The following is a 57,671-nucleotide window of genomic DNA, read 5'->3' on the forward strand; positions in this document are numbered from 1 at the left end:
CTGGCTCGACCCGCACCTGGCCCGCCGCCGCACCGGGGCGAAGCACCCGGTGGAGGACTTCCTCTTCACCTACTACTCGCACCGCCCGGCCCAGCTGCGCCGCTGGCATCCGGGCGCCGGCGTCACGCTGCGCGACGCCGACCCGGCGGAGTTCGGCCGCGACTACCGCGCCGGCCCCGCCGGTCTCACCCTCGACACCGACGGCGTACGCGCGCGGCGCGGCGACTCGCTCGACTGGATCCGTCGGCTGCTCGCCGCGACCGCCGGCCGCCCCGCCCACCTGGGCTGCTTCGGGATGCACGAGTGGGCGATGGTCTACCGCCAGACCCAGCAGGAGGTCCGGCACAACGCCTGGCCGCTGCGGCTGAGCCCGGACGAGACGGCGGCGGTGGTGCAGGAGCGGGGGGTGCGGTGCAGCCACTTCGACGCGTTCCGGTTCTTCACCGCGCCGGCCCGGCCGCTGAACCTGCTCAGCCCGACCCGGGAGAGTCAGCACGCGCTGGAGCAGCCGGGCTGCCTGCACGCCAACATGGATCTCTACAAGTGGGCGTACAAGCTCTCGCCGCTGGTGCCGTCGGAGCTGGTCGCCGACTGTTTCGCGCTGGCCCGGGAGATCCGCACGCTGGACATGCGGGCCAGCCCCTACGACCTGGCCGACCTGGGCTACCCGCCGGTGCGGGTGGAGACCCCGGAGGGTCGGGCGGAGTACGCCGCCGCGCAGCGCGGCTTCGCCGAACGGGCCGCCCCGTTGCGGGCCCGGCTGCTCGCCGCGATCGACTGACCGACCGGCGTGCGGGTCCGCCGCCGGCCGGACTCAGTCGCCGTCGACCCGGCGGTCGCGTTTGCGCTGGGACTGGCGCTTCTTCTCGGCCAGCCGGCGTTCCTTGGCGCCCCGCGAGGGGCGGGTGGGGCGGCGTGACTTGGGCGGTGGGGCGAACGCCTCGCGCAGCAGCGCGGTCATCCGCTCCCGGGCGGCCTCCCGGTTGGCCAGCTGCGCCCGGTGTTCGCTGGCGGCGACCGTCAGCACCCCGTCGACGAGCCGGCCGGCCAGCCGGTCCAGCGCCCGGGCCCGCAGCGACTCCGGCACGCTGGGCGAGCCGGCCAGGTCGAAGCTCAGCTCGACCCGGGAGTCGGTGGTGTTGACGCCCTGGCCGCCCGGCCCGGACGAGCGGGAGAAGCGTTCCCGTAACTCCGCCCCGGGGACCAGCACCCGGTCGCTCACCCGCAGTCCGTCATCCACGCACCGAGGCTAACGTCCGCTCCGGGTGGCCGGGGTGGCGGTCACCGTGGGTGTGGGCGTCGGCGCGGGACCGGCCCGTTCGTGATCGTCCCCCGCGGCCGCGTACGCGGCCGCGCCGAACAGCAGCAGGGCGATCACGCCCAGCTTGGTGACCACGGCCCGGATCGCCAGCCAGGCGGTGCGCCGGGCACCCGGCACGGTCTTCCTGGCGGTCCGGTAGTCGGTCCAGCCACGCCGTGCGCGCGCGTACGCCGCGCCGACCCCGCATCCGATGATCAGGCCCACCAGCAGGAGGGCCGCGATGACAGCTTGCTCCACCCACGCCAGTATCCATACTCAGCGTAATATTTCCATGGGCCCGATGGTCCCACGCCGGATATCCGACACTTTTCCCTTTCCGGCGGAACGTCGCGGCGGCTTCCCGCAGGTCAGGGCCGCGAGGGCCGGTCAGCCGCCGCGGCCGATGATGGTGTCGGCGGTCTGCTGCACCTGGTCGATCGGGATGGCGAACCCGATTCCGATGGAGCCGCTGCCGTCGATGGTGGCGATGGCCGTGTTCACCCCGACCACCTCACCCCGCGCGTTGACCAGCGGTCCGCCCGAGTTGCCGGGGTTGATCGAGGCGTCGGTCTGCACCGCCGTGTGCCGCCCGGAGCCGATCCGCACCTGGCGGTTGAGCGCGCTCACGATACCGGCGGTGACCGTGCCGGAGAGTCCCAACGGCGAGCCGACCGCGAGCACCGGCTCACCCACCCGGGTCGAGTTCGGCTTCGCCAGCGGCAGCGCCGCCAGCCCGGCCGCGGCGGGCACCTTGAGCACCGCCAGGTCACTGGCCGGCTCCCGACCCACCACCTCGGCGGTGAACCGGCGGCCGTCCGGCATCTCGACCGTCACCGGTCCCCCACCGCCCCGGGCCAGGATGTGGTCGTTGGTGACGATGTGCTGCTCGTGGTCGATGGCGAAGCCGGAGCCGCTCGCCGAGGAGCCGGACGCGCCGCCGACCATCACCGACACCACGCCGGGCACGGTCTTCCCGGCCGCGGTCACCAGCTCCGCCGGGACCGGCGCGGCGGAGGCCGCGGCCGGCCCGGGCGCGTCCCGGCCGGCGACCCAGCTGCCGGCCGCGGCGCCGGAGACGGTGGAGAGGGCCACCACCGCGGCGGCGGTCAGCAGCCGCCCGCGCCAGCCGCGTCCGCCCCCGTCCCGGCCCGACCCGGGCACGTCCCACCGCCCGCGCCCGTCCGGATCCAGCTCCGGCGAGATGAACCAGGGACCGCGCGGCTCGCCCAGTCCGGTCTGCACAGCCATACGTGCTCCTCACCTGTCGTCCGTCTCGGGTGGGTGCTGCGGGTCAGGGCAGCCGGGAGAACCAGCGCAGGGATCCGGCCGCCGCGCCCATCGCGAGGACCAGCCCCAGGCCGATGAAGCGGGCCGAGATGTCCTGCCGTTCCTTGCGGTAGCCGACCGAGGAGCCGATGTCCTCGTAGACGGCGCGCAGTTCCGCGCTGGTGGACGCCGAGTGGAAGCCACCCCCGGTCTCCTCGGCGACCGCCTTGAGGGTCTGCCCGTCCACCGGCACCTGGATCGCCCGCCCGCCCCGGTCGACGGTGCCGGACGGGGTGCCGAACGAGATGGTGTGCACGGGCACCTTCACCGCGACGGCCTGCGCCGCCGCCTCCATCGGGTCCATGCCGGAGGTGTTCGCCCCGTCGGAGAGGATGATGATCCGGGCCGGCGGCGGGTTCTTGGCCGCCGTGCTGTCCAGGCTCTTCACCGCGCCCAGCGAGGTGCTGATCGCCTCGCCGATCGCGGTGCCCTGCACCCCGGTGATCCCCTCGTCGAGCCGCTCGATCCCCTCGTGCAACGCCTCCCGGTCGGTCGACGGCGGCACCACCACCGCCGCGCTGCCGGCGAAGGCGACCAGGCCGACGTTGAACTCGTCCGGCAGGCCGTCGGCGAAGCGCCGGGCGGCGTGCTTCGCGGCGGTCAGCCGGTCCGGGTCGACGTCCCCGGCGAGCATCGAGGTGGAGACGTCGACCGCGACCATCACCGTGGCCCGTTCCCGGGGCACCCGTACCTCGGCGTTGGGCCGGGCGAAGCCGACCACCAGCAGGGCGAGCATGGCCAGGAAGAGGCCGGCCGGGACGTGCCGCCGCCAGGCCGGACGGCGCGGGGCGACCCGGTCCAGCAGCCGCAGGTTGGTGAAGCGAACGGCGTACCGGCTCTGCCGGCGCTGCATCGCCAGATAGCCGACGACCAGGGCGGCGACGCCGAGCAGCAGCCAGAGCCGGGCGGGTGACTCCCAGGTCATCCGACACCTCCCCGGGCCGGGGCCGGCGCGGCGGCCAGCCGGCGCTGGGCGTGCACGTGCCGGACGATGTCCGCGCTCCAGTCCCGGTCGGTGCGCAGGGCCAGGTGGGCGGCCCCGGAGCGGCGCAACGCCCGGCGTACCTGGTCGCGCTGGGCGGCGGCGGCCGCCGCGTAGCGCTCCCGCAGGGCCCGGTCGCCGGTCCACACCTCGCGCCGCCGGCCGGTCTCGGGATCGACCAGGGTGATCAGGCCGACGTCGGGCAGTTCCAGCTCACGCGGGTCGGTCACCTCGACCGCGAGGACCTGGTGGCGGGCGGCGAGCCGACGCAGCCCCGCCTCCCACGGGGCGGCGCCCGCCGGGTCGTCCGGCAGCCCGTCGAGGAAGTCGGAGACCAGCACGACCAGGCCGCGTCGGGTCGCCATCCGCTGCACGCCGTCGATGCCGTCAATGAGCGTGAACGGCGCCAGCGGGGCGGTGTCCAGGTCGTACCCACCGGTGCGGGGTGCGGCCAGCAGGGCCCGCAGCAGCCCCAGCAGATGGGTACGCCCGCTGCGGGCCGGGAACCGGCGCAACCCGGTCGGGTGCAGCACCTGCCCGCCGAGCTTGTTGCCGACACCGGCGGTGAGGAAGCCGACCGCCGCGACGGCCGCCACCGCGAGTTCGCGTTTGTCCAGGGTGGCGGTGCCGTACTCCATGCTCGGGCTGGCGTCCACCAGCAGCCAGGTGGTCAGCTCCCGGTCGGCGTCGACCTCCCGCACGTGCGGGACGGTGGTCCGGGCGGTGACCGCCCAGTCCATCCGGCGCACCTCGTCCTCGCCGGGCCGGTACTCGCGGCTGCCGGCGATCTCGCTGCCCGGGCCGGGCAGCAGGCCGTGGTGCTGCCCGTGCAGCATCCCGTTCAGCCGGCGGGTCACGGTCAGCTCCAACCGGCGCAGCCGCTGGTCGGGGGCGAGGTCGGCCAGTCCGGGTGCGGCGGGCGGGAGCGTCGGTGCCGCCCGGCGTCTCATGCCGCCGCCAGGTCGGGTGCCACCTCGGGGTGCCCGGTGACGATCCGGGGCGGCGGCACGGCGTCCACCAGCCGGTGCACCACCGCCTCGGCGGAGACCCCGTCGGCCACCGCGTCGAAGGAGAGCACCAGCCGGTGCGCCAGCACGTCGGCGGCGAGTTCCCGGACGTCCTCGGGCAGCACGTACTCGCGGCCGCGCAGCAGGGCCTGGGCGCGGGCGGCGGCGACCAGGCCGAGGGTGGCCCGCGGGCTGGCCCCGTACGCCAGCAGCGGCGCCAGCTCGGGCAGCCCGAACCGGCCCGGGTCCCGGGTGGCGAGGATGAGCCGGACGACGTACTCGGCGAGGGCGTGGTGGACGAAGACGTGGCCCGCCCGGCGCTGGAGTTCCCGCAGCCGGGCCGGGTCGAGCACCTGCCGGGGACTGGGCCGGTCGGCGCTCATCCGGTAGAGGATCGCCAGCTCGTCGGCGTCGCTCGGGTAGTCGACCACGACCTTCATCAGGAAGCGGTCGCGCTGCGCCTCGGGGAGCTGGTAGACGCCCTCCGACTCGATCGGGTTCTGGGTGGCCAGCACCAGGAACGGGTCGGGGACGGGCCAGCTGCGCCCGCCGATGGAGACCTGCCGCTCGGCCATCGCCTCCAGCAGCGCCGACTGCACCTTCGCCGGGGCCCGGTTGATCTCGTCGGCGAGCACCATGTTCGCCATGATCGGGCCCAGCTCGACGTCGAACGTCTCGGTGGAGGCCCGGTAGATGCGGGTGCCGACGATGTCGGAGGGGACCAGGTCGGGGGTGAACTGGATCCGGGAGAAGGTGCCGCCGACCACGGTCGCGAGGGTCTGCGCCGCCAGGGTCTTGGCGACCCCGGGCACCCCCTCCAGCAGGCAGTGCCCGTCGGCGATGAGGGCGGTGAGCAGGCGCTCGACGAGCCGATCCTGCCCGACGATCACGCGTTTGACCTCGAAGAGGGTCTGTTCCAGCTCGATGCCGCTCGCGTCGGCGTCGGCCGGGCTGGGCACGCTGGCCAGGGTGTCCGAGATGTCCGTCACGGTGCTTGCTTCCCGGGCCGACGGGCGGACAAACGTCGGATTATCAGGGCCGGGTGGGGCCTCGGCGGCCCGAACCGGGACGACTCCCCCGCCCGGAACGCAACGGCGCGAGCGGTGCGGCAGGACCCGCGAGGTGCCGGAGCACGCCCCGGTCCGACGGCCGGACGGCACCGGCCCCCGCCGGGGCGGGGGCCGGCACGGTGTACGCGACGGTCAGTTCGCGACGATCAGGTGGAACGGCCGGTCCGCCGCGGAGCCACCCGAGCTGCGGGTCTGGATGAAGACGCCGTTCGGGGTCAGGTAGCGGGGCGCGACCGAGACCTCACCCCCCGGCGGGACGTTGGCCGGGTCGTTGGTGCCGATCGTCGCGGCGTGCGCCTTCAGGTGCACGTCGTAGTTGAGGATGACCTCGTACTGACCGGCGCCGCAGCAGGTGAAGCGCTGGGCCGAGACGACGTTGGGCGAGTGCTGGAGCAGCACCCCGTTGGCGCTGACCACGGCCCAGGCCACCGCGCCGGGCGCCGGCGCGGCGAGGGTGGTGGCCATCGCCGCCCGGGCCTGGCGGGCCGAGGCCGCCGTCACCGGGGGCTGGCCGCCGGGCTGCCGGACCGCCGGCTGGACGGCCTGGACGGGGGCCTTCGTCGCCGGCTGCGCGGCGGCGGCGATGCCTCCGCCGGCCAGGGTGAGAGTAAGGGCGCCGAGCGCTACCGCCGCCGCCTTACGACTGAGAAGTGTGGCCATGACAGGTCTCCCTCTTGTGACCGTGGTGAAACGGCCGACCCGCGTCGTCACGGGCCGGTTGATGCCGCACGAGAGCCGGGCGCGGGAGGAGCAGATCATCGGGGAATCTGCTTTGGACACGCACCCATTCGTTCACACATTGCCGTATCGCACCCGGCTTGAGCTGGGGTTACTACCCAGAGTCGCGACGCCCAGCCAGGTTGGAAGGTAGCACCGAAAAAAGTGGACGGTCAATACTCAACAACGGCTCGGCGACAGCTTTCCGCAATTAACCGAGAATTGCGAAACATGAGCCGTCGACCATTCGCATAATTGCCTCCCGGGCGCGACGGGGCACCGCCGCAGACGCTGCGGCCGGTACGGTGACCGCCGTGGAGACGCAGATCGCGGGGCGGCCGGCCGGCACCCGGGCCCGCACCGGCGCGACGGTGGCCTGCTGGCTGGTCGTCGCGCCCGGCGCGGCCTGGGCGGTCGTCCGACTGGCGGGGCTGGAACGGGGACCGCTCGTGCAGGCGGTCGCCTTCACCCCGTACGTCGCGGCCTGGACGCTGCTGCCGCTGATGCTGGCGGTCGCCCTGCGGCGCCGCCTGCCCGCGGTCGTCGCGGCCCTGACCGCGTTCGCGTTGATCGGCGTGGTGGTTCCCCGCGCCCTGGCGTCCGGCGGACCGGCGGGCACCGGGCCGGCGCTGCGCCTGCTCACCGCCAACCTGCTCAAGGGCCAGGCCGACCCGCGCACCCTCGTCGACCTGGTCCGCGCCCACCGGGTCGACGTGCTGACCGTGCAGGAGTTCACCCCGGGGATCGCGGCCGAGCTGGACCGGCTCGGGCTGGCCACCCTGCTGCCCTACCGTCGGCTCAACCCGGAGGTCGGCACCACCGGCTCCGGCCTCTACGCCCGGTTCCCGATCAGCGCGGCGGGGGTACGGCGCAACCAGGGGTTCGCGTTCACCCAGGCGTACGGCACGGTCGCGGTGCCGGGCGCGCCGCCGCTGCGGGTGGAGTCGGCGCACCCGGCCGCCCCGTACGCGCTCGACGTCGTGGACGAGTGGTGGACCGACCTGCGGGCGCAGCCGCACGCCACCCCCGATGGCCGGCTGAGCATCCTGGCCGGGGACTTCAACGCCACCCTCGACCACGCCCCGCTGCGCGACCTGATCCACACGGGATACGTGGACGCCGCCGACGCGGTCGGCGCCGGGCTCACCGGCACCTGGGGCCCGTACGACGGCGACCCGATCCCGCCGGTCACCATCGACCACGTCCTGACCGACCGCCGGATCGCCGTCCGCTCGGTCGAGGTGCACCCGGTCCCCGGCAGCGACCACCGCGCCGTCCTGGCCGACCTGCGCCTACCGCCCGGCTGATCCTCGCCACCTACGCCCGCCCCGGCGGGCAGGGGGCGGGGGCTCAGACGCGGGCGCGGTCCAGGCCGTAGGTGAGGGCGTCGACGAGGGCGTGCCAGGACGCCTCGACCACGTTGGGGTGGACGCCGACCGTCGTCCAGTCCCGACCGGCGCCGGCCGTCTCGACCAGTACCCGGGTGACCGCACCCGTGCCGTGGCTGCCCTCCAGGATGCGGACCTTGTAGTCGGCCAGCTCGAAGTCGCGCAGCTCGGGGTAGTGCCGGGTCAGCCCGACCCGCAGCGCCTCGTCGAGGGCGTTGACCGGGCCGTTCCCCTCGGCGGTGGCGATCACCCGCTCGCCGCGTACCCGGATCTTCACGGTGGCCTCGGAGACCACCGCGCCGTCCTCCCGGTGCTCGACGATCACCCGGTAGGACTCCAGCGCGAACGGCCGCACCGCCGCGCGCTCCGGCAGCTCGGCGCGGACCAGCAGCTCGAACGAGGCGTCGGCGGCCTCGAACGACCAGCCACCGGCCTCCAGTTCCTTGACCCGGTTGGTGACCCGGGACAGGGCCTCCGGATGGCCGGCCAGGTCCACGCCCAGCTCACGACTCTTGAGCTCGACGCTGGCCCGGCCGGCCATCTCGGTCACCAGGATCCGCATGTCGTTGCCCACCACCGACGGGTCCACGTGGTTGTAGAGCAACGGGTCGACCTTGATCGCGCTCGCGTGCAGCCCCGCCTTGTGGGCGAAGGCGGCGGCCCCGGCGTACGCCTGGTGGGTGTCGGGGGCGATGTTGGCGATCTCGGCGATGGCGTGCGAGACCCGCACCATCTGTTCCAGGCAGCCGTCCGGTAGGACGGGCAGCCCGAGCTTGAGCTGGAGGTTGGCGACGACGGCGAAGATGTCGGCGTTGCCGGGACGCTCGCCGTACCCGTTGGCGGTGCCCTGGACGTGCCGGACACCGGCCTCCACGGCGGCGATGGTGTTGGCCACCGCGCAGGCCGTGTCGTTCTGGCAGTGGATGCCGAGCACTTCGGGGGCGACGCCGGTCCGCGCGGTGACGTCGGCGATGGCGGCGGTGATCTGCGAGGGCAGCATGCCGCCGTTGGTGTCGCAGAGCACGAACCGCTCCGCGCCCGCGGCGAGCGCGGTCTCCACCACCGAGGCGGTGTACGCCGGGTCGTGCCGGTAGCCGTCGAAGAAGTGCTCGCCGTCGACGAAGACCCGGCGGCCCTCGGCGACCAGGTGCGCCACCGTGTCGTGGACCATCGCCAGGTTCTCCGCGCCGGTGGTGCGCAGCGCCCGCTCGACGTGCCGGATGTCGGCCTTGGCGACCAGGGCGACCGCCGGGGTCTGCGCGTCGAGCAGTCCGCGCACCTGCGGGTCGGCGGCGACGGCCACGCCGGCCTTGCGGGTGGCGCCGAAGGCGACCAGGATCGCGTGCCGCAGCCGAAGTTCGGTCCGCGCCCGGCGGAAGAACTCGGTGTCCTTGGGCACCGCGCCCGGCCAGCCGCCCTCGATGAAGCCGACGCCGAACTCGTCGAGCAGGCGCGCCACGGCGAGCTTGTCGACCACCGAGTAGGTGAGCCCCTCGCGCTGGGCACCGTCGCGCAGCGTCGTGTCGTACACCTGGAAGGTCATCTGGGTCCTCTTCTCGAACCTGCGGGGAGCTGCGGGGCAACAAAAAGACCCCCCGCGGGATGCGGGAGGTCTGCGCGCTCGGCGAGAGGGAAGGCCGGCGCGCTAGCTGCCAATAATCAGGACGGTGCTGGTCACGCTCAGCACTCTGCCACCCCGCCCCCGGTTTTGGGAGGCACAATCCACATGTCGGGACGGTGACGGAGCGTGGCCGCCGCCCGACCGGCTGACCAGACCCGGTGCTGGTGATCGACTTCACAAGTCGACCGACCGCCGACCGGCGGAAACCGCGCTGCGGAAGTATCTGGAACCGATCCAGTTAACGGCCCCCGCGCCGCTGACGAGCCGCTGTCAAGGAGGACCTGTGCTCACTGTCGGTGACCGCTTCCCCGAGTACGAACTCACCGCCTGCGTGTCGCTCGACGCCGACAAGGCGTTCGAGACGATCAACCACAAGTCCTACGAGGGCAAGTGGCGGGTGGTCTTCTTCTGGCCGAAGGACTTCACCTTCATCTGCCCGACGGAGATCGCCGAGTTCGGTCGGCTCAACGGCGAGTTCGCCGACCGGGACGCCCAGGTGCTGGGCGTGTCGGTGGACAACGAGTTCGTCCACTACGCGTGGCGCAAGGACCACCCGGACCTGCGCGACCTGCCCTTCCCGATGCTCAGCGACATCAAGCGCGAGCTGACCGCCGACTGCGGCGTGCTCGGCGAGGACGGCGTCGCCCAGCGGGCCACCTTCATCGTCGACCCGGACAACGAGATCCAGTTCGCCATGGTGACCGCCGGCTCCGTCGGCCGGAACGTCTCCGAGGTGCTGCGGGTGCTCGACGCGCTGCAGACCGACGAGCTGTGCCCGTGCAACTGGAACAAGGGCGGCCAGACCCTGGACGCCAACGCCCTGCTCGCCGGCGCCGGTGCCTGAGATGGGTCTGGACGCGGTCAAGGCCGCCCTCCCCGAGTACGCGAAGGACATCAAGCTCAACCTCGGCTCGACCGTCGCCACCTCGACGCTCAAGCCCGAGCAGGCCTGGGGCACCGCCCTGGCGTGCGCGGTCGCGGCCCGTAACCCGGTGGTGCTGAGGGAGATCGCCGCCGAGGCGGCCGGTCACCTCACCCCGGAGGCGGTCGAGGCGGCCAAGGGCGCCGCCACGATCATGGCGATGAACAACGTCTACTACCGGGCCAAGCACCTGATCGGCGACGAGCAGTACGCCACCATGCCGGCCCGGCTGCGGATGCAGATCATCGCCCGGCCGGGCGTGGACAAGGGCGACTTCGAGCTCTGGTGCCTCGCCGTCTCGGCGGTCACCGGCTGCGGGGTGTGCCTGGAGTCGCACGAGAAAACCCTGCGCGGCGCCGGCTTCACCCGGGAGCAGGTGCACGAGGGGCTGCGGATCGCCGCCGTCGTACACGCCGCCGCGGTGGCGCTCGACGCCGAGGCCGCGCTCGCCTGACCCGTACGACCCGCGGGGCCGGTGCCGGATCACGGCACCGGCCCCGCGGCGTTCCCAGGCGTGAAAGCCGACACCGTGGGTAGAAGTTGTGGCTGTCAACACGGAACGTCATCGCTGCGACGACTACGACAGTCGGGACAGGAGTCACCCCATGGACGGGCTGGACCCGCACAGCACGCACGGCAGCACCGACCCGATGCTCGACGACGGCCGCGGTGCGGTCGCCGGGGGCGCGCCGGCCGGCGCCTTCGACCCGTGGCGCTACCGGGACGAGGCCGGGGTCGCCAGCGCGGACCTCACCGGCTACAAGGTCGAGGCCACCGACGGCGGCATCGGCAGGATCGACAGCGCCAGCCACGACGTCGACGACAGCTACCTGGTGGTGGACACCGGCCCGTGGATCTTCGGCAAGAAGGTCATGCTGCCGGCCGGCACCGTCAGCCACGTCGACCACGACGAGCGCACGGTGTACGTCGACCGGGAGAAGGACCAGATCAAGGCCGCCCCGGAGTACGACGAGACGAGCCACGCCGACCCGGCCTACCGGGACCGGCTGGGCGGCTACTACGGCGAGACCTGGTCGTCGTTGCCGCCGGACGGCCCGACCCGGGTCTGAGCAGACCGCACCCGGTCCGGTCGACCGGGGCGCGACGGCCGGTGGAGTGCCGCTCCACCGGCCGTTACCGTGTCGGGGTGGACGCCACCGAAGAGACCCGACGGATCCCCTTCGCCAACCTGTTCAACTTCCGGGACGTGGGCGGCTACCCCGCCCGCGACGGCCGATCCGTCCGCTGGCGACGGCTCTACCGCTCCGACTCCCCGCACCGGATCGACGGGGCCGACCGGGAGGCGTTCGGCGCGCTCGGCGTGCGCACCGTCATCGACCTGCGCCGACCGTCCGAGGTGGAGCGCGACGGCCGGGTGCCCGCGTACGACGGGCTCACCTACCGCCACATCCACCCCGAACACCAGGACTGGGCGCAGATCCCGTACGACCCGGACCAGAGCCTGGCCCGCTACCTCGCCGACCGGTACGCCGCCCTCGCCGAGACCGGCACCGCCGGGCTGGCCGAGGCGGTCGGCCTGATCGCCGACAGCGCCAACGCGCCGGTCGTGGTGCACTGCGTCGCCGGCAAGGACCGCACCGGCATCGTCTGCGCGCTCACCCTCGCCGTGCTCGGCGTCGCCGACGAGGACATCGCCGCCGACTACGCCCTCAGCACCGAGGCGTCGGCGCGGTTCAGCGCCTGGGTGGCCGCCACCTTCCCGGAGGTCGAGGAGCCGCCGCCGCCCTTCCTCGCCTCCCCCGCCGAGGCGATGACGCTCTTCCTCGCCGAACTGCGTGCCGGGTACGGCTCGGCCGAGGACTACCTGCGCCACGCCGGCGTCACCGACGCGCAGCTCACCGCCCTCCGCGACCACCTGCTCGACTGACGCGGTCCGGCCGGCGCCGTCCTCGGACGGTACCGGCCGGGGCGGGACGGGTCAGAGGACCTGCTGGACCCAGCCGTGCGGGTCGGCGGCCCGGCCGCGCTGGATGTCGACCAGCTGCTGCCGCAGCGCCGTCGTCGACCGGCCCGGCTCGCCACCGCCGATGAGGAACTCGCCGTCGGGGAACCGCACCCGGCCGATCGGGGTGATCACGGCGGCGGTGCCGCAGGCGAAGACCTCGCGCAGCCGCCCGCTGGCCGCGTCGGCCTGCCAGTCGGCGAAGCTGATCGGCCGCTCCTCGACCCGGTGACCGGCCTCGGCGGCCAGGGCGAGGATCGCGTCGCGGGTGATGCCGGGCAGGATGGTGCCGGTCAGCGGCGGGGTGACCAGGGTGTTGTCGTCGTAGACGAAGAAGACGTTCATGCCGCCCAGCTCGTCGACGAAGCGGCGCTCCACGGCGTCCAGGAAGACCACCTGGTCGCAGCCCGCCTCGATCGCCTCGGCCTGGGCGGCGAGGGAGGCGGCGTAGTTGCCGCCGCACTTGGCCGCGCCGGTGCCGCCCGGTGCGGCCCGGGTGTAGTCCGGGGAGACCCAGACCGTCACCGGCTTGACCCCACCGGAGAAGTACGCCCCGGCGGGCGACGCGATCACGCAGTAGAGGTATTCGTTGGCCGGTCGGACGCCGAGGAAGACCTCACTGGCGAACATGAACGGGCGCAGGTAGAGGCTGGCGTCCGGGCCCTCGGGGATCCAGTCGCGGTCGATCTCGACCAGCCGGCGCAGCGACTCGACGAAGGTCTCCGCCGGCAGCTCCGGCATGGCCAGGCGCTGGGCGGAGGCGATGAACCGGGCGGCGTTGGCCTCCGGCCGGAACATGGTGACCGACCCGTCCTCGGTCCGGTACGCCTTCAGCCCCTCGAAGATCTCCTGCGCGTAGTGCAGCACCGCGCTGGCCGGGTCCATCGGGATCGGGGCGCGCGCCTCGACGCGGGCGTCGTACCAGCCCTTGCCCTCGGCGTAGCGGATGGTGACCATGTGGTCGGTGAAGACCCGACCGAACCCGGGATTGGCCAGCAGGGCGGCCCGATCGGCGGCGGATACCGGCGCGGGATTCGGACGGATCTCGAAATCGAGCTTGTCACCACCGCTCATCGCGCTGACCTCCCTGCGGGTTGCCGGTGCGCGGGGTCGCACACCGGATCTGGTGCCAGAAACTTACCCCGAACGGTCGTTCAGCGGATAGCTCCGCCCCGGCAGACAGATCACGCCGGATGGCGGTACGGACCGGGGTCGTCGGACCGGCCGGTCAGGCTACGGCGTACCCGGCGAGCCGGTCGCCGACCTCCTCGGTGCGCAGCGGCACGCCGGGGGTGCGCCCGGCCAGCTCGGCGGCGACGGCGGCGGTGACCCGGGCGGCGGCGTCGGCGTGCCCGAGCTGGTCGAGCAGGAGCGCGGCGGAGAGCACCGCGGCGACCGGGTCGGCGACGCCCTTACCGGCGATGTCCGGCGCGGAGCCGTGCACCGGCTCGAACATGGACGGGTAGCGCCCCTCGGGGTTGATGCAGCCACTGGCGGCCAGCCCGATGCCTCCGGTGACCGCGGCGGCGATGTCGGTGAGGATGTCGCCGAAGAGGTTGTCGGTGACCACCACGTCGTACCGCTGGGGCTGGGTGACCAGGAACATCGCGGCGGCGTCGACGTGCTGGTACTCCGTCGTCACGTCGGGGTGCTCGGCGGCGACCGCGTCGAAGGCGCGGGCCCACAGCGACCCGGCGTGGGTCAGCACGTTGGTCTTGTGCACCAGGGTGACCTTGCGCCGCTCGCGCCGCCGGGCCCGGGCGAACGCGTCCCGGATCACCCGCTCGACGCCGTGCCGGGTGTTCAGGCTCTCCTCGGTGGCGACCTCGGCCGGGGTGTCCCGGTGCAGCGAACCGCCGGCGCCGGCGTAGAGACCCTCGGTGCCCTCGCGGACCACCACCAGGTCCACCTCGCCCGGCTTCACGGTGGCCAGCGGACCGGTCACCCCGGGCCAGAGCCGGGACGGGCGGAGGTTGACGTACTGGTCGAAGGCGAACCGGAGCTTGAGCAGCAGTCCCCGCTCCAGCACGCCCGGCGGGACGGTCGGGTCGCCGACCGCGCCCAGCAGGATGGCGTCGTGCCCGGCCAGCTCGTCGAGGACGGAGTCGGGCAGCACCTCGCCGGTGCGGTGGTAACGGGCGGCGCCGAGGTCGTACTCCGTGGCCTCGGTCCCGGGGAGCACGGCGTCGAGGACCTTGCGGGCCTGCGCGACCACCTCGGGTCCGATACCGTCCCCGGCCACCACCGCGATCCGTGCCACCTGGCGCTCCTCACCTCGTCGTTCTGCGCAACGGTACGTTGCCGTCCCGCCTCCCGGTACGCGTCTTCCAACATCCGGGAAACCCGGATGCTCAGGAGGCTCCCAGGTGGCATTCATGGTGCGGTCATCTCCGCTGCCTAGGGTCGGGGGTGAACGGGTCACGGGGGCCCGTGACGGTCTTCGCCGCGGTGCTGCGGCACCGTCAGCGAAGGAGCAGGTGTGATGCGGATCGACGAGCAGCCACGGGCCAGGTGGACCGACGAGCAGCCACGGACCCGCTGGGTCGACCAGGCGGCCTTCCGCGGCGGCCGTCCCGACCTGCGGCTCGGCACCCGCAGCCACCGGGTGGACCGGGCCGGTGCGGCCAGCGGCGACCGGATCAGCGTCCAGCACACCGTCCGCACCTCGACGGCGGAATACTCGCTGCTGCTCAACGCGCCCGAGTGGTTCGGCCGGCGGGGCGTCGGGGACGCGCTGCGGGACGCCGTCGCCGAGCTGCGCGCCGTCGACCTCACCTACGGACCGACCCGCCCCGACAGCCTCGTCTCCCGGTTGCGGCGCGGGGAGATCGCCCCCGAGTCGTACCCTCCGCTGGCCGACCTGGTGGACCGCTGCGCGGCCATGCGGGCCGCCACCGACGGCTGGTTCGACGCCTGGGCGGTGCCCGGCGGCTTCGACCCCGGCGGCCTGCTCGGCGGCTGGGCGGTGGAGCGGGCCGCGGCCCGGTTGCGCGCCGCCGGCATCCACGACTACGCCGTGCTCAGCGGCGCCGACCTCACCGTACGCGGACACGCCGCGCACGGCGGCCCGTGGCGGGTCGCGGTGCACCACCCGACGGAGGCGCACCGCCCGCCGCTGGTGCTGGAGATGACGGCGGGCGCGGTGGGCACCTCCGGCGTGACCGGGCGGCAGGGACACGTGGTGGACCCGCACACGGGCGAACCGGCCGAGCAGCTCGTCGCCGCCACCGTGGTCGGTCCGGACCTGGCCGTCGCCGACGCCTACGCCACCGCCCTGTACGCCGCCGGACCGGCCGGACTGGCCTGGTTCCGCACCGGCTCCGACTATCGCGCGCTCTTCGCCCACCGGCGGCGCTGACCGCACCGACCCGGATCCCGGCGGCCGGGTTCGCATCACGGCCGCCCGGGCGGCGGGGCGGGATCGCCGCGATCGGCCCCCACGGTCTCGGCAACGACCGTGGGGGCCGGTCAGCGACGAGTGCGCGTGGCTCGCGCAATCGAGGGGTGCGGGCCGGCCGGCAGGGCGTCCGACCTCGTCACCCGAAGACGGGCCGACGCCAGGACTCAGCCAGTGACCGCACCGGTACGCTAGCGAATCGACGCAACTCGACGCAAGAGTCTCCACAGCGGACCGTCACGACCACTCCGCTGCCGTTGCGTCACCGCCGCGCGGCGGGGCAGGGGTGACGCGGAGCAGCCGGGATGGCACGCTGTCCGCCGTGAGTTTCGATCTGAGCGTGTGGGCCCTGCCGAACGGGGCCACGCCCGCGGAGGTGCGGGCAGCGGTGCAACGGTGCCGCCAGGGGTGGCACGGCGAGCGCTATCCCGACCCCCGGGTGGTCGCCTTCTATCGGGCGATCACCGCCGCCTATCCCGACCGGCCGGGCGGACCGGACTCCCCGTGGGAGGTGACGCCGCTGCACGCGGCCGGCGACCACGTCGAGATGAACCTCTTCCCCACCTGCGAGGACCAGGTCCTGCTGGACATCGAGCGGCTGGCCGGCGAGCACGACCTGATGCTCTTCGACGCCCAGGACGGCTCGGTCTACCCGCCGCCCGCCCGCGTCAGCCCCTGAACCCGCGCGCCACGGCGCGGAGCAGCCGCAGCCCCACGACGACCAGGGGCCCAGCCGAACGGCCGGGCCCCTGACGTGTCCTGAAGGGACTACTCGTCGCGCAGGTCGGCCGCGCTGGCCGCCACGGCGCCGATCGAGTCGGCCGCCGAGGTGAGCAGGTCGGCGCCGAGCGCCTGGTCGACGGTGAGGGTCATCAGCGTCTCGCCGCCGGCCTCCCGACGGGCCACCTGCATGGCGGCGATGTTGATGCCGGCCTCGCCGAGCAGGGTGCCGACGGTGCCGACCACGCCCGGGCGGTCGGCGTACCGCAGGAAGAGCAGGATGCCCTCCGCGCCGATCTCCACGTCGAAGCCGTCCACCTCGGTCAGCTTGATGATGTCCCGGGTGCCGGCGTGGGTGACCGTGCCGGAGACGCTCACCGTACGCCCGTCCGGGAGGGCGCCACGGACCGTCACCAGGTTGGGGTGGTCGACCGTCTCGCCCTGCGTCGACAGGGTCACCTCGACGCCCCGCTCGGCGGCGAGGTGCGGCGCGTTGACGTAGGTGACCTGCTCCTCGACCACCGAGCTGAAGAGGCCCTTGGTGGCGGCGAGCTTGAGCACCGAGACGTCGTGGTTGACGATCTCGCCGCGCACCTCGACGGTGACGTTGGCGGCGACCCCGCCGGCGACCGCGGTGAAGGCCCGGCCCAGCTTCTCGGCCAGCGGCAGCAGCGGGCGGACGTCCTCGGCGACGACGCCGCCGGCCTGCACGTTGACCGCGTCCGGCACGAACTCGCCCTGCAGCGCCAGCTTGACGCTCTTGGCCACGGCCAGACCGGCCTTGTCCTGCGCCTCGTTGGTGGAGGCGCCCAGGTGCGGGGTGGCCACCACGTTGTCGAAGGCGAACAGCGGCGAGGAGGTGCAGGGCTCCTTGGCGTAGACGTCGACGCCGGCGCCGGCGACCCGACCCTCGGCGATCGCGTCGGCCAGGGCCTGCTCGTCGACCAGGCCACCGCGGGCGGCGTTGACGATCCGCACGCCCGGCTTGACGATCGCCAGCTCCTTCTCGCCGATCAGGCCGACCGTCTCCGGGGTCTTCGGCAGGTGGATGGAGATGAAGTCGGCCTCCCGCAGCAGCTCCTCCAGCCCGACCAGGCGAACCCCGAGCTGCGCGGCGCGGGCCGGCTGGATGTACGGGTCGTACGCGATCAGCCGGGTGCCGAACGCGGCGATCCGCTGGGCGAAGAGCACGCCGATGCGGCCGAGGCCCACCACGCCGACGGTCTTGCCCTGCAGCTCGACGCCGGTGTACTTGGACCGCTTCCACTCCCCCGCCTTGAGCGCGGCGCTGGCGGCTGCGGTGTTCCGCGCGACGGCGAGCAGCAGCGCGACGGCCTGCTCGGCGGCGGAGACGATGTTGGAGGTGGGGGCGTTGACGACCATGACGCCCCGCGCGGTGGCGGCCGGCACCTCGACGTTGTCCAGGCCGACACCGGCCCGGGCGACCACCTTCAGTCGCGGCGCGGCGGCGATCGCCTCGGCGTCGATCTGCGTGGCGCTGCGCACGATGACCGCGTCGGCCTCGGAGAGCGCGGAGAGCAGGGCCGGGCGGTCGGTGCCGTCGACGTGGCGGACGTCGAAGTCGTGCGCGAGCACCTCGATGGCGGCGGGAGCGAGTTCTTCGGCGATCAGTACGACAGGAGTCATCGGTCCTCGTAGATGTCGTCAGAGCGGTCGGCTGCGGCGGTGGACGCCGCGCTGCGCCCTGCGGTGAGCCGTGCCATGGCCGTCAGGTGCCGGCTACGCACCTACCAGGGATCGTAGGTCGTGGGCCGGCCGGCGTGTCCGGGACGAGGGGGTGAGCGCCCTCACAAACCCGACATGTCCCGGGGCTGAACAGGGAGGGAACGCGCGACGGTGACGCGCCCGACGCCGGGGAGAGCGTCGGACGCGTCACCATGCCGCAGCAGCGTCAGGCCGTCTCGGTGATCGGACGGTCGACCCAGCTCATCATCGAACGCAGCTTCTGGCCGGTCTCCTCGATCGGGTGCGCCGCACCCTCGGCCCGCCACTTGGCGAAGTTCGGCCGGCCGGCCTCGTCCTCGGCGACCCACTCGCGGGCGAACTCGCCGGACTGGATCTCGCCGAGGATCTTGCGCATCTCCTCCTTGACCCGCGAGTCGATGACCCGGGGGCCGCGGGACAGGTCGCCGTACTCGGCGGTGTCGGAGACGCTGTAGCGCATCCGGGCGATGCCGCCCTCGTACATCAGGTCGACGATGAGCTTCAGCTCGTGCAGGCACTCGAAGTAGGCCACCTCGGGGGCGTAGCCGGCCTCGGTGAGCACCTCGAAACCGGTCTGCACCAGCGCCGCCGCACCACCGCAGAGCACCGCCTGCTCGCCGAAGAGGTCGGTCTCGGTCTCCTCGGTGAAGGTGGTGCGGATCGCGCCGGCCCGGGTGCCGCCGATCGCCTTCGCGTACGACAGGGCCAGGGCGAACGCGCCGCCGGTGGCGTCCTGCTCGACGGCGACCAGGCAGGGCACGCCCTTGCCGTCGACGTACTGGCGGCGGACCAGGTGGCCGGGGCCCTTCGGGGCGACCATCGCCACGTCCACGTCGGCCGGGGGCTGGATCAGGTCGTACCGGATGTTGAAGCCGTGGCCGAAGAAGAGCGCCTTGCCGGGGGCCAGGTTCGGGGCGATCGCGTCGGCGTAGAGCGTCCGCTGCGCGGTGTCCGGCGCCAGGATCATGATGACTTCGGCCTCGGCCGCCGCCTCGGCCGGCGAGAGCACGCGCAGGCCCTGCTCCTCGGCCTTGGGCCGGCTCTTGGACCCGGTCGGCAGGCCGATCACCACGTCGACGCCGGAGTCGCGCAGCGACAGCGCGTGGGCGTGGCCCTGGCTGCCGTACCCGATCACGGCGACCTTGCGGCCCTGGATCAGGCCCAGGTCGGCGTCGTCGTCGTAGTACACCTCAACGCTCATTGACTTCCCTTTCGTACGGCGGTCCGAGCGGCCCGTCGTGGACTTGTGCGTGTGCTTCCCGGCGGCGCGGCGGCGTCGGCGCGATGGGGTGGGTTCAGGCGGCGCGGAGCGACGGTCCGGCGGTGATGGACCGCGAGCCGCGCCCGATCGCCACCGTGCCGGACTGGACCATCTCCTTGATGCCGAAGGGCTCGAGGTCGCGCAGCAGCGCGTCGAGCTTGTCGGGGGTGCCGGTGGCCTCGACGGTCAGGGTGTCCGGCGCGACGTCGACCACCCGGGCGCGGAACAGGCCGACCGTCTCCAGCACCTGCGCACGGGCCGTGCGGTCCGCGCGGACCTTGACCAGCAGCAGCTCCCGGGCCACCGAGACCTGCGGGTCCAGCTCCACGATCTTGAGTACGTTGACCAGCTTGTTGAGCTGCTTGGTGACCTGCTCCAGCGGCGAGGACTCGGCGTTGACCACGATGGTGATCCGGGAGACGTCCGGGTTCTCGGTCTCGCCGACGGCGAGGCTGTCGATGTTGAAGCCGCGCCGGGAGAAGAGCCCGGAGACCCGGGCCAGCACGCCCGGCTTGTTCTCCACCAGGACGCTGAGGGTGTGCAGGGTCATGAGAGGTCGTCCTCGTCGAAGGCGGGGCGGACGCCCCGGGCGAACATGATCTCGTCGTTGCTGGTCCCGGCGGCGACCATCGGCCAGACCATCGCGTCCTTACCGACGGTGAAGTCGATCACGACCGGGGCGTCGTTGATCGCCATCGCGGCCTCGATGGTCTTGTCGACGTCGGCCGCGTTCTCGCAGCGCAGGCCGACGCAGCCGAGCGCCTCGGCGAGCTTGACGAAGTCCGGGATGCGGTGCTTGTGGGTGCCCAGCTCGGTGTTGGAGTAGCGCTCGTTGTAGAAGAGCGTCTGCCACTGCCGGACCATGCCGAGGTTGCCGTTGTTGATCACTGCGATCTTGACCGGGATGCCCTCCAGCGCGCAGGTGGCCAGCTCCTGGTTGGTCATCTGGAAGCAGCCGTCGCCGTCCACCGCCCAGACCACCGTGTCGGGCTTGCCGACCTTGGCCCCCATCGCCGCCGGCACCGCGTAGCCCATGGTGCCGAGGCCGCCGGAGTTCAACCAGGTGTACGGCTTCTCGTACGAGATGAACTGGCTGGCCCACATCTGGTGCTGGCCCACCCCGGCCACGAAGATCGTGTCCGGTCCGGCGATCTCGCCCAGCCGCTTGATCACGTACTGCGGGGAGAGGGTGCCGTCGGCCGGCTCCTCGTAGCCCAGCGGGTAGCGGTCGCGCAGGTCGTCGAGCTGGGTCCACCAGTCGTCGAGGTCGGCCGACGGGTGGGCGGCCCGCTCGGTGGTGACCGCCGCGATCAGCTCGTCGATGACGTGCCGGGCGTCGCCGACGATCGGCACGTCCGCGTGGCGGTTCTTGCCGATCTCCGCGGGGTCGATGTCGGCGTGCACCACCGTGGCGTCCGGCGCGAACGAGTCGAGCCGGCCGGTGACCCGGTCGTCGAAGCGGGCGCCGAGCGCCACGATCAGGTCGGCCTTCTGCAGGCCGTAGACGGCGGCCACGGTGCCGTGCATGCCGGGCATGCCGAGGTGCTGGCGGTGCGAGTCGGGGAACGCCCCAAGCGCCATCAGCGTGGTGACCACCGGGATGCCGGTCAGCTCGGCCAGCCGGCGCAGCGCGTCGGTGGCGCCGGCCTTGAGCACGCCACCGCCGACGTAGAGCACCGGGCGGCGGGCGCTGGTCATCAGCCGGGCCGCCTCCCGGATCTGCTTGCCGTGCGGGTGCAGGGTCGGCCGGTAGCCGGGCAGGTCGAGGGTGGGCGGCCAGGAGAAGGTGGTCTGCGCCTGGAGGACGTCCTTGGGGATGTCCACCAGCACCGGGCCGGGCCGGCCGGTCGAGGCCAGGTGGAACGCCTCGGCGAGGACCTGCGGGATCTCCTCGGCGGTCTGCACCAGGAAGTTGTGCTTGGTGATCGGCAGGGTGATGCCCTGGATGTCCGCCTCCTGGAAGGCGTCCGTGCCGATCGAGGGGCGCGCCACCTGCCCGGTGATCGCCACCATCGGCACCGAGTCCATGTACGCGTCGGCGATCGGCGTGACCAGGTTGGTCGCGCCCGGGCCGGAGGTGGCGATGCAGACGCCGACCTTGCCGGTGGCCTGCGCGTAGCCGGTGGCCGCGTGCCCGGCGCCCTGCTCGTGCCGGACCAGGATGTGCCGGACGGTGGAGTCGTAGAGCGGGTCGTACGCCGGCAGGATCGCGCCGCCCGGGATGCCGAAGACGACGTCGACGCCGAGCGCCTCGAGCGACCGCACCAGCGAGCCGGCGCCGGAGAGCTGCGCCGGGGCGGAAGCCCGTACCGCCGGGGCGGCCGGGACGGCGCCGCCGCGCGGAGCGGGAGCGTGGTCGGTGTCACCCGCCGGCTCGGTGGCCGGGCGGGATCGCCGGACGGAGTGGGCGAGGGTCTCTGGCGTGGGTCTCGTCATGGCGGTTCAGGCCTTCGGCTGGAGTGGGTGAGGCTCGTTCAGGAAGTGCAACGCGGGCGGGGCCCGCCCCGACGGGGTCCGACGGCAACAAAAACGGCCCACGTGCAGTTGCACGGGGCCAGCGCACTCTCACGAGGGGAGAGTGCGCTCAGGTAAGTACTCGCAGCGACCGGTTCGACGACATGGGCCAAGCCTGACGCATCTCACGCGATGAGTCAACTGATCCCACATGTTGGTTCACGAACGTGGGCGTGTCGGGTCGACGGCCTCGTCCGCGGCGGCCTCCACCTGCGCGGATTCCTCCGTCGAGAGGCGCGGGGCGGGCACCGGCGGGACCGGAGCGGGTGGATGGGTCCGCAGCCGCGGCAGGAGCGGCGACGGGGTCGGCCGAACCGGGGCGGGCGGCGGGGGCGGCGGCGGCACCGCCGGACGGGCACCCGGTGAGGTCGCCGCCTCCAGCATCGCCTCCAGGTGCTCGGCCGGCACCCCCCACCCGAAGAGCGCACCCTGCCCGAAGCGGCAGCCGGCGGCGACCACCGCGGCCAGTTCGGTCGGCGTGGTCACCCCCTCGGCGATCACCTCCAGACCGAGCTGGTGGCCGAGCCGCATGACGATGTCGACCATCGGGGCGAAGGCCGGGCCGTCCTGCCCCACCGGCCGGACCGGCTCGTGCTCGGCGACCAGACTGTGGTCGATCTTGAGGATGTCGATCGGCAGGCGGCGCAGCTGCCCCAGCGACGAGTAGCCCGCGCCGAAGTCGTCCAGCGCGATCCGCACCCCGGTCAGCCGCAGCGCGGTCAGCCGGCGGATCAGCTCGTCCAGGTCGGTGGCGACCGCGTGCTCGGTGACCTCCAGCACCAGCCGCTGCGGCGGCACGTGGTGTGCGCGCAGCGCCTCGGCGACCTGGACGACGTATTCGGGGGCGTGCAGCTCGCGCGGGGAGACGTTCACCGACACCCAGACGTCGTGGCCGTCGGCGAGCCACCGGGAGAGCTGGTAGCAGGCCTGGTGCAGCACCCAGGCGCCGAGCGGGGCGATCATTCCGCACTCCTCGGCGAGCGGGATGAACTCGTCCGGGCGGACGTTGCCCAGCTCCGGGTGGTGCCAGCGCAGCAGCGCCTCCGCGCCGACCGGGCGTACCGAGGGCAGCGACGCCACCGGCTGGAAGGCCAGTCGCAGCTCGTCCCGGTCGATCGCGCCCCGCAGCTCGTGCTCCAGCCGGGTCCGCCGGCGCAGCAACTGGTCGTAGGTGGCGTCGTACCGCTCGATCCGGTTCTTGCCGCGCTGCTTGGCGTAGCGCAGCGCCAGGTCGGCGTTGCGCAGCAGCAGCTCCACGTCCTCCTGGCCGGAGCGGCCCGCCACGCCGATGCTGACGGAGAGGAAGACCGGTCCGTCCGGCTCCTCGTACGGGCGCCCGAGGACCCCGAGCAGCCGCTCGGCGACCGTGTCCGCGTCGGCCGGCCGGCCGTGCATCAGCACCGCGAACTCGTCGCCGCCGAGCCGGGCGGCCAGGTCGCCGGGGCGCAGGTTGCTCCGCAGCCGCAGGCCCACCTCGGCCAGCACCGCGTCACCGACGTCGTGTCCGCGCATGTCGTTGACGTTCTTGAAGCCGTCCAGGTCGAGCCCGAGCAGCACGCACGGCACGTCCGCCTCGGCGCAGCGTTGCAGGGCGCGCAGCAGTCCGCGCCGGTTGGCCAGCCCGGTCAGCGGGTCGGTGTGCGCCAGCTCGCGGAAGTGCGCCTCCCGCTCGGCCAGCCGGCTGGCATAGCCGCGTACGTCGTTGAGGGTCAGGTACTGCCGGGCCACCAGGGCGAACCCCTCGACGCTGCCGGCGACGATGCCGTACGCGTCGAACCGGCCGCCCTGGAAGAGGTGGTAGAGGGCCGAGGCGGCCATCGCGGCCATCGGCACGAAGGCGTACTCGCCGTCGCGCCGGATCAGGTCGACGTCGACCGGGCCGAGCGGGTCGACCCGGTGCACGGCCAGCGCGACGGCCAGCAGCCCGGCGGCCAGCACGGTGGCGCCGGTCAGCGCCAGCCCGGCCCCGGCCTGGCAGAGCCCGGCGGAGAGGCCGAGCCCGCCGCAGGTGGTCGCGGTGATGCCGAGCCCGAGCAGGGTCACCCGGCCCCGGGGGCAGGCGGCCCGCACCACCACGATCAGGGCCAGCCCGGCGGCGAGCGCCGCGCTCACCGTCGCCAGCAGGATGGGTACGCAGGCCACCGGCGTGGCCGCGCCGAGCAGCCGGGTCGGCTCCGAGAAGACCACCCAGCCGACGAACCAGAGCGCGCTCGCGATGATCAGGGCGTCGAAGAGCAGCCGGGCGGTGGCGGACGCGGTCACGGCGGCGCCGGGCAACCGGAGCACGGCCGCGCCGAGGGCCACCCCGCCGAGCGCCGTGCCGACCGAGACCAGAGCCGCCCAGCCCATCCGCTGCCCCTGGTGCTGGGCCCAGTGCCCGGTGTCGAACACCGTCACGGCGGCCCCGACGAGAAGGCTGAGCAGGGTGATCCCGGCACCCGCGGCGAGCAGCGCGTGGGCCTGCCGGTGCGGCCCGCTGCGCCGCCGGGCGGACGCGACCAGCAGTGCGGTGGCGCCGGCGGCGGCGAACGCGCTCAGCAGCGCGGTGGCGACCATGCCCGGGGGGAAGTGCACGCCCTCAACTGTGCCGGATGCACGCCTGCGGTGGGGGACCGGGTGTGCATCTGTTGGGACACGGCACGCACGGTCGAGGGCGCCGCCGACACCGGTGTCAGACTGGTAGCCATGCCTGAGCTGCGGTCGAAGACCTCCACGCACGGTCGGACGATGGCCGGCGCCCGGGCCCTCTGGCGGGCCACCGGGATGACCGACGACGACTTCGGTAAGCCGATCGTCGCCATCGCCAACAGTTTCACCCAGTTCGTCCCCGGCCACGTACACCTCAAGGACATGGGCGGCCTGGTCGCCGACGCGGTGGCCGAGGCCGGCGGCGTGGGCCGCGAGTTCAACACCATCGCGGTCGACGACGGCATCGCCATGGGCCACGGCGGCATGCTCTATTCGCTGCCCAGCCGGGAGCTGATCGCCGACGCGGTGGAATACATGGTCAACGCGCACTGCGCGGACGCCCTGGTCTGCATCTCCAACTGCGACAAGATCACCCCGGGCATGCTGCTGGCCGCGCTGCGGCTCAACATCCCCACCGTCTTCGTCTCCGGCGGCCCGATGGAGGCCGGCAAGACGGTGGCGATCGAGGGCGTCGTGCACTCCAAGATCGACCTGATCGACGCGATGATCGCCTCCTCCAACGAGGCCGTCACCGACGAGCAGCTCGGCGAGATCGAGCGCTCCGCCTGCCCCACCTGCGGCTCCTGCTCCGGCATGTTCACCGCCAACTCGATGAACTGCCTCACCGAGGCGATCGGCCTGGCCCTGCCGGGCAACGGCTCCACGCTGGCCACCCACGCGGCGCGCCGGTCGCTCTTCGTCGAGGCCGGCCGGACCGTCGTGGAGATCGCCAAGCGCTGGTACGACGGCGACGACGCCTCGGTGCTGCCCCGCGCGATCGCCGGCCGCTCCGCGTTCGAGAACGCGGTCGCCCTGGACGTGGCGATGGGCGGCTCGACCAACACGATCCTGCACCTGCTCGCCGCCGCCCGGGAGGCCGAGCTGGACTTCTCGGTCGCCGACATCGACGCGATCTCCCGCCGGGTGCCCTGCCTGGCCAAGGTCGCGCCGAACTCGCCGAACTACCACATGGAGGACGTGCACCGGGCCGGTGGCATCCCGGCCATCCTCGGTGAACTGGACCGCGCCGGCCTGCTGCACCGGGACGTGCACGCCGTGCACTCCCCCGGCCTCGCGCAGTGGCTCGCCGACTGGGACGTCCGGGGCGGCTCCGCCCGGCCCGAGGCGATCGAGCTGTTCCACGCCGCCCCCGGCGGGGTGCGTACCACCCAGCCCTTCTCCACCACCAACCGCTGGTCGACGCTGGACACCGACGCGGCCGGCGGCTGCGTGCGGGACCTTGAGCACGCCTACAGCGCCGACGGTGGGCTGGCCATCCTGCACGGCAACCTCGCCCCGGACGGCTGCGTGGTGAAGACCGCCGGCGTGCCCGAGGAGTGCCTGACCTTCCGCGGCCCGGCGAAGGTCTACGAGTCCCAGGACGACGCGGTGACGGCCATCCTGGCCAAGCAGGTCGTGGCGAGGGACGTGGTGGTCATCCGGTACGAGGGCCCGAAGGGCGGCCCCGGCATGCAGGAGATGCTCTATCCCACCTCGTTCCTGAAGGGGCGGGGACTGGGTCGCTCCTGCGCGCTGCTCACCGACGGCCGGTTCTCCGGCGGCACCTCGGGCCTCTCCATCGGGCACGTCTCCCCCGAGGCCGCCTCGGGCGGGCTGATCGCCCTGGTCCGGGAGGGCGACGAGATCGTCATCGACATCCCCAACCGCTCCATCGAGCTGAACGTGCCCGCCGACGAGCTCCAGGCCCGTCGGGTCGCCGAGGAGAAGCGCGACCGGCCGTACACCCCGACCGACCGGCAGCGCCCGGTGTCGGCGGCGCTGCGCGCGTACGCCTCGATGGCCACCTCGGCCAGCGACGGCGCCTACCGCCGCGTCCCGGAGTGAGCGGCAGGTCCCCGCTCGATGCATTTCACGCCGGCGGGGCCCGGCTCAACTCCTGTCGACGGGCCGGTCGGGTTCGATGAAGCGGACCGGTTCTGTCAGTCCGGCTGCCGCTCTCGCACAGTCGGGTGGCGTAATCATCGAAGCGCTGCGCGGAGTCGGCAATCTCACCGGCTCACGAGGACAGGACCACCAGGAGCAGCAAGAGGAGCAGCAACCCCCCGATGAAGAACCAGAGGCCACCGCCGTCGTCTCTCGCTGTCGTCGTTGTCGATCGCTGCCGGTAGTGCGGGCGCACCCATGTGCCGTCACTGCGCTGGTGACGGCGTACCCGCACGCGTGCGCCCTGAGGATCGAGAGAGGCGGAGCCTCTGCTGCGGCGATAGTGCGGGCGCACCCAGCGCCCATTCCGGTAGTGGCCTCTGACGTGATGCACCGAACACAGGTAGCAGCCAAAAGAGATCAGCAACAACGCCCAGCAAGATCATCGAACATGAATGTCCGACCAATGAATTTCATGCGCTCACGGGAATAAGACCAGCCATCAAGTTGCCGTGACCGCCCAGCCGAGCCGGTCCACGCCGACGCCACGAGACCCGGCCGCCTCCACGAGGGCGGCGGCTGGCGGGTCAATGACCGGGCCGGCGACATCCATCCCATGCACCGCACCCGAGTCCAGTCACTCGGCGGTCACCCCCCCATCATCCGGGCCAACAACCCTGCCAGGCGTTACTCACACCGGGCCGCCTGGTGGGCCGCGGGCCTGACCGCCGAGGGCGTCCGGACGCTGCCCGACGGTCCTCAGCGGGCCGCGATCGAGGCCAACACCGACCGTCGCGACGAGCCCGCGTACGCGGCGCTCAGCGAGGTCGAGCGGTGGGAGCTGCTCGCCGCCCCGGCCGCCCTGCCTGGCTAGCCGCACCCCTCATTGCCTCAGGCAACCGAAGAACGCAGTCAGCTATCTGACACGCTTCCCGCTTTGGATGAGAGATTGGCCGTTCTCAGGAGACTGGCCGACACTTCCGTCGACCGTTAAGCACCGGTCGTCCACACGAAGGCCCTGACGGCTAGTTGTTGATAGGCAAGCGTGTGGTCAGCCTGACCGAATTCAGCAGTAATAGGCAGGTAGCGTCTCGTAGACCACCGCTACAAGGAGTCGCTCAATGTCAGAGGAAACCTGGCTTGCCGCCCGCCTGATACCAACGTCCGGCATCAATGGAGCCGAAGAACAGGAGCGTCGGGCGACTTCCGCCCTGCTTGCGGTCATGAGCGCGGTCCGCGAGTTCGGTCGGGTGGTGACCCAGGCGGCAGGGGCACCCGCCGGCTCGGTGCAGACATTCATCGAAGTTCCGTTCAGGCTCGGCGGCCAGCAACTGTTCCCAGACGGATTGGTACGCGTGACTCGTGGCCAGCGTCAGTGGACTGCCCTCGTCGAGGTGAAGACTGGGAACAACACGCTGAAGACGGAGCAGCTTGAGGCGTATCTCGATATCGCCAGGGAGCAAGGATTTGACGCCCTCATCACCATCTCAAACGAGATCGCTCCTGTTGTGGGCCAGCACCCCACGCCGGTGGACCGACGCAAGCTCAAGAAGGTTTCTCTGTACCACCTACCGTGGACTGAGATCCTCACGCTGGCCGTCATGCAGAAGGAGTATCGGGGTGTGGCCGATCCGGATCAGGCATGGATTCTTGGCGAGTTGATTCGCTATCTGGAACATCCACGCTCGGGGGCCATGGAATTCAGCGACATGGGTGCCTCCTGGGTCCAAGTGAGAGACGCCGTTTCGACAGGCACCCTTCGTGCGACCGACAGCGGAGCGGCAGAGGTAGCCGGTCGCTTCGATGCCCTCATCCGGTACGCCTGCCTTCGGCTGGGCAGACGACTCGGCACTGAGGTGACGCCCGCGATGAGTCGACGCGACCTTGCAGATCCCGCCGCCCGAACTCAGTCGATGGTTGCCCAACTCGTCTCGACAGGCACCCTAACCAGCGGCATCAAGATTCCCGGTTCGGTCGGCTCCCTACACGTCACGGCTGACCTTCGCGCTGGGCAGGTCATCTGCCATGTCGACGTCGACGCACCTCGCACGGGGCGCCCGACTACACGCATCAACTGGCTTGTCCGGCAGCTCAAAGATGCACCGGAGACGACACGGGTGGAAGCGTTCGCCATGCATGCACGTGGTGGAGGAACTGCTGAACTACTTCGGAAGGTCCGAGAGGATCCATCCGTGCTCATCAGCGACCCTACCCGGGAGCTTCGCGCCTTCCGGGTGGCGAGATCCACCACCGCCGGCACCAAACGAGGGACGGGACGAGGGGCGTTCATCGACTCTGCACTCGATGCCGTTGATGGCTTCTACGAACAGATCATTCAGAACCTCAAGCCATGGATGCCGGCACCGCCGCGCCTGCGTACCCCTGATGACCTTCAGCCAACAGAGCCCGTAGCGGCAAGCCTGATCTCCACGGCGATCTCGTCCCAGGACAGCCCTGATCTCGGCAAGAACGAGCAGTAGGGCGGGATCGGTACTTAGCAAGCTGCGGCGGACGGGCGGCGGGGGTAACCGCCGCCCGTCCGCACGGAATCAGTCGGCGCGGAGGTTGTCCAGGTCGTGCGTGCCGGGGCTGACCCAGATCAGCACTCCGCGCACGTCGGCCAGGGCCGCCGCGTCGCAGGACATCTGGTTGAGCAGGTCCACCTCGACCGTGGTGGTGGTCCCCTGCCCGACCCAGCCGAACGTCGACTGGCACCAGCTGAAGCCGGAGCCGGTCTGCAGGGCGATCGCCGTCGAGCTGCCGGCGGTCACCGAGGTCCGCAGGTCGTACTTCAGGGTCGCCTTCGCCGACAGGTCGACCGGGGCCGGCAGGGTCACCCCGAACCAGCCGCCGCCGGTGGCCGCCACTTCGAGGCCGTGGCTGCCCTCGGTGGCGAAGGACGACGTCTGCGCGACCGTGCCGGCGTCGGTCTGCCAACTGCCCGGCGCCCAGCCCTCCACCCCGGTCTCCCAGGAGGCGAGCTGGATCGGGTCGCCCGGTGCGGGCTTCACGGTGACGGTCAGGTCGGCGGGGTTCGACACCCGACCGGCGGCGTCCCGGACGGTGTACCGCCCGGCCGCCTTGCCCTGGAACCCGTCGGCCGGGGTGAAGACCACCTCGCCTGCGGCGGTCAGCGCGAACGAGCCGCCGGCGGTGGCGAGGACGCGCTGCTGGCCGTACTCGACCGGGTCGAGGTCGATGGTCGACGGCCGGACCGGCCCGGCGTACGCGATGTCGTTGCTCGTCGGGGTGAGGGTGACCGGCGTGCCGGCCTGGGTGGTCGCGGTGTCGTGGTCGGCGACCGGCGGGCGCGGCCGGGGGCCGCGTCGGATGGCGTCCCCCGCGTTGGCCAGCGTGGTGCAGACCGGGCTCGGGCAGTAGACGGTGTAGCCGTCGTAGTCCGGGTAGAGGCTGCCGTCGTCCTGGACCCCGGAGAGGATCCAGTAGAGGAAGCCGGTGCCGCCGCTACGGATCACCGCGTCGGTCCACCGCTGGTAGACCGGGTTGCGGGTGGCCTTGTCGGCGAAGCCGAACTCACCGAGCATGACCGGCTTGCCGATCGCCGCCGCCTCCCGGCTGTGCCGCTCGATCCACGCGGTGCCCCAGTCGGCGTCCTTGCTCCACGCGTCGGGATAGAGGTGGTAGCCCATCAGGTCCACGGCCGGCAGCTTCGCCAGGGCGACCGAGTCGACGCCCTCGCCGCAGTTGACCGTCCACTCCTGCGCGGCCGGGTCGTCGCAGAAGAAGCCCTCGTCGCCGACGCCGACCAGATGGTGCCGGTCGACGGCCTTGACGTGCCGGCTCATCTCGTCGGCCCAGCCGGTGAGCGTGTCGGTGGTGCAGGTCGGCGAGGTGGGATAGACCCCGGAGCCCTTGCAGCGGGGCTCGTTCGCCAGCTCCCACGCCATCACCGTCGGGTCGTCCCGGTAGGCGACGCCGGTCAGCGGGTTGACCCGGTTCAGCAGGTGCGAGACCCAGTCCCGGTACCAGCCACGGATCACCGGGTCGGTGTAGAAGTCGTCGTGGTGGCCGCCACCGCGCCAGCGGACGTACTGGTCCATGCCGCCGAAGTCGCGCCAGTTGTTGGTCAGCGGGACGACCACCTTGATGCCGGCCCGGCGGGCCGCGTAGAGCACGTAGTCGAGGCGCTGCAACCCGTCCGGGCCGTCGTTGTACGCCGGCTTCGTGCCGTCCCAGTACTGGAAGTAGACGCCGTCGGACTTGCCGGAGACGGAGTTGCTGTCGTCGGCGTTGCCGATGTCGAGGAAGCCCCAGTGCCGCAGCACGGTGAACCGGGCGGCCTTCGCGTCGGCGAAGACGTCGTCGACCATCCGGTGCGACTTGTACTCCAGGTAGTAGTTGTTGGTGCCGGCGAACCGGAACGGCCTGCCGTCCAGGAAGAGCTGGTCCCCCTTGCGGACCACGAAGCCGCCGTCGTGCCGGGCGCCCGCCACGGCCGGGGTTGCCGCCCCGGTCGCGGCGAGCAGCCCGGCCAGGGCCAGCAGTACGCCGGCCAGCCGCCTTCTCATCGCGCCCCCTCCCGAATGTCGTTGACGCAGCGCAGGACGGGGCGAGTGGTGAGGGCGGTCGGGTCCAGCGGGCGGTCGGCGCGCACCGTGAAGCTGACCGACTCGCCCGGCAGCAGGGTGACCAGGGCCTGGTCGACCTGCGCCGACGGGTCCAGCCGGTCCGGGAAGAGGGCCAGGTCGCGCAGCACGCTCCGGGCGGTCACCCGGACCCGCTGGCCGCTGTCACCGGGCTCGACGGAGGCGTCCAGGTCGGCCGCCGGCCAGTCGATCTCGCGGTCCTCGGCGAAGAACCAGAGCGCCCGCTCCGCCGTGTCGCCGGCCTCGGCGACCAGCAGCTCCCGCCGGGCCTCGTCCGGCCGCGCCAGCTCCGCCGGCAGCGGCAGCACCACCGAGGAGTACGCCGGGACGTCCAGCTCGACCGAGGTCTTCGCCCTCGGCTCCCCGGTCAGCGTGAGCCGGGTGACCGTGGCCGGCCCGCGCCACGCCTCGCCGGTCTCGTTCACCGCCACCACGGCCAGCCCGCCGTCGCGCGGCTGCACGGTCAGCAGCCGGTCGGCGTACGCGCGGCGCAGCGCGTACCAGAGGGGCTTGCGGCGACCGTCCCCGTCGACCGCCGCCCAGGAGGTGACCGGCCAGCAGTCGTTGAGCTGCCAGACGATGGTCCCCATGCAGACCGGCCGGTGGGACCGGAAGTGCTCCACCCCGAGCTGGATGGCGCGGGCCTGGTTGAGCTGGGTCAGGTAGTGCCAGTCGTCGAAGTCGGCGGGCACCGGCAGGTGCGCGTCCAGCCCCCGCTGGAGCTTCAGGTCCCCGTCGATCGCCTTCTGGTGGTGCGCCATTCCGGGCGAGTCGTGCGCCAGCGGCTCGTCGGAGATCGACCGGCGCAGCGTCGCGTACGTGGGGGGCGCCTGGTAGCCGAACTCGGCGACGAAGCGGGGCACGTACTCGCGGTACTTGGTGTAGTCGTCGTCGTTCCAGACGTCCCAGATGTGCATGGTGCCGTGCGCCGGGTCGTTCGGGTGCAGGTCCTCGCTGCCCGACCAGGGGCTGCCCGGCCAGTACGGGCGGGACGGGTCCAGCTCGCCGACGATCGCCGGCAGCAGCTCCAGGTAGTAGCCACGCCCCCAGGTCCGGCCGGCGAGCGGCTCCTGCCAGTCCCAGTCGTGCCAGCCCCAGATGTTCTCGTTGTTGCCCGTCCAGAGCACCAGCGACGGGTGCGCGGCCAGCCGGGTGACCTGCTCGCGCGCCTCCGCCTCGATCTCCGAGCGGAACGGCTCCTCCTCCGGGTACGCGGCGCAGGCGAAGAGGAAGTCCTGCTGCACCAGGAGCCCGGCCTCGTCGGCCAGCTCGTAGAAGTCGTCCGACTCGTACCGGCCGCCGCCCCAGATCCGGAGCAGGTTGATGTTGGCGTCGGCGGCCTGGCGGAAGCGCTGCGCCAGCCGGTCACGGGTGACCCGGTTGGGGAAGGCGTCGTCGGGGATCCAGTTGATGCCCTTGACGAAGACCGGCACGTCGTTGACGTGCAGGACGAAGGCGGAGCCGTGCGCGTCGGGGGCGGTGTCGAGGCGTACCGAGCGGAAACCGACCCGGCGGGACCAGGCGTCCAGGGTACGGCCGTCCGCCGCGCAGAGGGTCACGTCGAGCTGGTGCAGGGCCTGCTCGCCGTACCCCCGGGGCCACCAGCGCTCGGGGTCGCGGACGGTCAGGGTCAGCACGGCCGTGCGCTCCCCCGCCGGCACGGTGACCTCGCCGGTGGCGCCGGCGACGGTGGCGCGCAGGGTGACCGGCGTCTCGGCCGCCCGCTCGACCTCGACGTGCAGCTCCACCGTCCCGGTGTCGCCGTCGACGGTGACCAGCGGCCGGACCGTGGCGAGCCGGGCGGTGGACCAGGCGTGCAGCCCGATCTCCTGCCAGATGCCGGCGGTCACCACCGTCGGTCCCCAGTCCCAGCCGAAGTTGCAGGCCACCTTGCGGATGAAGTGGAACGGCTCCGGATAGGCGTTCGGCCGGTCGCCCAGCCGGTCCCGGTGCGCCTCCGCATAGCGGTACGCCGAGTCGAAGCGCACGGTCAGCGTGTTCGCGCCGGGGTGCAGCAGCGGGCCCACGTCGAAGCGGTACCCGCGGTGCTGGTTCTCGGTGCGGCCGACCTCGGTGCCGTTGAGGGTGACCGTGGCGACCGTGTCCAGCCCGGCGCAGACCAGGTCCACCCGGTCGTCGTCGCCGGGCTGCCAGGCGAAGGTGGTCTCGTAGACCCAGTCGGTGCGCCCGATCCAGGCCAGCCGGGTCTCGTTGTCGTCGAGGTAGGGGTCGGCGATGAGGTCGGCGGCGAGCAGGTCGGTGTGCACACAGCCGGGTACGGTGGCCGGCACCGCCCGGTCGGCGATCTCCGGCGGCACCTGCGGACCGGGGACGGCCCGCAGCACCCAGCCCTCGTGCAACGCGTGCTGGCTCACGACTTCACCGCGCCTTCCATGATTCCGCGGACGATCTGGCGTCCACCGATGAACAGCATCACCAGCAACGGCACGGTGGCGACGAACGCGCCCGCCAGTACCCGCCGGTAGATCACGTAGTTGCCGCTGGCCAGGTCGGAGACCGCCACCATCGAGGTCGGGAAGTCGGTGCCGCTCAGCGTGATCAGCGGCCACTGGAAGTCGTTCCAGGTGGCCACGAAGGTGAGCAGGCCGAGCACGGCCATGGCCGGGCGGATCGCCGGCAGCACGATGTTGGCGTACACCCGCATGGTGGAGGCGCCGTCCATCCGGGCCGACTCGACCAGCTCGTCCGGGACGGTGTTGACGATGAACTGCCGCATGTAGAACACGCCGAACGCGGTGACCAGGCCGGGGGCGATGACCGCGAGCAGGGTGCCGTTCCAGCCGAGCTTGCTCATCACGATGTAGAGCGCCACGATGCCGAGCTGGTTGGGCACGGTGAGGGTGAGCACCACGACGAGCATCAGCGCCCGGCTGCCCTTGAAGCGCAGCTTGGCGAAGGCGAAGCCGGCCAGCGAGCAGAAGAAGAGCACCGAGGCGGTCACCACGGTGGAGACGATGACGCTGTTGACCAGGGAGGCGGCGAAGTAGACGTCCTGGAGGGAGAAGACCTCGTTGATGTTGACCATGAACTGGTTGCCGGGGATCACCGCCGGCGGCAGCTTGGCCAGCGCCTGGTCGTCGCTGGTGGCGATGACGAACATCCAGTACAGCGGGAACGCGGCCAGGAGGAACGTCACCGACAGCAGCAGATAGGTCCAGAGGCCGGCGGGGGTGTCCTGCGGTGCCCGTCCCATCAGCGTCGGCCGCTTCCGCTTGCCCGCGACGGCGGGACGCGGGGGTGCCACGGCGGTCATTTGCGCCCTCCGGCCAGTCGGTTCGTCAGCAGGGTGTTGAGGCCGGCGATGATCAGGGTGATCACGAACAGGGCCCAGGACATCGCCGCGGCGTAGCCGAGGTTGAGGTCCTTCCAGCCGACCTTGTAGATGAGCTGGCCGATGGTCTGCCACTCGCCGTTCGGTCCGCCGGTGGCGGCCTGCGAGTTGAGGTCGAAGAGCATCGGCTCGGTGAAGAGCTGGAGTCCACCGATGGTGGAGAGCACCACGGTGAAGACGATGATCGGCTGGATCAACGGCACGGTGATCCGCCAGAGCTGCTTCCACGGGCCGGCGCCGTCGATCGCGGCGGCCTCGTAGACGTCCTTGGAGATGGACTGCATCGCGGCCAGGTAGAGCAGCGCGTTGTAGCCGATCCACTTCCAGTTGACCATGGTGGCGATGGCGATCCAGGCGTGCGGCTTGTCGGCCCGCCAGTCGATCGGGGTGTCCCCGCCGCCCAGGCCGAAGAGGCCGAGCACCCAGTTCGCCATGCCGAAGTCGCGGGAGAAGAAGACGCTGAAGACCATCGTCGAGGCGACGATCGGGGTCACGTACGGCAGCAGGATGCCCACCCGCCACCAGGTCTGCGCCCGCAGCTTGCGGTTGAGCAGCGAGGCGACCACCAGCGCGAGCAGCAGCTGCGGCACCGTGGAGAGCAGGAAGATGCCGAAGGTGTTGTAGAGGGCGTTCCAGAAGTCCTCGTCACCGAGGAGCTTGCTGAAGTTCTCCACGCCGGCCCAGTACGGCAGCGTCGGGTCGTCGAGCCGGTAGTTGCGCAGCGACACCACGCCGTTGAACAGCAGCGGGAACAGCCCGAAGGCGAGGAAGATCAGGAAGAACGGGGCGATCATCAGGTACGGCATGTAGCGCATGTCGAAGCGGTACAGCCGGTTGCGCCAGGTGAGCCGCCGGTCGTCGCCCCCGGAGCGGCCGCGCTCCGGCGCGGCTCGGTGGCTCGACGGCGCGGGTGCGGCACGGGTGGTGGACATAGGACACTCCAGGGCCGGTGAGGTGACGGGGTGGGAACTCGGCGACGCCCGGGCGGTGGCGGGGCGGGCCGGGGCCCACCCCGCCACCGGTCACCGGTGCGTCAGGACTTGCTGGCCTTGTCGGCCTCCTTGACCGCCTCCGCCCACGCGGCGTCCGGCTTCAGGGTCTTGTTCTGTACGCGGATGATGACGTTCTCGACCGCCACCCGGGTCGGGCCGTTCTTCTTGCCCAGGTACTGCGGGGTGAGGCCCTGCGCCATCTTCGGGAAGATCTGCCCGACCGGCGCGTTGTTGAAGAACGGGTTCTTGAAGTCGGCGATCGCCGGGTCGGCGTAGAGCGCCGGCTGCGACGGCAGGTTGCCGACCTTCTTGAAGATCTCGATCTGCTGCTCCGGCTGGACCAGCCACTCCAGCAGCTTGTACGCCTCGTCGACGTGCTTGCCCTGCTTGGGGATGGTCAGGAACGAGCCGCCCCAGTTGCCGCCGCCACCGGGGACCGCGGCGATGTCCCACTTGCCCTGGGTGCCGGGGGCGGTGTCCTTGATGTGGCCGAGCATCCACGCCGGGCAGGCCAGCACGGCGAAGGAGCCGCTGGTGAAGCCCTTGTCCCAGTCGGCCTGGAAGCTGGCCAGGTTGGCCGAGAGACCGGCCTGGACGGCCTTGACGGTGTAGTCGAAGGCCACCTTCGGGCCGCCGTCCATCTGGAGCTGGTCCTGCTCGTTGTAGAAGCCGACCGGCTGCTGCCCGAGGATCGGGTTGAACAGGTTGGTGCCCGAGTCGATGAACTTCTTGTTGGTCTTGCTGGTGTACTGCTGGCCGACCTCGATGAACTTGTCCCAGGTGGGCCAGAGCGCGGAGACCTGGTCGCGCTCGGTGGGCAGTCCGGCGGCCTTGAACAGGTCGCTCCGGTAGCACATGGCCAGGCCACCGACGTCGGTGCCGAGGCCGATCTGGGTCTTGCCGTCCGGGGTGAGCGACTGCTTCCACTTCCAGGGCAGGTACTTGCTCTCGTACTTGCCGGCGCCCTTGTCGAGCAGGTTGACGAACTTGTCGGACTGACCACGGAACTGGACCATGAAGCCCTCGTCGATCGCCGCGATGTCCGGGGCGCCGGAGCCGGCGATCAGCTTCTTCTGCAGGTCCTCGTGCTGGGCGTTGTACTCGCCCGAGTTCAGCTGGATCTTGACGTTCGGGTGGTCGGCCTCGTACTTGGTCTTGAGGTCCTGGAGGCCGAAGTCGCCCCAGAAGTTGATCTTCAACGTGACCGGCCCACCGGCCGAGTCGGAGCTGCCGCTGTTGCCGCTGTTGCCGCTGCACGCAGCGACCATGACCAGGCTGACGGCACCGATCGCCGTCGCCCGGGCCCAGTGGAACCAGGACCGTCTCATGTCATCCTCCGCGCCAAATGGGAACGCTCCCGAGATCGAGAGACGTTGACTGAACCGGATAAGTGAGGCCACCGTACGGGGCCGTCTTAGCACTGTCAACGGGCGGTTAACGCCGTGGCCGACCCGTAACCATCCCGTGTTCGTGGGAGCGCGCTCATGCGTGGTGAAGCGCTCTCCGGCGCAATTTCGGGCCCGTCCGGGGTGGCGGAGAACGGTGGGTCAGGCCGTACGCTTAACCGCGCAAGTGCCGGGCTGTGCGGTTCAGCCCGGGGACGCGCCGCGCGCACCCCGCCGGCCGGACCCCTTGCAGTAGCGTGACGTCCGCCGGACACCCCGGCGGACGAACAACCCGCCCCGAGGGGCCGGACAGTGGAGGAGCGCGCCGGTGAAGCGGCCGACCATCGCCGATGTCGCCCGGCGGGCCGGGGTCTCCAAGGGCGCGGTGTCGTACGCGCTGAACGGACAGCCCGGCGTCTCCGACGCGACCCGACAGCGCATCCTGGCGATCGCCGCCGAGATCGGCTTCAGCCCCAGCAGCGCCGCCCGGGCGCTCTCCGGCGCCACCGCCAAGGCGGTCGGCCTGGCGCTGTGCCGGCCGGCCCGGATACTGGGCATCGAGCCGTTCTTCATGGAGCTGATCAGCGGCGTCGAGGCCGAACTCTCCGCCCGCTCGTACGCGCTCACCCTCCAGGTGGTGGCCGACCAGGACGCCGAGATCGCGGTCTACCGGCGCTGGTGGGCCGAACGGCGGGTCGACGGCGTCTTCCTCTGCGACCTGCGTACCGACGACCGGCGGGTGCCCGCCCTGGAGGAGCTGCAACTGCCCGCCGTGGTGATCGGGGGCCCCGGCCACACCGGCACGCTGGCCAGCGTCTGGTCCGACGACGCCGCCGCCCTGGTCGAGACCGTGGAATACCTGGTCGCGCTCGGCCACCGCCGGATCGCCCGGGTGGGCGGCCTGCCCTCGCTGCTGCACACCGAGATCCGCAGCGACGCGTTCACCGACGTGTGCCGGCGGCTCGGCCTGGACGAGGCGACGACCGTCTGGTCGGACTACACCGGCGAGGAGGGCGCCCGGGCCACCCGTCGCCTGCTCAGCTCCGCGCAACGGCCGACCGCGGTGATCTACGACAACGACGTGATGGCGATCGCCGGGCTCTCCGTGGCGCAGGAGATGGGGCTCGCGGTCCCCGGCGACCTCTCCATCGTCGCCTGGGACGACTCCCCGCTCTGCCAGCTGGTGCATCCGCCGCTGACCGCGCTGGGCCGGGACATCCCGGCGTACGGCGCCCACGCCGCCCGGCAGCTCCTCGCGGTGATCGCCGGCGAGCCGGTGACCGGGCTCCAGGACGAGACCGCGCACCTCACCCCGCGCGGCAGCACCGCACCGCCCCGAGTCAGGTGAACCGGTTCAGCAATCACTGAACGACCGGGTTCAGCGGGAGGCCGACGGGAACTCCTCGAACCAGGCCTCCACCCGCTCGGCGGTCGCCGGCCGGGCCAGCGCGAAGCCCTGGCCGTAGCGGCACCCGGCACGACGCGCCCCGGCGACCTGGGCGTCGGACTCCAGCCCCTCCACCACCACGTCCAGCCCCAGCCGGTCACCCAGGTTCACCACCACGTCGATCAGCGGACGGTGCCCGTCGCCGGTCGCCCCGACCAGGTGCGGACCGACCTTCAACAGGTCGATCGGGAGCCGACGGAGCTGGGCGAGGGAGGCGTGCTCGGCCCGGAAGTCGTCCAGCGCGGTGCGGACCCCCAACGAGCGCAGCCCGGCCAGCCGGGCCACCACGGTGGGCAGTTCGGCGGCCACCGCCGGCTCGGCCACCTCCACCACCAACCGGTCCGCCGGCACCCCGTACGCGGCGAGCGCGGTCGCGGTGGACGGCACGAAGTCCGGCGCGGTCAGCTCCCCCGGCGTGACGTTCACCGACATCCAGAGCCGACGGCCCCCCTCCGACCAGTCGGCGAGCTGCCGGCAGGCCCGGTCCAGCACCCAGCGGCCCACCTCACCCACCAGGCCCAGATCCTCCGCCACCGGCAGCAGCTCCGCCGGCAGCACGGTGCCCAGCGCGGGGCTGCGCCAGCGCAGCAGCGCCTCGGTGCCCACCGGCTGCCGGTCGGCCAGGGCGAGCACCGGCTGATAGACCAGGTCCAGCTCACCCCGGTCCACCGCGCCGGGCAGCTCCCGTTCCAGGTCGAGCCGGCGGACCAGCTGCTCCTCCAGATAGGCGTCGTACCACTCGACCCGGTCCCGGCCCAGCTGCACCGCCCGGCGGCGGGCCAGGTCGGCCTGGCGCAGCACGTCCTGCGGATCACCGGCGGCGGTCTCGGCGAGCCCGATGCTGGCCCGCAACACGACCGCCCCGCCCGGCACCGGGCACGGCTCGGTCAGCGCGGCCAGCACCCGGGTGCCCAACCCGTACGCGAGCACCGGACCCGTCGCGGTGAGCACCGCGAACTCGCTGCCGGCCAGCCGTACCGCCAGGTCGCCGGGGCCGCAGCCGGCACGCAGCCGCCGGGCCACCTCGACCAGCACCCGGTCGCCGACGAGGTGCCCGTACCCCTCGTTGACGGCGCCGAGCCCGTGCACGTCGACGACGAGCAGCGCGCCCCGCGGCGACCCCGGGCCCCGGCCGGCCAGCTCGCGCAGGAGTTCCGCCCGGTTGGCCAGCCCGGTGAGCTGGTCGGTGGCGGCGAGCCGGCGCACCGTACGGGCCAGCCGGTCCCGTTCGTCGGCGTCCCGGACGAGGTCCCGCAGCCGGGCCTCGTGCGCGGCGAGCCGGTCCGCCTGACGGCGCTGGTCGACGACGGTGAGCAGTTCCCGCAGCACCATCGGCGGGATCACCGCCAGGCCGAGCGCGACGGCGGGCGCGGTGAACTCCCCCAGCCACCAGAGGTGGCCGGCGGCGGCGAGTGCGGCCACCCCGGCCGGGGCGGTCACCCGGGGCCAGGCGGCCGCCGGACCGCCGGGGCGGGGCGGGTCGCCGGCCGCCGTGCGACGGGCGCCCGCGGCGGTGAGCAGCGCCCCCGCGAGCAGCGGCGGCACCACGACCAGGGTGGCCCGGTCCGGGGCCCGGTAGGCGAGCAGCACCACCAGCACGGCGAGGCCGGAGAGGGCCGCGGCCGCGCCGGTCAGGCAGAGCGCGGCGCCGGGGCGGCGGCGCCGGTCGGCGAGCGCGGCCACCACCAGCACCGCCAGCCCGACCGCGCCGGCGACGCTCGCCACCCGCGCCGCCACCGGCACCGCGCCGGCCGGCAGCAGCACCGCACCGGCGAAGGTCAGGCTGACGCCGAGGCCGACGACGTCGACGACGCGGCGGAGCCGTTCCGGGCCGGGCAGCCGGGACCGACCGGGCAGCCCGAGCAGCCCCGCCGCGTGCAGCAGCATGACCACGGTGAGCCCGCCGAGGGCCACCGGCAACCGCTGCGCCGGGCCGGTCAGCGGCAGCACGGCCACGGTGAGGCCGGTCATCAGCACGGCGGCGTCGAGGAGCGCAACCACCCGGCGGGGCAGCGCGGCCCGTCGGGCGGTCGGCGCCGGTGTCAGGGGTGGACGTGGCGACGTCGACCGAGCGGACACCCCGGACGGACCCGCCCCCGCAGCCGGACCGGACGCCGGGGGCAGGCCGGACGCCGGGGGAAGGCCGGACGCCGGGGGAAGGCCGGGAGCCGCAGGCGGACCTGCGGCCGGGGACGGACCGGGTGCGGGCCGTCGGCCGGGTGCGGGCGGCCGGGCACCGGCCAGCCAGGAGAGTCGGACACAGGCCAGGGCGCAGCCGGCGGCGACGGCGAGCGCGACGGCGGCGGACGGCGGGACCAGGCCGACGAGACCGGCGAGGACGACGTGGGCACCGACCGCGAGCACGACCAGGTCGGGAACGGGCGGGCGGCGGCGCGGAGCGCCGGAGGGGTACGCGACGGGCACGGCGGTCGCCTTCGTGAGGGGGCACGGGGCGGTGCGGTTGCGGAACGACGTGCGGGGTCGAACGGGTCGGGGACTGGGCTGACGACGGAGACGGCGACGGATCGGCCCACCGGGCCGGAGACACGGCGCGACCACGCCTCCCAACGACTCATCTGCGACGCGGTGACGGCCAACTCCGGGTGACCCCGATCACAGGAGTCGCCCCGGTCACCGCGCCGCCGCCCGACCGCCACGGAGACCCAGCGGGGTGCGATCATCGGGGGGTGAACCGCGCCGACACCGTCAGCTTCCGGCACAACCAGGCGATCCTGGTCGCCGCGATCGTCGCGTTCATCGGGGCGCTGCCGCTCGCCACCGCCCGCTGGTGGCTCTTCTGGGTGCTGCTGATCCCGCTGGGCATCGCGGTCTGGGCGTGGCGCTCCGGCACCGACGTCGACGCCCGGGAGCTGCGACTGCGGGCCCTCGCCGGTGGACGTCGGATCCCCTGGGCCCGGGTCACCGAGCTGGTCACCGACCCCCGGGGCCGGGTGACCGCCCGGCTGGACGACGGCCAGCAGGTGCTCCTGCCCGCCGTCCGGGCCGCCGACCTGCCCCGCCTGGTCGCCGCGACCGGCCAGGAACTGCCCGACCCGAGCCGCTGACGGCCGGGAACTGCCCGGTCCGAGCCGCTGACGGCCGGGAACCGACCGACCCGCGCCGCCGACGGCCGGGAACTGCCCGACCCGCACCGCCGACGGTCGGGACCGGCCGACCCGAGCCATTGACCGCCGGGACCGGCCGACCCGCGCCGCTGACCGGACGGGTCAGTAGCCGTCCACCACCGTGTTCGTCAGCGGCTCACCCGCGACGAACCGGCGCAGCTGCTCCCCCACCAGGCGGTAGGCGCGCGGCAGCAGGCCGCGTACCGAGCCGGCGACGTGCGGGGTGAGCAGCACGTTCTCCAGCCCCCAGAGGGGATGGTCGGCGGGCAGCGGCTCGGGGTCGGTGACGTCCAGGGCGGCCCGGAGCCGACCGGTGGAGAGTTCGGCGACCAGCGCAGAGGTGTCGGCGACCGGGCCCCGGGCGGCGTTCACCAGCAGCGCCCCGTCCGGCATCGCCGCGAGGAACGCGGCGTCGACCAGCCCGCGGGTCCGCCCGGTCAGCGGCACCAGGAGCACCACCACGTCCGCCTCCGGCAGGAGGGCGGGCAGCTCGTCCACACCGTGCACGCCCTCGGCCGGGCGGGCCGTCCGGGCCACCAGGGTGAAGGTCACCTCGAACGGGGCCAGCCGCGCCCGTACCGCCGCGCCGATCGAGCCCGCCCCGACGATCAGCACCCGCTTGCCGGCCAGCTCGTCGGTCGGGGCCACCTCGTCGAACGCCCACTCCCGCCGGGCCTGCGCGCGGGCCAGCGGGGCGAAGCCGCGCAGCTGGGCGAGGATCGCCGTGACCACCCACTCGGCGGTGGACGAGTCGTGCACACCCCGCGCGTCGCAGAGCGTCACGCCGGCCGGGACCCGACCCGCCCAGGCGTCCGCCCCCGCGGAGAGCAGCTGCACCACCCGGAGGTCGGGCAGCTCGCTCAGCAACCCGGTGGTGCCGGACCCGGCGAGGAAGGGCGGCACCCAGAACCGCACACCCACCGGCGACGAGGGCAGCCGGGCCGGGTCCGCCAGCAGTTCCACGGTGACGCCCGGGGGCAGCTCGCCGAGGAGGGACCGGCCGTCGGGGTGCGGAATCCATACCTTCACGACCGCCGACCATAGCCCCCGGTACGGTGCAGGGTCGGGACGGCGTCCGAACGGGTACACCGGCCACCGACCACCGACGTGACCGGGACGACGCCGGTTCCGACGGGGCGATCCCGGCCGCGGCCGGGTATAACGGATGATCGGGGCGTCGGCCGGCGTTCCATCGGGGAGACAGGGTGGTCGATGACCGAGGCAACGCCGGAACGTCCCGCTGTGCCCATGGCGGCACTGACGGACCCCGAGCGGCTTCGGGCACTCACCGAGACCCGGCTGGACGCCGCGCCGGACGAGGCCTTCGACCGCTTCGCCCGGCTCGTCAGCGACCTGCTCGACGTTCCCGTCGCGCTGGTCTCCCTGGTCACCGCCGAGCGGCAGTTCTTCCCCGGCGCGGTGGGCCTGCCGGAGCCGTGGGCCGCCCGCCGCGAGACCCCGCTGAGCCACTCGTTCTGCCAGCACGTCGTCGACATCGAGGTGCCGATGGTGCTGCCGGACGCCCGGCTCTATCCCCGGGTCCGCCGCAACCTGGCCATCGAGGACCTCGGCGTCATCGCGTACGCCGGCATCCCCCTCACCGACCTGGACGGGCGGGTCCTCGGCTCGCTCTGCGCGATCGACAGCAAGCCCCGCGCCTGGACCGCCGAGCAGCTGCGCACCCTCGCCGACCTGGCCGCCGCCTGCTCGTCGGAGCTGCGGCTGCGGATCGCGCTGGAGGGCGCGGAGGAGGCCCGTCGCCGGGCCGAGGAGGCACACGACCGGCTGGCCATGCTGGCCGGGATGAGCGAGACCCTGACCGGCACGCTGGACATCGCCACCGCCGTCGACCGGCTCGGGCACGCCATGGTGCCGCTGCTGGCCGACTGGTGCCTGATCACCCTGGTCGACCCGGCCGGCACGCCGCGTACGGTCTCGGCGGTGCACCGCGACCCGGATCTGGCCGCCGAGACGGCCCGCTTCGCCGAGCTGATGATCACCGGCCTCGGCCCCGAGTCGATCACCCGGGCGGTGCTGCGCACCGGCCGACCGGTGCTGCGCAACCCCGGCGGCCTCGTCGACGTGGTACGCGGCACCACCCACCCGGAGATGCCGCCGCTCGCCGAGCGGCTCGGCTTCGCGTCCCACCTCAGCGTGCCGATCACGGCGGCCGGCGGCCGGAGCGTCACCATCGGCTGCATCACGCTGGTCAACAGCGGCCGGCGCCGTCCCTTCGACGACGGTGACCTGCACACCGCACTGGACATCGGCCGCCGCGCCGGCCAGGCGGTCGGCAACAGCTGGATGTACAGCGAGCAGCGGCACGTCGCCGAGGTGCTCCAGCACAGCATGCTGCCGTTGCTGCCCGACAGCACCGACGTCGAGCTGGCCGCCCGCTACCTGCCCGCCGCCGACCGGGTCGAGGTCGGCGGCGACTGGTACGACGCCTTCGTCCAGCCCGACGGTGACCTGATCGCCGCCATCGGCGACGTGGCCGGCCACGACATCGAGGCGGCGGCCACCATGGGCCAGCTGCGCAACCTGGTGCGGGGCAACGCGTACGGGCGGACGGACGCGGTCGGCGACCTGCTCACCCATCTGGACGACGCGATCCGGGGGCTGCGCATCGGCACCGTGGCCACCGCCGTGCTGACCCGGGTCCGCCGGAACGCCACGGGCGGGCTCACGGTGAGCTGGTGCAACGCCGGGCATCCGCCGCCGCTGGTGGTCCGCGCCGACGACAAGGTGGAGGTGCTCGACGCGCACCGGGAGCCGCTGCTCGGCCTCGCCCGCCCGATCAGTCGGGCCACCCGGGAGCTGACCCTCGCCCGGGGCGACACGCTGCTGCTCTACACCGACGGGCTGACCGAGCGCCGCGACCGCACCATCGACGAGGGCACCGCCGAGCTGCTCGACCGGCTCGCCGGCACCGCGGCGCTCCCGCTCGGCGAGCTGTGTGACCGGCTGCTCGCCGCCGCGCACGCCCGCGAGGACGACGTCGCCCTGCTGGTGCTGCGGGCACGCTGACGCCGACCGGCACCACGGATCCGTCGCGCCCGGACGGGCGGCCCCGTGCGGGCTAGGCTGTGCCGGGTGAGCGCCCGTCCCCCGTACCCTCGCACCAGCCGCCTCCGGGCGGCGCTCGCGGCGTCGTGCGCGGCGCTGCTGCTCGGCACCGCCGGTTGCGCCTTCGGCGAGCCGGCGCCGGACCCGGCCGGCGAGCCGCCGAACCTGCCCACCCCGTCGGCGACCGCCGGGCCGGGCGGCGCGGCCCCGCAGGTGGTGGCCACGGTGCTGGCCAAGGGGCTCCGGGTGCCGTGGGCGATCGCCTTCCTGCCCGACGGCGGCGCGCTGGTCACCGAGCGGGACAGCGGCCGGATCCTCCGGGTCGGCCCGGAGTCGGGCCCGGCGGGGCTCACCGTCACCGAGGTGCAGACCATCCCGGACGTGGCGGCCGGCGGCGAGGGCGGGCTGCTGGGCATCGCGGTCTCCCCCGGCTACCGGGACGACCGGACCGTCTTCGTCTACTACACGACCCGGCAGGACAACCGGGTCGCCCGGCTGGAGCTGGGCGGGCCACCCACCCCGATCCTCACCGGCATCCCGGCCGCCGCCAACCACGACGGCGGTGGGCTCGCCTTCGGCCCGGACGGCCAGCTCTACGTGAGCACGGGGGACGCCGGCCGGCAGGCGGCGGCCCAGGACCCGAAGAGCCTCGGCGGCAAGATCCTGCGGATCACCCGGGACGGGAAGCCGGCCCCCGGCAACCCGGTCGCCGGTTCGCCGGTCTGGTCGCTCGGACACCGCAACGTGCAGGGCATGGCCTGGGACACCGCCAAGCGGATGTACGCGGTGGAGTTCGGCCAGAACACCTGGGACGAGATCAACCAGATCACCCCCGGCGCCAACCACGGCTGGCCCCAGGTCGAGGGCCGCGCCGGTGACAAGCGCTACGTCGACCCGATCGTGCAGTGGCGGACGACGGAGGCCTCCTGCTCGGGCCTGGCGGCGGTGCAGCGCCTGCTGGTCACCGCCTGCCTGCGCGGTCAGCGGCTCTGGCTGGTCGAGCTGACCGACACCGGCACCGTGCTCGGTCAGCCCCGGGAACTGCTCACCGGCCGGTACGGTCGGCTGCGTGCGGCGGTGGCCGCCCCGGACGGCTCGATCTGGGTCACCACCTCCAACCGGGACGGCCGGGGGCAGCCGGTGCCCGAGGACGACCGGATCCTGCGGCTGGTCTTCGCGGGCGGTGGCGCGGGCCGCAGCTGAACGCCGGACCGGCCGGGTCGGCGGGGTCCGGGCCGGTCGAACGGGCCGCCTTCCGGCGGGTTTGCCAAGATCCTTCAACGGGCAGGTCAGAATCTCAGCATGGACGGTCAGGAGAACGAGCAGCCGGGCACCGGGGACACCCCGGTCACCGGGCGTACCCGGCGCTGGCCGCTGCGCGGGCGCACCGCCGGGCGGCCGGCGGTCCGCGGCCCGTTGCGGCGGCTCGGCGTGGTGCTGGCCATCCTGGCGGTCGCCCTCGCCGGGTCGGTGCTCGGCACGTACGGGGGCGGGCACGTCGGCACCGACATCGGACCGTTCCGGGCCCAGCTCAGCCTCACCCCCGCGGTGGGGGGCGGCACCACCGTCAACGTCCCGCCGCTGGGCGCGCTGCTGCTGGACAGCCACGACGGGCCCACCCACCTCACCGTGGAGCTCGGCTCGCTGGACCAGCGGCGTACCGAGGCCCTGATCGACGATCCGGCGAGCATCAGCCGGGCCAGCCAGTCGGCCGTGCAGGACGTCCGGGCCGGGGTGCTGCGCCTCGGGCTGCGTACCCTGGGCTGGGCGGTGCTGGCGACCCTGCTCCTGGCGGGGCTGGCGTTCCGCGACGTCCGGCGGACGGCCTGGGCCGGTGGGCTGTCCCTGGCGGTCACCGCCGGCAGTCTGGGCCTGGCCGCGGCGACCATCCGACCGCAGGCCATCGAGGAGCCCCGCTACGAGGGGTTGCTGGTCAACGCGCCGGCCATCGTCGGTGACGCCCGGCGGATCGCCAACGACTACACCAAGTACGCCGAGCAGCTCCAGCGGCTGGTCGGCAACGTCAGCCAGCTCTACACCACCGTCTCCGCGCTGCCGGTCTACGAGCCGGCGCCCGGCACCACCCGGGTGCTGCACGTCTCCGACATGCACCTCAACCCGACGGGGTGGCAGCTCATCCGGACGGTGGTGGAGCAGTTCGGCATCGACGTGGTGATCGACACCGGCGACATCACCGACTGGGGCAGCGAGCCCGAGGCGTCCTTCGTCGGCTCGATCGGCCTGCTCAAGAAGCCGTACGTCTACATCCGCGGCAACCACGACTCGGCGCGGACCGCGGCGGCGGTGGCCCAGCAGCCCAACGCGATCGTGCTGGACAACACCACCACCACGGTGGCCGGGCTGACCGTCGCCGGGATCGGCGACCCCCGGTTCACCCCCGACAAGGAGACCTCACCGGCCGGCAGCGGGCTCACCAAGGTGGTCGCCGACCAGGTGATCGGCGCGGGTGAGCAGCTCGCCACCACGGTCCGCAACTCGCCGCAGCCGGTGAACATCGCGCTGGTGCACGACCCGGCCTCGGCGGGCCCGCTCTCCGGGACCTGCCCGCTGGTGCTCGCCGGGCACACCCACGCGCGGCAGGTGTCGAAGCTGCCCCAGGTGCCCGACAAGCAGCCCACCCAGCTGATGGTGGAGGGCTCCACGGGTGGGGCGGGGCTGCGCGGGCTGGAGGGCGAGAAGCCGACCCCGCTCTCCATGACGGTGCTCTACTTCGACCAGCAGAAGCTGCTCCAGGCGTACGACGACATCACCGTGGGCGGGACCGGACAGGCGCAGGTGAACCTGGAACGGCACGTGATCCGGGAGCCGGCCAAGGGCGCCCAGGTCCCGGTGACGCCCACCCCGACCCGGGGCGGTCCGCAGGAGTCACCGACCGCCGGCCCGACGACGACCGGCTGACCGGCTGACCGGCTGACCAGGACGGCGGACGGGCGGCCCGAAGGCCGAGGCCGTCGCCGCTCGAAGACAGCTCTGACCACCTTGAGTGACAGACGCCCTGCGGTCGGAGGGCGGTTCGGTGCCTTTGCTCTGCAGCCACCGGCGCAGCATTGACGCTGGGTGAGCGCTGCGCGGATGGATGCAGAGCTGCGGAAACCTGAAATGCCAGCTCAACAGGGTGATGCGTATAGGGCTGCAGAGCAAAGGCTCGGGAATCCGGGGAGGCAAGCCGCAGATGCTGACCACTGTGGGTGAGCGGTTCGCCAATACCCAGCGTGACAACACTCCGCGACATCCGACCGGCTCCGGCCTGCCGACCGGCGGCGCGCCGTCCGCACGCCGCCGGTCGTGGGCCGGTGTCGGGGTCAGCGCAGGGAGAGGGCGGCCAGGGCGGCGTTGACGATGCTGCCGGGGAGCAGGTCGTGCAGCTCGTACAGCTCCTGGACGCTGCCGGACTGGCCGAACTCGTCCACCCCGAGCGGCACCGCCGGCGCACCGACGGCCGAGCCGAGCCAGGCCATCGCGTGCGAGGCGGCGTCGTGCACGGTCACCACCGGCACCCGGTCCGCGAAGGCCGACCGCAGCGCGCCGGGCACGCTCGGCACGGCCGCGGTCCGCACGCCCTGCCGCAGGGTGCGCTGCCAGGCCCGGTAGAGCCGGTCCAGGCTGGTCACGTCGACCACGTGGGCGGCGATGCCCTCCTCCGCCAGCTCCGCGGCGGCGGCGAGCACCTCCGGCAGCACCGCGCCGGAGGCGGCGAGCTGCACCACCGGGGCGTCGGCCAGTTCCGGGTACGCCCGGTGCGCGTCCACCAGCCGGTACGCCCCGGCGACCACCTGCCGGCGCAGCACCGCGTCGCCGAGCCGGGCCCGGGCCGCCTCGAAGGGGGCCTGGTCGACCGGCCGGGTGCTGAGCCGGAAGTAGTACGCCCCGTCCTCGGCCGGCGCGGCGGTGGCGGCCGGCGCCGCACCCTGCGCGATCTGGCCGAGCGCGTCGCAGAGCAGCCAGTCCAGCGCCCCGGCGTACGCGGGCTCGCAGAAGGTGACGCCGGGCAGTTCCAGGCCGACGGAGGCGGTGATGGTGGACTGGTGGGCACCGCCCTCCGGGGCCAGGGTGATGCCCGACGGGGTGCCGGCCACCACAAACCGCGAGCCCGAGTAGGTGCCGTAGAGGAAGGCGTCCAGGCCGCGCAGCACGAACGGGTCGTAGACCGTGCCGACCGGCAGCAGCGGCTGCCCCGACAGGTCCCACGACAGGCCGAGCTGGCCGAGCAGCAGGAACAGGTTCATCTCGGAGATGCCCAGCTCGATGTGCTGGCCCGACGGGCTCTCCGTCCAGCGCAGCATCCGGTCCTCGGTCCAGGAGCGCTGCTCGGTGGGGGCGAAGACGCCGGTCTTGTTGATGAACCCGGCGAGGTTGGTGGAGGTGGCCACGTCCGGCGCGGTCGTCACCAGGTAGGGCGCGACGGCCGGGTCCCGGGCCAGGTCCACCAGCACCCGACCGAAGACCTCCTGGGTGGAGATCGGCTTGTTGACGCGTACCTTCGTGGTCTCCGGGACGGTGACGCCGAGCGCGCGCTCGCGGGGCGCGCGGGCGAGCGCCTCCCGGCGCTCGCCGGCCCGGATCCCGGCCTCCGACGCCGGGTCGAGGCGGTCCCACTCGGTCTCGGCGGTCAACCCGTTGGCGGTACGCAGCGCGTCGACCTGCTCGGTGCTCAGCAGCGCCGAGTGGTTGCGCGGGTTGCCGGCGATCGGCAGGCCCCACCCCTTCACCGTGTACGCGAAGACCACGCTGGGCCGGTCGGTGACCGCGTCGCACTGGGCGTACGCGTCGAGCATCGCCGCCAGGTCGTGCCCGCCCAGGTCGGTGACCAGCGGACCCAGCTCGTCGTCGGGGGTGTCCGCGATCAGCTCGGCGATGCCCGCCGGTGCGCCGTCGAGGAACTGCTTGCGCAGGGCCGGCCCGGCCAGCCCGAAGAGCGACTGGTACTGCTCGTTCGGCATCCGGTCGATCCAGTCGCGCAGCGCCTCGCCGCCCGGCCGGGCGTACGCCTCGGCGAGCTTGCGGCCGTACTTGACCTCCACGACGTGCCAGCCGGCGGCCTCGAACTGGCCGCGCCACTGGTTGATCCGGATGCCCGGCACCACCCGGTCCAGGGACTGGCGGTTGAAGTCGACCAGCCACATCACGTTGCCCAGGCCGGTGGTGGCCGGGTCGGCGACGGCCTCCCAGATGTTCCCCTCGTCCAGCTCCGCGTCGCCGATCAGCGCCACGAAGCGGGAGTGCGGGCGCTCGCCGAAGTGCGCGTCGACGTACCGCCGGGTCACCGCGGCGAAGAGCGGCGCCGCCGCGCCCAGGCCGACCGAGCCGGTGGAGAAGTCCACCTCGTCGGGGTCCTTGGTCCGCGACGGGTACGACTGGAGCCCACCGCGCGCCCGCAGCCTGGGCAGGTACGACCGGTCCAGGTTGCCCAGCAGGTACTGGATCGCGTGGAACACCGGCGAGGCGTGCGGCTTCACCGCGACCCGGTCCTCGGCGTCCAGGTGGGCGAACCAGAGCGCCGTCATCGCCGTGACCAGGGAGGCGCTGGACGCCTGGTGGCCGCCCACCTTCACCCCGTCGCCGGCGCTGCGGTCGTGGTTGGCCGCGTCCACGATCCGGGTGGCGAGCCAGAGCACCCGCCGCTGGATCTCGTCGAGGACGTCGAGGTCGTGCTGGTTCACGGTGACTCCATCCGGGCGTCGCCGTTGACGCCCTCGCGAGGGGGTGGCGCGGGTCGCGCGCGTACTCGAAAGGCCGAAGGCCGCCGCCGGGTCACGACGGCGGCCTCACGGGTGGGGCTCAGCCCTGCGCGCCGAGGCGCTCCAGGATCAGGTCGCGGACGGTCTTGGCGTCGGCCTGGCCGCGGGTGGTCTTCATGACCGCGCCGACCAGCGCGCCGGCCGCCGCGACCTTGCCGCTGCGGATCTTGTCGGCGATGCCCGGGTTGGCGGCGATCGCCTCGTCCACGGCGGCGGTGAGCGCACCGGTGTCGGAGACCACCTCCAGGCCCCGGTTGGTCATGATCTCGGTCGGCGAGCCCTCGCCGGCCACCACGCCCTCCAGCACGGTACGGGCCAGCTTGTCGTTGAGCTTGCCGGCGTCGACCAGGCCCTGGAGCTCGGCGACCTGCTCCGGGGTGGCGCCGACGTCGGCCAGCTCCACGCCGGTCTCGTTGGCGCGGCGGGACAGCTCACCCAGCCACCACTTGCGGGCGGCGGCCGGGATGGTGCCCGCCGCCACGGTCCGCTCGATCAGCTCGACCGCGCCCGCGTTGAGCACCGACTGCATGTCCAGGTCGGAGAGGCCCCACTGCTCCTGCAACCGGCGGCGGTGCAGCCGGGGCAGCTCCGGCAGGGCGGCCTTCAGCTCGGCCACCCAGGCGGTGTCCGGGGCGAGCGGCACCAGGTCCGGCTCCGGGAAGTACCGGTAGTCGGTGGCGGTCTCCTTGGACCGGCCCGACGTGGTGTCGCCGGTGTCCTCGTGGAAGTGCCGGGTCTCCTGCACGATCCGGCCACCGGCGTCGAGCACCGACGCCTGACGCAGGATCTCCGAGCGGACCGCCCGCTCCACCGAACGCAGCGAGTTGACGTTCTTGGTCTCGGTACGGGTGCCCCACTCCTCGCCCGGCAAGTTCAGCGAGGTGTTGACGTCGCAGCGCAGCGAGCCCTCCTCCATCCGGACGTCGGAGACGCCCAGCGAGCGGAGCACGTCCCGCAGCTCGGTCACGTACGCCTTCGCCACCTCCGGCGCCAGCGCGCCGGTGCCGGGGACCGGCTTGGTGACGATCTCGACCAGCGGGATGCCGGCCCGGTTGTAGTCCACCAGCGACTCGGTCGCGCCGTGGATCCGGCCGGTGGCGCCACCGACGTGCAGCGTCTTGCCGGTGTCCTCCTCCAGGTGCACCCGCTCGATGCCGATCCGCACCAGCTCGCCGTTCACCTCGACGTCCAGGTAGCCGTCGAAGCAGAGCGGCTCGTCGTACTGGCTGATCTGGAAGTCCTTCGGCATGTCCGGATAGAAGTAGTTCTTCCGGGCGAACCGGCACCACTGCGCGATCGAGCAGTTCAGCGCGAGACCGATCCGGATGGTCGCCTCGATGGCAGCCTTGTTGGCCACCGGCAGCGACCCGGGCAGGCCCAGGCAGACCGGGCAGACCCGGGTGTTCGGCTCGCCGCCGAAGTCGGTCGGGCAGCCGCAGAACATCTTGGTGTTCGTGCCCAGCTCGACGTGGGTCTCCAGGCCGATCACCGGTTCGTAGCGCGCGACGACCTCGTCGTACGCGGGCAGTGTCGTGGTCATCTGAGCTCCTGCCTCACAGCGCCGGTGGGGTGAACGTGCCGACCACGGACTCCAACGCGGCGGCGACCCGGTACATCCGGTCGTCCGCCATCGTCGGCGCCATCACCTGAAGGCCGACGGGGAGGCCCTCGGAGAGCCCGCAGGGCACCGAGATCGCCGGTCCGCCGTACAGGTTGGTCGGGATGGTGAACAGGTCGGCCAGGTACATCTGGTAGGGGTCCGAGGTGCGCGCCCCGAGCGGGAACGCCACGAACGGGGTGGTCGGCGAGATCAGCGCGTCCACCTGCTCGAACGCCGTGGTGAAGTCCCGGGTGATCAGCGTACGGACCTTCTGCGCCTGACCGTAGTAGGCGTCGTAGTAGCCCGACGAGAGCGCGTACGTGCCGAGCATGATCCGCCGCTTGACCTCGGGGCCGAAGCCGGCCTCCCGGGTCAGCGACATGACCTCCTCCAGCGACCGGTTCCCGTCGTCGCCGACCCGCAGGCCGAACCGGACGCCGTCGAACCGGGCCAGGTTGGAGGAGCACTCGCTCGGCGCGATCAGGTAGTAGGCCGGCAGCGCGTACTTGAAGTGCGGGCAGGACACCTCGACGACCTCGGCGCCCAGCTTGGTCAGGGTGTCGACGGACTCCCGGAACGCGGCCATCACACCCGGCTCGGCGCCCTCGCCGGTGAACTCGGAGACGATGCCGAGCTTCACGCCGGTCAGGTCGCCGCTCGCGCCGAGGCGCGCCGCGGCCACCACGTCCGGCACCGGCTGCGGGATCGAGGTGGAGTCGCGCGGGTCGTGGCCGCCGATCACCTGGTGCAGCAGGGCGGCGTCGAGCACCGTACGGGCACACGGGCCGGGGGTGTCCAGCGACGAGGAGAACGCCACCAGGCCGTACCGGGAGGTGCCGCCGTAGGTGGGCTTCGCGCCGACGGTGCCGGTGACCGCGCCGGGCTGGCGGATCGAGCCGCCGGTGTCCGAGCCGATCGACAGCGGCGCCTCGTACGCGGCCAGGGCCGCCGCGCTGCCACCACCGGAGCCGCCGGGGATCCGGTCGGTGTCCCACGGGTTCCGGGTCGGGCCGTACGCGGAGTATTCGGTGGAGGAGCCCATCGCGAACTCGTCCATGTTGGTCTTGCCGAGCATCACCGTGCCGGCCTCGCGCAGCCGGGACACGATCGTCGCGTCGTACGGCGGGCGCCAGCCCTCCAGGATCTTCGACCCGACGGTGGTCGGTACGCCCTTCGTGGTCAGCACGTCCTTGACCGCGACCGGCACACCCGCGAGCGGGCCCAGCTCCTCGCCGGCGGCCCGGCGCTCGTCCACCGCGCGGGCGGCCGCGAGGGCGCCCTCGGTGTCCACGTGCAGGAAGGCGTGCACCCGCTCGTCGACGGCGGCGATCCGGTCCAGGTGCGCCTGCGTCACCTCGACCGCGCTCGTCTCACCGCTGCTCACCAGACCGGCGATCTCGGCGGCGGTCAGCTTGATCAGGTCACTCATGCCGGCACTCCGCTTCGCTCCGTGCCGCCATGAGGCACCAACAGGCTGAGTTCGATGATTCGCTCGCTGCGCTCGCTCATGCCGGCACTCCGCTTCGCTCCGTGCCGCCATGAGGCACCAACAGGCTGAGTTCGATGATTCGCTCGCTGCGCTCGCTCATGAGGCCACATCCTCGTCCAGGATCCGCGGGACGCGGAACCGCTGCTGGTCGGCGTCGGGCGCACCGGACAGCGCCTCCTGCGGGGTCAGGCCCGGCACCACGACGTCGTCCCGCAGGACGTTCGTCAGCGGCACGGAGTGCGAGGTCGGCGGGATGTCCGCCGCGGCGACCTCACCGACCTGGGCGACCGACTGGAGGATCACGTCGAGCTGGCCGGCGAAGGTGTCCAACTCCTCCTCCGTGACGGCGAGCCGCGACAGTCGCGCCAGGTGCGCGACCTCCTCGCGGGAGATGGCGGCCATCGGGTGCCCCCTTCGTGGCTGTCCTGCGTCTGCGTGTGCCGGCCGCGCCGTCCGAGTGATGACGCGCGGTGACCGGAGCGAGTCTATTGTCCTGCGGTCGTCCCCATCGCTCCGACTCCCCCTCCGCCGCCGACACCGACCGGCGTCGCGGTCACCGGCCGGGGCGGCGCGGGACCTGCACGCCCGGTCCGCCCGGCCGCACCGGCCGGTAGCGGGCCAGCCAGGCGACCAGCTCGTCGGCGGGCATGGGGCGGGCGTGGAACCAGCCCTGCGCCACGTCGCAGCCGGCCGCGTGGAGCAGCCGCCAGGTCCGCTCGTCCTCCACGCCCTCGGCGACCACCCGCAGCCCGAGCGCCCCGGCCAACTCGATCATCGACCGGACGATCGCCGCGTCGTCCGGGTCGTCGGCCATCCCCAGCACGAACGACCGGTCCACCTTCATCTCCGACAGCGGCAGCCGGCGCAGGTGCTGCAACGACGAGTAGCCGGTGCCGAAGTCGTCCAACGCGATGCCGACGCCGATCCGGTGCAGCTGGGAGATGGTCGCCAGCACCCGGCGGGGGTCGGCCATCAACGCCCCCTCGGTGATCTCCACCTGGAGCCGCTCGGGACGGACGCCGGACCGGGAGAGGCGGTCGGCGATCTGGTCGGCGACCTCACCGGTGTGCAGGTCACGGACGCTGACGTTGAGCGCGGCCCGCAGGGTGATCCCGGCCGCCGACCACGCGGCGAGCTGGTCGATCACGTCGTCCACCACCCGCCGGGTGAGCAGCCGCATCACCGCGCTCTGCTCGGCGACCTGGATCAGTTCCCCCGGGTCGACCATCCCCCGCCGGGGGTGCCGCCAGCGCAGCAGGGCCTCCACGCCGACGACCTCGCCGGTGGCGATGGCGATCTGCGGCTGGTAGTACATGGTGATCTCGCCCGGGTCGTCGCCGCCGTCCCGGGCCGGGCCACCGACACCGTCGACCGGGACGGCCGGGCTGCCGGCACCCGGCTGACCGGCCGGGCCGGTGCCCGGGGCGGGCGGCGGGGCGGTGGTTCCGGCCCACGCCGACGCGTCCTGACCCCCCGACAGGTCGGCGGGGTGGACGCCGTTGGTGACCGCCCGGCCGGCGCGGCGGCGGATCGGGTCGGCCCCGGTGACGATCCGGTTGATCAGCTCGTCGTCGTGCCGCAGCTCCACCCGGTCCCGTCGGCGGCGCCACCGCCACCGGCCGGGCGCGTCACCGGCGGCACCGAGGTCGTCGACGGGCACCACCACCCCGTGGTCGACGGCGGCGGCACCGTCGGCCAGCCCGCCCGTCGGCGTCAGGGCCGCGCCGTCCCCACCCCGCCGCCCGGCCGGTCGGCCCGAGGCGTCACCGGCGCGGTCGACCGGCCCCGCTTCGAGTACGCGCCGCAGGTCGGCCAGGAGACTCAACCGCTCGGCCGAATTGTGGTCCGACTCGGCGGCGTACACGGCGACGGTGTCGTTGCGGTGCTTGGCGTCGTACATCGCCACGTCGGCGTGGCGCATCAGGGTGGCGAAGTCCTCGCCGTGCTCGGGATAGAGCGCGATGCCGATCGAGCCGCCCACGTCCAGCGGCAGCCCGTCCAGGCAGACCGGCTCGGCGAGCGCGGCGACCACCCGCCCGGCCACCTCCCGGGCCTGCTCGGTGCCGGTCAGCCGGGGCACCAGGATGGCGAACTCGTCGCCGCCCAGCCGGGCGACCAGGTCACCGCCCCCGGCCGCCTCGCTGAGCCGGGCGCTCACCTCCACCAGCAGCCGGTCCCCCACCGCGTGCCCGAGGGCGTCGTTGACGTGCTTGAACCGGTCCAGGTCGAGCAGCAGCAGCGCCAGGTGACCGTCCGGCTCGCCGCGGGCGCCCCGCTCGGCGTGCAGGTGCACCTGCTCGGCCACCTCGGCCAGCAGCGCCTTGCGGTTGGGCAGCCCGGTGAGCGGGTCCAGCGCGGCGAGCTGCTCGTGCTCGGTGGAGAGCCGGGCCATCCGGTAGACGGCGAAGAGCGGCACCAGCACCAGCGGGATCAGGGCGGCGCTGGCCCGGGCGGCGGCCACCAGCACCGGGGCGAGCAGCAGCAGCGAACCGGTGGAGAGCAGCTCGTAGACCAGCCCGTGACGCAGGCTCGGCCACCAGCGGTCGCCGAAGCGCAGTCGGACGGCCGTGGTCACCAGCCCGTAGTTGACCGCGAACCAGGCGGCGGTCGCGCCGCCGACCGCCGCCACGTCCGTCCAGTGCAGCCGGCCACCGTCGTGGAGGCCGCCCGGGCCGAGCCGGGTGAAGACGTACGCGGCGCCGAGCGCGCAGGCGTACTGGGCGGCGTTGAAGCCGGTGCGCCACGGGGCGTATCCCATCCGCCAGCCGGACACCGCCACCGCCACCGCCTGCACCGCCACGGCCGGGCCGAGGCCCCAGCCGAGCAGGATGGCGAAGGTGAAGCAGGTCGACGGGAAGACCGCGGAGGTCTGCCGCCGGCCGGGCGGGACGAACGGGCGCGCGTCGCAGGCCACGGCGAGCGCCGCCATGGTCCAGAACGCGGCCGGCAGCTCGGGCAGCCGGGCGGGCAGCCCGGCCAGCGGCCCGACCGAGACACCGACGGCCAGTACGGCGACGGCCGCGATGAAGCCGAAGAAGGGCGCCACCCGTCCGGGTGGGACGGAGTTTCGCGGATCGGCGGCCTCCATCGCACCTCCCGGGACGGCCCTGGCGTGCACCGGTGACACGCCGTGCACCAATGAAACGCCCTCGGTGCCGGTTTCCCCGACACGACAGTCACGAATCGGTCGTAGTCGTAATTAAGTTGGTATACGCCGTCACGCCCGCCCGGGAGCCACACCGCGGGTCAGCCCTCGACGCGGGCCACCTCGCGGGCCGCGTCCGGGCCGGACTCCAGCAGCACCCGGAACCCGTCCTCGTCGAGCACCGGCACCTTGAGGGTGGCCGCCTTGTCGGCCTTGGAGCCGGGGTTCTCCCCCACCACCACGAAGCTGGTCTTCTTGGAGACGGAACCGCTGACCTTGCCGCCCTGCCCCTGGATCGCCTCGGACGCCTGGTCGCGGCTGAACCCGGCCAGCGTCCCGGTCACCACCAGGGTCAGCCCCTCCAGCGGACGCGGCCCCTCGTCGACCGCCTCCTCCGCCATCCGTACGCCCGCCTCGGCCCACTTGCGCACCACCTCGCGGTGCCAGTCGACGGCGAACCACTCCTTGATGCTCGCGGCGATCGTCGGGCCGACACCGTCCACGGAGGAGAGTTCCTCCTCGCCGGCCGCGTCGATCGCCTCGATCGAACGGAAGTGCCGGGCGAGAGCCTGCGCCGCGGTCGGCCCGACGTGCCGGATGGAGAGCGCGACGATGACCCGCCACAGGTCGCGTTCCTTCGCCACGGCCAGGCTCTCCAGCAGCTTGGTGGCGTTGCTGCCGAGGGTGCCGTCCTTGTTGACGAAGAACGGCGCGGCGGTGAGCTGGTCGGCGTCGAGCTGGAACAGGTCGCCCTCGTTCGTGATGATCTGCGCGTCCAGCAGCGCCGCGGCGCCCTTCTCGCCGAGCACCTCGATGTCGAGCACCTTGCGGCTCGCCAGGTGGTAGACCCGTTCGCGGATCTGCCCGGGGCAGCCGCGCGCGTTGGGGCAGCGGATGTCGATGTCGCCCTCCTTGGCCGGCGCGAGCGGGGTGCCGCAGGCCGGGCAGGTGGTGGGCATGACGAACGGCCGGGCGTCGGCGGGGCGCAGGTCGACCACCGGACCGAGCACCTCGGGGATCACGTCGCCGGCCTTGCGCAGCACCACCGTGTCGCCGATCAGCACCCCCTTGCGCTCGACCTCGCGGGCGTTGTGCAGGGTGGCGAGGGCGACCGTGGACCCGGCCACCCGGACCGGCTCCAGCACCGCGAACGGGGTGACCCGGCCGGTCCGCCCGACGTTGACGTCGATGTCGAGCAGCCGGGTGGTCACCTCCTCGG

44 protein-coding genes (2 of these 44 only partly in view) are annotated in these 57,671 nt (G+C 73.0%); 16 read left to right on the plus strand and 28 right to left on the minus strand.

Features of this window, described 5'->3' with window-relative positions:
- Positions 1-781: the 3' portion of a 3-methyladenine DNA glycosylase gene (locus tag ABUL08_RS16935; RefSeq protein ID WP_350930878.1), read on the plus strand. The gene continues 83 nt to the left of window position 1, outside the view; 781 of the gene's 864 nt are visible here — the last part of the coding sequence; the start codon falls outside the window, past its left edge; the stop codon is at positions 779-781.
- Between the two features lie 33 nt (positions 782-814).
- On the opposite strand, the gene arfB is transcribed toward ABUL08_RS16935, so the two are convergent.
- The 7 genes from arfB to ABUL08_RS16970 all read right to left on the minus strand — a co-directional run bounded on the left by arfB (position 815) and on the right by ABUL08_RS16970 (position 6,345).
- Complete coding sequence (arfB, locus tag ABUL08_RS16940) at positions 815-1,240, minus strand: alternative ribosome rescue aminoacyl-tRNA hydrolase ArfB (protein ID WP_350930879.1); 426 nt, start codon at positions 1,238-1,240, stop codon at positions 815-817.
- A gap of 9 nt (positions 1,241-1,249) precedes the next feature.
- Entirely contained in the window at positions 1,250-1,558 is a 309-nt protein-coding gene (locus ABUL08_RS16945; RefSeq protein WP_350930880.1) for a hypothetical protein, read from the minus strand.
- A gap of 129 nt (positions 1,559-1,687) precedes the next feature.
- Entirely contained in the window at positions 1,688-2,548 is an 861-nt protein-coding gene (locus ABUL08_RS16950) for a S1C family serine protease (protein ID WP_350930881.1), read from the minus strand.
- 43 nt (positions 2,549-2,591) lie between these two features.
- A complete protein-coding gene (locus ABUL08_RS16955) occupies positions 2,592-3,551 on the minus strand; it encodes a VWA domain-containing protein (protein ID WP_350930882.1) in 960 nt (319 codons plus the stop codon).
- On the minus strand, positions 3,548-4,558 hold the full coding sequence (locus ABUL08_RS16960) for a DUF58 domain-containing protein (RefSeq protein WP_350930883.1): 1,011 nt from the start codon (positions 4,556-4,558) through the stop codon (positions 3,548-3,550). Before ABUL08_RS16960 ends, ABUL08_RS16955 begins: the two co-directional genes overlap by 4 nt.
- Positions 4,555-5,604, minus strand: a complete 1,050-nt coding sequence (locus ABUL08_RS16965; protein ID WP_350930884.1) for an AAA family ATPase — start codon at positions 5,602-5,604, stop codon at positions 4,555-4,557. Before ABUL08_RS16965 ends, ABUL08_RS16960 begins: the two co-directional genes overlap by 4 nt.
- 213 nt (positions 5,605-5,817) lie before the next feature.
- On the minus strand, positions 5,818-6,345 hold the full coding sequence (locus tag ABUL08_RS16970) for a hypothetical protein (protein ID WP_350930885.1): 528 nt from the start codon (positions 6,343-6,345) through the stop codon (positions 5,818-5,820).
- Between the two features lie 428 nt (positions 6,346-6,773).
- Between ABUL08_RS16970 and ABUL08_RS16975 the strand changes: the two genes are divergently transcribed.
- Positions 6,774-7,709 carry an endonuclease/exonuclease/phosphatase family protein gene (locus ABUL08_RS16975; RefSeq protein WP_350938676.1) on the plus strand — a complete coding sequence of 312 codons (936 nt, stop codon included), beginning with the start codon at positions 6,774-6,776 and terminating at the stop codon, positions 7,707-7,709.
- A 43-nt stretch (positions 7,710-7,752) separates the two neighbouring features.
- Here the strand turns inward: ABUL08_RS16975 and cimA are convergent, their stop codons facing one another.
- Positions 7,753-9,333, minus strand: a complete 1,581-nt coding sequence (gene cimA, locus ABUL08_RS16980) for a citramalate synthase (protein ID WP_350930886.1) — start codon at positions 9,331-9,333, stop codon at positions 7,753-7,755.
- Between the two features lie 361 nt (positions 9,334-9,694).
- On the opposite strand from cimA, the gene ABUL08_RS16985 reads away from it, so the two are divergent.
- The 4 genes from ABUL08_RS16985 to ABUL08_RS17000 all read left to right on the plus strand — a co-directional run bounded on the left by ABUL08_RS16985 (position 9,695) and on the right by ABUL08_RS17000 (position 12,221).
- Positions 9,695-10,255 (plus strand): peroxiredoxin, encoded by a 561-nt coding sequence (locus ABUL08_RS16985; RefSeq protein ID WP_242797529.1) that lies wholly within the window; start codon positions 9,695-9,697, stop codon positions 10,253-10,255.
- A gap of 1 nt (position 10,256) precedes the next feature.
- Positions 10,257-10,787 (plus strand): carboxymuconolactone decarboxylase family protein, encoded by a 531-nt coding sequence (locus ABUL08_RS16990; RefSeq protein ID WP_350930887.1) that lies wholly within the window; start codon positions 10,257-10,259, stop codon positions 10,785-10,787.
- Positions 10,788-10,983: 196 nt separating this feature from the next.
- The gene (locus ABUL08_RS16995; RefSeq protein WP_350938678.1) at positions 10,984-11,403 is read left to right on the plus strand and encodes a PRC-barrel domain containing protein; all 420 of its coding nucleotides are present in this window, start codon (positions 10,984-10,986) and stop codon (positions 11,401-11,403) included.
- Between the two features lie 77 nt (positions 11,404-11,480).
- Entirely contained in the window at positions 11,481-12,221 is a 741-nt protein-coding gene (locus tag ABUL08_RS17000) for a tyrosine-protein phosphatase (RefSeq protein WP_350930888.1), read from the plus strand.
- 51 nt (positions 12,222-12,272) lie between these two features.
- Here the strand turns inward: ABUL08_RS17000 and ABUL08_RS17005 are convergent, their stop codons facing one another.
- Together ABUL08_RS17005 and ABUL08_RS17010 are read right to left on the minus strand one after the other, a co-directional pair.
- Positions 12,273-13,370: a branched-chain amino acid aminotransferase gene (locus ABUL08_RS17005; protein ID WP_350930889.1), complete on the minus strand. Its 1,098-nt coding sequence runs from the start codon at positions 13,368-13,370 to the stop codon at positions 12,273-12,275.
- Positions 13,371-13,524: 154 nt separating this feature from the next.
- Positions 13,525-14,556, minus strand: a complete 1,032-nt coding sequence (locus tag ABUL08_RS17010; protein WP_350930890.1) for a 3-isopropylmalate dehydrogenase — start codon at positions 14,554-14,556, stop codon at positions 13,525-13,527.
- 222 nt (positions 14,557-14,778) lie between these two features.
- Here ABUL08_RS17010 and ABUL08_RS17015 point away from each other — a divergent pair, with 222 nt between their 5' ends.
- Both ABUL08_RS17015 and ABUL08_RS17020 read left to right on the plus strand, forming a co-directional pair.
- Positions 14,779-15,654 (plus strand): FAD:protein FMN transferase, encoded by an 876-nt coding sequence (locus ABUL08_RS17015; RefSeq protein ID WP_350930891.1) that lies wholly within the window; start codon positions 14,779-14,781, stop codon positions 15,652-15,654.
- Between the two features lie 361 nt (positions 15,655-16,015).
- Entirely contained in the window at positions 16,016-16,372 is a 357-nt protein-coding gene (locus ABUL08_RS17020) for a hypothetical protein (protein WP_350930892.1), read from the plus strand.
- 89 nt (positions 16,373-16,461) lie between these two features.
- Here ABUL08_RS17020 and serA read toward each other — a convergent pair whose 3' ends face one another.
- From serA to ABUL08_RS17045, 5 genes are all read right to left on the minus strand, one after another.
- The gene (serA, locus tag ABUL08_RS17025) at positions 16,462-18,060 is read right to left on the minus strand and encodes a phosphoglycerate dehydrogenase (protein WP_350930893.1); all 1,599 of its coding nucleotides are present in this window, start codon (positions 18,058-18,060) and stop codon (positions 16,462-16,464) included.
- Positions 18,061-18,325: 265 nt separating this feature from the next.
- Entirely contained in the window at positions 18,326-19,339 is a 1,014-nt protein-coding gene (gene ilvC, locus ABUL08_RS17030; RefSeq protein ID WP_350930894.1) for a ketol-acid reductoisomerase, read from the minus strand.
- 94 nt (positions 19,340-19,433) lie between these two features.
- Positions 19,434-19,949, minus strand: coding sequence for an acetolactate synthase small subunit (gene ilvN / locus ABUL08_RS17035; protein WP_350930895.1), 516 nt, complete (start codon positions 19,947-19,949; stop codon positions 19,434-19,436).
- Positions 19,946-21,835: an acetolactate synthase large subunit gene (locus tag ABUL08_RS17040; RefSeq protein WP_350930896.1), complete on the minus strand. Its 1,890-nt coding sequence runs from the start codon at positions 21,833-21,835 to the stop codon at positions 19,946-19,948. Before ABUL08_RS17040 ends, ilvN begins: the two co-directional genes overlap by 4 nt.
- 237 nt (positions 21,836-22,072) lie before the next feature.
- Complete coding sequence (locus tag ABUL08_RS17045) at positions 22,073-24,469, minus strand: putative bifunctional diguanylate cyclase/phosphodiesterase (RefSeq protein ID WP_350938680.1); 2,397 nt, start codon at positions 24,467-24,469, stop codon at positions 22,073-22,075.
- 129 nt (positions 24,470-24,598) lie between these two features.
- On the opposite strand from ABUL08_RS17045, the gene ilvD reads away from it, so the two are divergent.
- The 3 genes from ilvD (at position 24,599) to ABUL08_RS17060 (ending at position 28,965) form a co-directional block, all read left to right on the plus strand.
- Positions 24,599-26,446, plus strand: a complete 1,848-nt coding sequence (ilvD, locus tag ABUL08_RS17050) for a dihydroxy-acid dehydratase (protein WP_350930897.1) — start codon at positions 24,599-24,601, stop codon at positions 26,444-26,446.
- A 655-nt stretch (positions 26,447-27,101) separates the two neighbouring features.
- The gene (locus ABUL08_RS17055; RefSeq protein ID WP_350930898.1) at positions 27,102-27,359 is read left to right on the plus strand and encodes a hypothetical protein; all 258 of its coding nucleotides are present in this window, start codon (positions 27,102-27,104) and stop codon (positions 27,357-27,359) included.
- Positions 27,360-27,606: 247 nt separating this feature from the next.
- Positions 27,607-28,965 (plus strand): stress response protein, encoded by a 1,359-nt coding sequence (locus ABUL08_RS17060; RefSeq protein WP_350930899.1) that lies wholly within the window; start codon positions 27,607-27,609, stop codon positions 28,963-28,965.
- Between the two features lie 69 nt (positions 28,966-29,034).
- On the opposite strand, the gene ABUL08_RS17065 is transcribed toward ABUL08_RS17060, so the two are convergent.
- The 5 genes from ABUL08_RS17065 to ABUL08_RS17085 form a co-directional block, all read right to left on the minus strand.
- Entirely contained in the window at positions 29,035-31,014 is a 1,980-nt protein-coding gene (locus ABUL08_RS17065) for a cellulase family glycosylhydrolase (protein WP_350930901.1), read from the minus strand.
- Positions 31,011-33,467 carry a glycoside hydrolase family 2 protein gene (locus ABUL08_RS17070; protein WP_350930902.1) on the minus strand — a complete coding sequence of 819 codons (2,457 nt, stop codon included), beginning with the start codon at positions 33,465-33,467 and terminating at the stop codon, positions 31,011-31,013. The genes ABUL08_RS17065 and ABUL08_RS17070 overlap by 4 nt, the downstream gene beginning before the upstream one ends.
- Positions 33,464-34,306 carry a carbohydrate ABC transporter permease gene (locus tag ABUL08_RS17075; RefSeq protein WP_377521781.1) on the minus strand — a complete coding sequence of 281 codons (843 nt, stop codon included), beginning with the start codon at positions 34,304-34,306 and terminating at the stop codon, positions 33,464-33,466. The genes ABUL08_RS17070 and ABUL08_RS17075 overlap by 4 nt, the downstream gene beginning before the upstream one ends.
- Positions 34,307-34,362: 56 nt before the next feature.
- Entirely contained in the window at positions 34,363-35,376 is a 1,014-nt protein-coding gene (locus tag ABUL08_RS17080; protein WP_350930904.1) for a carbohydrate ABC transporter permease, read from the minus strand.
- A gap of 101 nt (positions 35,377-35,477) precedes the next feature.
- On the minus strand, positions 35,478-36,764 hold the full coding sequence (locus ABUL08_RS17085) for an ABC transporter substrate-binding protein (protein WP_350930905.1): 1,287 nt from the start codon (positions 36,762-36,764) through the stop codon (positions 35,478-35,480).
- Positions 36,765-37,149: 385 nt separating this feature from the next.
- Between ABUL08_RS17085 and ABUL08_RS17090 the strand changes: the two genes are divergently transcribed.
- Complete coding sequence (locus ABUL08_RS17090; protein ID WP_242797506.1) at positions 37,150-38,169, plus strand: LacI family DNA-binding transcriptional regulator; 1,020 nt, start codon at positions 37,150-37,152, stop codon at positions 38,167-38,169.
- 30 nt (positions 38,170-38,199) lie between these two features.
- Here ABUL08_RS17090 and ABUL08_RS17095 read toward each other — a convergent pair whose 3' ends face one another.
- Entirely contained in the window at positions 38,200-40,692 is a 2,493-nt protein-coding gene (locus ABUL08_RS17095) for a putative bifunctional diguanylate cyclase/phosphodiesterase (RefSeq protein ID WP_350930906.1), read from the minus strand.
- 263 nt (positions 40,693-40,955) lie between these two features.
- Here ABUL08_RS17095 and ABUL08_RS17100 point away from each other — a divergent pair, with 263 nt between their 5' ends.
- Positions 40,956-41,333 carry a PH domain-containing protein gene (locus tag ABUL08_RS17100; RefSeq protein ID WP_350930907.1) on the plus strand — a complete coding sequence of 126 codons (378 nt, stop codon included), beginning with the start codon at positions 40,956-40,958 and terminating at the stop codon, positions 41,331-41,333.
- 162 nt (positions 41,334-41,495) lie between these two features.
- On the opposite strand, the gene ABUL08_RS17105 is transcribed toward ABUL08_RS17100, so the two are convergent.
- Complete coding sequence (locus ABUL08_RS17105) at positions 41,496-42,422, minus strand: 2-hydroxyacid dehydrogenase (protein ID WP_350930908.1); 927 nt, start codon at positions 42,420-42,422, stop codon at positions 41,496-41,498.
- A gap of 219 nt (positions 42,423-42,641) precedes the next feature.
- Here ABUL08_RS17105 and ABUL08_RS17110 point away from each other — a divergent pair, with 219 nt between their 5' ends.
- The 3 genes from ABUL08_RS17110 (at position 42,642) to ABUL08_RS17120 (ending at position 47,378) form a co-directional block, all read left to right on the plus strand.
- Positions 42,642-44,420 (plus strand): SpoIIE family protein phosphatase, encoded by a 1,779-nt coding sequence (locus tag ABUL08_RS17110; protein ID WP_350930909.1) that lies wholly within the window; start codon positions 42,642-42,644, stop codon positions 44,418-44,420.
- 66 nt (positions 44,421-44,486) lie between these two features.
- Positions 44,487-45,662 (plus strand): PQQ-dependent sugar dehydrogenase, encoded by a 1,176-nt coding sequence (locus tag ABUL08_RS17115; protein WP_350930910.1) that lies wholly within the window; start codon positions 44,487-44,489, stop codon positions 45,660-45,662.
- Between the two features lie 99 nt (positions 45,663-45,761).
- Positions 45,762-47,378, plus strand: a complete 1,617-nt coding sequence (locus tag ABUL08_RS17120) for a metallophosphoesterase (protein ID WP_350930911.1) — start codon at positions 45,762-45,764, stop codon at positions 47,376-47,378.
- A gap of 404 nt (positions 47,379-47,782) precedes the next feature.
- Here ABUL08_RS17120 and ABUL08_RS17125 read toward each other — a convergent pair whose 3' ends face one another.
- The 6 genes from ABUL08_RS17125 to ligA form a co-directional block, all read right to left on the minus strand.
- The gene (locus tag ABUL08_RS17125) at positions 47,783-50,140 is read right to left on the minus strand and encodes a transketolase-like TK C-terminal-containing protein (RefSeq protein WP_350930912.1); all 2,358 of its coding nucleotides are present in this window, start codon (positions 50,138-50,140) and stop codon (positions 47,783-47,785) included.
- A 118-nt stretch (positions 50,141-50,258) separates the two neighbouring features.
- Positions 50,259-51,758, minus strand: coding sequence for an Asp-tRNA(Asn)/Glu-tRNA(Gln) amidotransferase subunit GatB (gene gatB, locus ABUL08_RS17130; protein WP_350930913.1), 1,500 nt, complete (start codon positions 51,756-51,758; stop codon positions 50,259-50,261).
- Positions 51,759-51,771: 13 nt separating this feature from the next.
- Complete coding sequence (gene gatA / locus ABUL08_RS17135; RefSeq protein WP_350930914.1) at positions 51,772-53,247, minus strand: Asp-tRNA(Asn)/Glu-tRNA(Gln) amidotransferase subunit GatA; 1,476 nt, start codon at positions 53,245-53,247, stop codon at positions 51,772-51,774.
- 156 nt (positions 53,248-53,403) lie between these two features.
- The gene (gene gatC, locus ABUL08_RS17140; protein ID WP_242797490.1) at positions 53,404-53,709 is read right to left on the minus strand and encodes an Asp-tRNA(Asn)/Glu-tRNA(Gln) amidotransferase subunit GatC; all 306 of its coding nucleotides are present in this window, start codon (positions 53,707-53,709) and stop codon (positions 53,404-53,406) included.
- Positions 53,710-53,860: 151 nt separating this feature from the next.
- Positions 53,861-56,395: a putative bifunctional diguanylate cyclase/phosphodiesterase gene (locus ABUL08_RS17145; RefSeq protein ID WP_350930915.1), complete on the minus strand. Its 2,535-nt coding sequence runs from the start codon at positions 56,393-56,395 to the stop codon at positions 53,861-53,863.
- A gap of 158 nt (positions 56,396-56,553) precedes the next feature.
- Positions 56,554-57,671, minus strand: partial view of an NAD-dependent DNA ligase LigA gene (gene ligA / locus ABUL08_RS17150; RefSeq protein WP_350930916.1) — the 3' portion only. It continues 1,018 nt past the right edge of the window; the window shows 1,118 of its 2,136 coding nt (coding positions 1,019-2,136); its start codon lies off the right edge, out of view; its stop codon occupies positions 56,554-56,556.

The organism is Micromonospora sp. CCTCC AA 2012012, assembly GCF_040499845.1.
Classification (GTDB): Bacteria; Actinomycetota; Actinomycetes; order Mycobacteriales; family Micromonosporaceae; genus Micromonospora; species Micromonospora mangrovi.

What these genes read in the sequence shown, in the direction of transcription:
- cimA (WP_350930886.1), bottom strand. Translation starts at nt 9,333, where the DNA reads ATGACCTTCCAGGTGTACGACACGACGCTGCGCGACGGTGCCCAGCGC.
- ABUL08_RS17015 (WP_350930891.1), top strand. Translation starts at nt 14,779, where the DNA reads ATGCGGATCGACGAGCAGCCACGGGCCAGGTGGACCGACGAGCAGCCA.
- ABUL08_RS16995 (WP_350938678.1), top strand. Translation starts at nt 10,984, where the DNA reads ATGCTCGACGACGGCCGCGGTGCGGTCGCCGGGGGCGCGCCGGCCGGC.
- gatC (WP_242797490.1), bottom strand. Translation starts at nt 53,709, where the DNA reads ATGGCCGCCATCTCCCGCGAGGAGGTCGCGCACCTGGCGCGACTGTCG.
- ABUL08_RS17065 (WP_350930901.1), bottom strand. Translation starts at nt 31,014, where the DNA reads ATGAGAAGGCGGCTGGCCGGCGTACTGCTGGCCCTGGCCGGGCTGCTC.
- ABUL08_RS17040 (WP_350930896.1), bottom strand. Translation starts at nt 21,835, where the DNA reads ATGACGAGACCCACGCCAGAGACCCTCGCCCACTCCGTCCGGCGATCC.
- ABUL08_RS17120 (WP_350930911.1), top strand. Translation starts at nt 45,762, where the DNA reads ATGGACGGTCAGGAGAACGAGCAGCCGGGCACCGGGGACACCCCGGTC.
- ABUL08_RS16990 (WP_350930887.1), top strand. Translation starts at nt 10,257, where the DNA reads ATGGGTCTGGACGCGGTCAAGGCCGCCCTCCCCGAGTACGCGAAGGAC.
- ABUL08_RS17060 (WP_350930899.1), top strand. Translation starts at nt 27,607, where the DNA reads ATGTCAGAGGAAACCTGGCTTGCCGCCCGCCTGATACCAACGTCCGGC.
- ABUL08_RS17055 (WP_350930898.1), top strand. Translation starts at nt 27,102, where the DNA reads ATGCACCGCACCCGAGTCCAGTCACTCGGCGGTCACCCCCCCATCATC.
- ABUL08_RS16950 (WP_350930881.1), bottom strand. Translation starts at nt 2,548, where the DNA reads ATGGCTGTGCAGACCGGACTGGGCGAGCCGCGCGGTCCCTGGTTCATC.
- ilvD (WP_350930897.1), top strand. Translation starts at nt 24,599, where the DNA reads ATGCCTGAGCTGCGGTCGAAGACCTCCACGCACGGTCGGACGATGGCC.
- ABUL08_RS17005 (WP_350930889.1), bottom strand. Translation starts at nt 13,370, where the DNA reads ATGAGCGGTGGTGACAAGCTCGATTTCGAGATCCGTCCGAATCCCGCG.
- gatA (WP_350930914.1), bottom strand. Translation starts at nt 53,247, where the DNA reads ATGAGTGACCTGATCAAGCTGACCGCCGCCGAGATCGCCGGTCTGGTG.
- ABUL08_RS17085 (WP_350930905.1), bottom strand. Translation starts at nt 36,764, where the DNA reads ATGAGACGGTCCTGGTTCCACTGGGCCCGGGCGACGGCGATCGGTGCC.
- ABUL08_RS16960 (WP_350930883.1), bottom strand. Translation starts at nt 4,558, where the DNA reads ATGAGACGCCGGGCGGCACCGACGCTCCCGCCCGCCGCACCCGGACTG.
- serA (WP_350930893.1), bottom strand. Translation starts at nt 18,060, where the DNA reads ATGACTCCTGTCGTACTGATCGCCGAAGAACTCGCTCCCGCCGCCATC.
- ABUL08_RS16955 (WP_350930882.1), bottom strand. Translation starts at nt 3,551, where the DNA reads ATGACCTGGGAGTCACCCGCCCGGCTCTGGCTGCTGCTCGGCGTCGCC.
- ABUL08_RS17080 (WP_350930904.1), bottom strand. Translation starts at nt 35,376, where the DNA reads ATGTCCACCACCCGTGCCGCACCCGCGCCGTCGAGCCACCGAGCCGCG.
- ABUL08_RS17145 (WP_350930915.1), bottom strand. Translation starts at nt 56,395, where the DNA reads ATGGAGGCCGCCGATCCGCGAAACTCCGTCCCACCCGGACGGGTGGCG.
- ABUL08_RS16970 (WP_350930885.1), bottom strand. Translation starts at nt 6,345, where the DNA reads ATGGCCACACTTCTCAGTCGTAAGGCGGCGGCGGTAGCGCTCGGCGCC.
- ABUL08_RS17045 (WP_350938680.1), bottom strand. Translation starts at nt 24,469, where the DNA reads ATGGTCGCCACCGCGCTGCTGAGCGCGTTCGCCGCCGCCGGCGCCACC.
- ilvC (WP_350930894.1), bottom strand. Translation starts at nt 19,339, where the DNA reads ATGAGCGTTGAGGTGTACTACGACGACGACGCCGACCTGGGCCTGATC.
- ilvN (WP_350930895.1), bottom strand. Translation starts at nt 19,949, where the DNA reads ATGACCCTGCACACCCTCAGCGTCCTGGTGGAGAACAAGCCGGGCGTG.
- ABUL08_RS17110 (WP_350930909.1), top strand. Translation starts at nt 42,642, where the DNA reads ATGGCGGCACTGACGGACCCCGAGCGGCTTCGGGCACTCACCGAGACC.
- gatB (WP_350930913.1), bottom strand. Translation starts at nt 51,758, where the DNA reads ATGACCACGACACTGCCCGCGTACGACGAGGTCGTCGCGCGCTACGAA.
- ABUL08_RS17075 (WP_377521781.1), bottom strand. Translation starts at nt 34,306, where the DNA reads ATGGGACGGGCACCGCAGGACACCCCCGCCGGCCTCTGGACCTATCTG.